A 57,221-nucleotide genomic window follows, 5' to 3' on the forward strand; every position below is an offset into this window, starting at 1 on the left:
CCCGCGATCTGGCAGCTCTCCGGCTACGTGATGGCGCTGTTCCTCGCCGGGTTCCGCGGCATCCCCGAGGAGCTGCGCGAGGCCGCGCGGATCGACGGCGCGAGCGAGTGGAAGATGTACCGGTACGTCTTGTTCCCGCAGCTCTCGCCGGTCGCGCTGTCCGCGCTGATCATCATCGGCCACATGTCGCTCAAGGCGTTCGACCTCATCATGTCGATCTCCAAGCCCGCGAACTACCAGACCAAGGTCCCGGCCGTGGACATGTACGTGTTCAAGTCGAGCTTCGACTACGCGAACGCCGCCGCCGTCGGCTCGATCCTGCTGATCATCGTCGCGATCGTCATCGTGCCCTACCTGGTCCGCACGAACCGCGAGGAGAAGCGATGACCGCCGAGGCCGAACAGCTCACCGCCCACCGCCCGCCGCCCGTCGCGCCGCGCGTCCACAAGGGCCGGTACTCGCTGGCGCGCACCCTGAAGTACGTGGGGCTGATCTTCTTCCTGATCGTCGTGCTGATCCCCGTGTACGTGCTGCTGGTGACCAGCTTCAAGGGCACCGGCGACGCCGACCCGAGCCGCGCCTGGGCCCTGCCCCAGATCTGGACCACGGAGAACTGGGCCATGGCGTGGACCACGCTGGCGCCCGCGATCGGGCGCACCCTGGCGATCGTCGTGCCGAGCTCGATCATCTCGGCGTTCCTCGGCTCGCTGAACGGGTTCGTGCTCTCGCGCTGGAGCTTCCGGGGCGCGGACATCGTCTTCACGCTGATCCTGTTCGGGATGTTCATCCCCTACCAGGCCGTGATGATCCCCCTGACCCAGCTCGTGCTGAACCTCGGCATACCCACGGGTGTACCCACGCTGATCCTGCTGCACGTGGTCTACGGCATCCCGATCACGACGCTGATCTTCCGCAACTACTACTCGACGGTGCCGCACGAGCTGATCGAGGCCGGGCGCGTCGACGGCGCGGGCATGCTGCGGACCTACTGGTCGATCGTGCTGCCGATCTCGATCCCCAGCTTCGTCGTGGTGCTCATCTGGCAGTTCACGTCGGCCTGGAACGACTTCCTGTTCGCGGTGTTCTTCTCGTCGTCCCAGAACGGCCCCGTGACCGTGGCGCTGAACAACCTCGCCAACGGCGCGCTGCTGCAGAACTACGGCGTTTCCATGGCGGGCGCACTGTTCGCGTCGCTGCCGACGCTGATCGTGTACATCATCCTCGGCAAGTACTTCGTCGGCGGCCTGATGTCGGGCTCGGTCAAGGGCTGACCCGCTCCCCCGACGTGTCGGCCCGACGTGTCAGACGTACAGGTCACTCCGGTGACCTGTACGTCTGACACGTCTCAGGCGTCGGCCGTGGGCGACGACGGCGCGGGGGCCGTCGTCTCCAGGGCGTGGATGAGGGACTGCGCGTCGTACGGGCCCGTGTGCCGGCGGCCGTTGACGAAGAACGTCGGCACCGCGGTGACCTCCATCGCCTCGGCGTCGAGCACGTCGTCGCGCACCCGGCCCGCCACCTCCGGGGAGGTCAGGTCCCGCTCGAACCGGTCGACGTCGAGCCCGAGCTCCTCCGCCCTTCGGACGATGTCCGAGGGGAGCTGGTTCTCCTGGTCCAGCAGCAGGCTGCGCTCCATGTCGAAGAACTTGCCCTGCAGCGCGGCGGCCTCCGCCGCCTCGGCGGCCGCGACGGCGTTCGGGTGGTACCGGTCCAGCGGCGCGTGCCGCCAGACGTACCGCAGCCGGTCGCCGAGCTCGCGGTGCACCTCCTGGATGGCGCCCGAGGCCTTGGAGCAGAACCCGCACTGGAAGTCGCCGTACTCCACCAGCGTGTACGGCGCGTCCGCCGGGCCGAACACGTGGTCCCGGGCCGGGTCGACGGGGCGCAGCAGCGTGGCCCCCGCCTCCTTCGACGGGTGCACGCGGTCCGAGGTCTTGAAGATCACGGCGGCGAGCAGGAACGCGACCACCGACGCCGTGAGCACGCCCACCCGTGCCTCGTTCTGCACCGCGGCGTCCTCGATCGCGAGGTCGACGATGAACAGCGAGATCGTGAAGCCGATGCCGCACAGCGCGCCGCCGCCGGCGAGCCGGTCCAGCGTCAGCCCCGGCCCGAGGTCCCCGAGGCGGAACACGCGCATGACCGTCCCGGTGCCCAGCACGCCGATGAACTTGCCGACCACGAGGCCCACGATGATGCCCCAGGTGATCGCGGAGCCGGCCGCCGCGGCCAGGATCTCCGCGTTGATCTGCACGCCCGCGTTGGCCAGCGCGAACAGCGGCAGGATCACGTACGCCACGTACGGGGCGTAGGCCGACTGCAGCCGCTCGTTGATCGAGATCGACTCGCGCAGGCTGTTCGCCGCGGCCCGCGCGTAGTCGCTGTTCGGCGACTGCCGGAACGTACGCGCCAGGGTGAGCGCGTGCTCGACGTCGCGCCGGCTGGGCCGGTAGACCGGCACCAGGAGCGCGATGGCCACGCCCGCCAGCGTGGGGTGCACGCCGGACGCCAGGAACGCCGCCCAGACGATGATCGAGAGCGTGGCGTAGATGGGCCCGCGGCCGGTGGGCACGTACCGCGTGAGGTAGACGCCCGCCAGGCCCACGGCGGCGATCACCAGCGGGAGCGGGTCGAAGTTCTCGGTGTAGACGAGCGCGATGATGCTCAGGGCTCCGATGTCGTCGACCACCGCGAGCGCCAGCAGGAAGACTCTGAGCCGGCCGGGCGCGCGTGGCCCGATGAGGGCGAGCGCGCCGACGACGAACGCCGTGTCCGTCGAGATGACGACCCCCCAGGCGTGCTCCCAGCCGGAGCCCCGCGCGATGAGCACGTAGAGCACGGCGGGCACCACGAGCCCGGCGACGGCGGCGGCCACCGGGACCATGGCGCGCGACCAGCTCGTGAGCTCGCCGATCGCGAACTCGCGCCGCACCTCCAGGCCGACGGTGAAGAAGAAGATCGCCATGAGCGCGTCGTTGACCAGGGCGTGCAGCGTGAACTCGAGCTGGAAGTCGCCCACGCCGACATTGAGGTGCGTCTCCCAGAACTCGGTGTACGACTCGTAGGAGATGTTCGCCCAGAGGATGGCCGCGAGAGTCCCGACCAGGAGCAGGAGGGCGCCGAGGCGGCTCTGGCCGAGCGAGCGGATCCACACGGCGATGGACGGCCACCGCGGCCCTGGGTCGTGCGTCTCGGGGTCGGGTGACCGCTCGATAATGGTCAGGTTCGCCATCTTTTCTCCTGTTGTCGCGGGTCACCACGGCCGGTCAGCATGAAAAGTAGTGATTCTTGTCGCTCAGATTAGTGGGCGCGTCGCCGCGCGCCGGGTAATTTCACCCGCGCCCGGACGACGTCGGGCCCGGCCCCCTCCGGCCCGCCCGCCCCACCAGCCCGGCCCCGCCCGCCTGACCTACGCTGACCCCCATGCCCCTGGATCCCGAGACCGACCTCGACAGCGACTTCGAGGCCGTCGGCATCGACGACGACACCCGGCTGGTCTACCGGTACGTGCTGGCCCAGGGCACCGTCCGGGTGGACGACGTCGCGCAGGACGTGCCGCTGGAGAGCACCGACCCGGCCGGGATGCTGGCGCGGCTGCGCGCGGCCGGGCTGATCAACCGCACCAGCGGGGGCGACGGCGAGTACACGGCGGTCGACCCGCGCGTGGCGCTGCGGGCGCTCACGGACCGCACCGCGGCGCAGCTCGACCGGGTCCGGGCGACGATCCCGGACCTGGCCGGCCTGTTCGAGCAGGCCTCCGACGCCGCGGGCTCCGGCGCCGGCGTGCACGTGATCGACGACCCCGCGCTGATCGGCGCCTGGTACACCCGCCTGGAGCACGAGGTGACGGGCGAGTTCATGGCCTTCGACCGGCCGCCGTACGTGCTCGCGGACGAGAACCCCGTGGAGCCGCTCGCACTGGCGCGCGGCGTCCAGTGGCGGGCCGTGTACGCGGCGGAGGTGCTGGACATCCCCGGCGCGTGGGCGGAGCTGCGGTACGCGGCGTCGGTGGGCGAGCAGGCCCGGATCGCGCGGACGCTGCCCACCAAGCTGGCGATCGCGGACCGGCGTACCGCGCTGGTCAGCTCCGACCTCGACGCGCTGCGGCCGGCGGCCGTCGTCGTCGAGGGCGGGCCGCTCGTGGACCTGCTGGTCGCGGCCTTCGAGGCGGTGTGGGCCGACGCGGTCGAGATCCCGGCGTCCGACAGCCTGGAGGGCACCGCTCCCCCGGACCGCGGCCCGGGCAAGGACGACCGGGCGCTGCTCGCGCTGCTCGGCTCCGGGGCCAAGGACGAGGCGATCGCGCGAGAGCTCGGCCTCTCGGAGCGGACGCTGCGGCGGCGCAGCGCGGACCTGCTGCGCCGGCTGGGCGCGGCCAACCGCTTCCAGGCGGGAGTCCAGGCGGTCCGCAAGGGCTGGCTCTGACGACGTGTCGGACGCTCAGGTCACCCGAGTGACCTGAGCGTCTGACACGTCGGCAGGCGGGGTGAAAAGTACCCTGCCGCGTGACGCCCGTGTAAAACCTTGCGGCCGGTACCGGCCAGTGGCCAGATACGGCCATTACGCCCATTGCTCGCACAGGGTAGCGCGGACTAGACAGCCCTCATGCAACCTCTGCCCTCCGGCCGTCGCCGGGGTCTCCTCCTGGGGAGCACCCTCGTCTCGGCCTCCCTGGTCCTGTCACCCGGAGCCGCAGTCGCGGCCCCGGACGCCGCACCCGACGCCGATCCGGTGCGCGTCATCATCGAGCTCGACTCCCCCACGGCCGCCGACGTCGTCGGCCAGGAGGCGGTCGCCGCCGCACGTACCGCCACCGGAGCCGGGGCCGCCCGGGCGCGCAGCGCCTTCGCCGCCGACTACCGCGCCGCCGTCGACGAGGTCGAGGAGGCACAGGAGGGCGTCACGTCCTGGGCCGAGAGCGAGGGCGTCGAGCTCGACAAGCCCGAGTCGGTCACCGGTCTGCTGTCCGCCGTCGTCGCCACCGTCGACCCCGCGGACCTGGCCGAGCTGCGCTCCGCCCCGGGCGTCGCGCGCGTCACCGAGAGCGCAGCGGTGCGCATCCTCGGCGACGAGGCGAACATCCCCGCGACCGGCGCCCCGCAGGTCTGGGAGCGCACCGACGCGGACGGCGCGCCCGTCACGGGCGAGGGCCGCACCGTGGCGATCATCGACACCGGCATCGACTACACGCTGACCGACCTCGGCGGCGGGTTCGGCCCCGGCCACCGCGTGGTCGACGGCTACGACTTCGTCAACGACGACGCCGACCCGATGGACGACCACATGCACGGCACCCACGTGGCCGGCATCGTCGGCGCCGGCGGGGACAACCTGACCGGCATGGCGCCCGACGTGACGTTCACGGCGTGGAAGGCCATGGACGCGAACGGCGGCGGCACCACCGAGGACCTGCTGCTCGCGCTGGAGGCCGCGACGAACCCGCTGGGCGACCACCCGGCCGACGTCGTGAACATGAGCCTCGGCACCCCCGGCGACGGCACCGACCCGCTGGGCCGCGCCTCCACCGCCGCCGTGCGGCAGGGCGTGGTGGTCGTGGCCGCGGCCGGCAACTCCGGCCCCTACGACCAGACCGTCAGCTCACCGGCCGCCGCCGAGGGCGTCATCGCCGTCGGCGCGCAGGTGACCGGCGTCGCCGACCCGACGCTCACCCTCGACGGCGCCCACGAGGGCGACGCGCCCCGCCCGCTGGACGTCACCCGCTTCCCGATGTCGGCCAACCCGCCGGCCGAGGGCATCACGGGCCGCCTGGTCGACGTCGGCGACGGCTTCGACGAGGAGGACTACGAGCAGGCCGGCGACGTGCGCGGCGCGATCGTCGTCATGCAGAGCATGACCACGACCTCCCTGGGCCAGGTGCAGGGCCCGCACCTGCTGCAGGCCCAGCTCGCCGAGGAGCACGGCGCCGTGGGCGCCCTGCTCTACACGCCCAGCCCGACCGACCCGGCAGGCGACGGCGGCGCGGGTCCCCAGGGGTCCGCGAACATCCTGGCCGGCGGCGGCTTCGATCTGCGGCGCGAGTCCCTGGTGATGATGAACATCGCCTCGGCGCAGTACCAGACCTTCAAGGCCGAGGTCGCGGCCGGCACCGTCTCGGGCACCATCGGCTCGGTCGACCGCACCGACACGATCACCGACTTCAGCTCCCGCGGCCCGAGCGACGCCATGACGCTCAAGCCCGAGATCGTGGCGCCCGGCTTCGAGATCATGTCCGACATCCCGGCCATGTTCGGGGTGGACGGCGACCAGTACCGGATGTCCGGCACCTCGATGGCCGCGCCGCACGTCGCCGGGGCGGCCGCCCTGCTGGCCCAGGCCCGTCCCGAGCAGACCGCCGAGCAGCTCCGCGCGACCCTCATCGGCAGCGCGCAGCCGCTGGAGTCCGACGACGCCGACGTGTCGCCGTCCGCCCAGGGCGCCGGCAAGCTCGACGTCGCCGCCGCCGTCGACCAGAAGGTCACGGCAGCCCCCGACGCCGTCTCCCTGGGGCTGGCCGACATGGGCGGCAAGCCCGCCCGGACCAGCACCGTCGTGCTGCGCAACTCGGGTACCAAGGCCGTGACGGTCAAGCTGTCGGCGAAGCCCGCAGCGACGAGCACCGGCAAGGCCGAGCTCTCCGCGCGCCAGGTCAAGATCCCGGCCGGCCGCAGCGCCTCGGTCGACCTCACGGTCACTCCGGACACCACCAGCCCGGACGCGGGTGACACCGAGACCTCCGGCGTCGTGGTCGGCGCCGTCTCGGACGGCACCACCGTGCGCATCCCGTACGCGGCCTACGTGCGCCCGCTGCAGGTGCAGTCCTCGCCGACCCTGGCGACCGGGAGCACCGAGGTCTTCGTCTACGCACCGATGACGCCCGAGGCGACGCCCACCGCGACGGCGACCGCCCCGTCCGGCGAGAAGTACACCGCCGCGCTCACCGCCGTCAGCACCAGCCCCGGCTGGTTCCGCGGCACCGTGCCGCTCGACGAGCCCGGCACCTACCGGCTCGACGCCCGCGCGACCGTGACCGGCCGCACCCTGACCGGTACCGGCGGCGTGCAGTCCGAGGGCGCCGACCAGCCGGGCGAGTGGGAGCAGGTCGGCCTCTCCGGCGCGGCCCGCGAGCTCGCCACCTCCCCCACCACCCCGGGGACCGGCCTGGCGATGGCCGGGTCCGGCGTGCACCCGTTCGTCACCACCGACTACGGCCGGACCTGGCAGCGGGTGCGCAGCATGCCCGTCGCCGACGGCTGGGGCATCCCCGTGGCCGACACGGCCACGCCCGGCGGGTTCTACGTGGCCCTCAACGGCGCCGCCGGCAAGGTCACGCTCGACCCCAGCTACTCCGGCCGCATCGTGCACACGCCCGACGCCGGGGCCACCTGGACGGTCCTGCCCTTCCCCGACGTCGCGATCAGCGAGCTCGTCGCCCACGGTGACGCGCTGGCCGCGGTCACCAACGCCGGTCTCTACCTGAGCAGGGACGGCGGGCAGCGCTGGAGCCGCGTCGCCCCGGAGTGGGACGGGCTCGTGTACGGCGCCGCGTTCGCGGACGACGACCTGCTCATCGCCACCTACGACGGCGTCTACCGGATCGCCGACGTGCTGTCCGGCGGCCGCGAGGTCACCCGGCCGTACGTGACCACCGACTACGCCGACCGCCCGCAGGGCGTCGTGGCCGACGGGTCCACCGCGGTCCTGGTCCGCGGGGACGGCGTCTCGCTGACCTCGGCGGACGGCGGGGCAACCTGGACGGAGGGCGCCGACACCGAGCAGTCCTACGTCACGGTCACCACCCTGACGAACGGCACCGTGTACGCGTCGGGCCTGTCGTCGTACAGCACCAGCGACGACCTCGGCAGGACGTGGCAGACCCACCCGCTGCCCGTGCGCGGGCCGCTCGCCACCGACGTCGACCACTGGCCCGGGACCCCCGACGCCCAGATCGTCATGTCGATGGAGAACGCCGGGATCTACACGACCGACGACGGCGAGGAGTGGACCAAGGCCGGCGTCTCCGGCTCCGACGTCTCCGGTGTGCACGCCGGCGTCGACGCCGACGGCGAGCCCGTGCTGCGCGCCGTCGACTTCGAGGGCCTGCACCAGCAGTCGCTGGCCGACCTCGGCCCCGACGCGCAGGACTGGGGCTCGATCGGCCACGAGGGCGTCATCGGCCGCCAGGTCTCCGAGGTGGCCCAGTCGCCGCTGGGCGACCACGACGTCTGGGCCGTGGGCACCAACGCGTTCGGCGGCGGGCGCATCCTCACCGCGGGCGCCGGCGAGTCCGACGCCGACCTCACCCAGGTGGGCCCGACGGGCGGCTTCAGCCCGACGGCGCTGGCCGTCTCCCCGCACGCCGAGGACACGGTGGCCGTGGGCTACACCTCGCTCGTGGACACCGGCCTCATGGTCTCGACCGACGGGTTCGAGACCTGGACCAGCTACGCCCACGAGGTGTACGTCCAGCAGATCGTCGTCGACCCGACGAACGAGCGCCGGCTCTGGCTGGCGACGACGTCCGGCCTGTACCGGTCGGACGACCTCGGCAGGACGATCACGCGGCTGACGCAGGACGAGGTGCGGTCCGTGTGGGTCGACCCGGCCGACACCGACCACGTGGTGGTCGGCGAGACGCCGGGGATCCGGGTCAGCACCGACGGCGGCAGGACCTTCGCCGACGCCGAGGTGCCGAACACGTCCGCCGCGGTGGGCACGTTCGTGGCCGTCGAGGTGCCGGACGGCCCGGCCGCCGGCACCGAGCTGCTGGTCGCGGGTGCGGCCCGCTGGCGCCCGTATGGCCTCGCGGCCAACGGCGCCGGGGTGCTCGTCTCGGCGGACGGCGGCGCCACGTGGGCGTCGGCGTCGCACGACCTGACGGCGATGTCGGTGCGGTCCCTGACCGTGAGCCCCGACGGCGCCTGGGTCTACGCCGGCACCGACGAGGGCGGCGTGCACCGCACCGCCGTCAGCGCGCTGGTGCCCGCCGACCTGCTGCCCGCGGCGACCACGACGCAGATCAAGGCCCCGGCCTCGGTCCGCCCGCTGGAGCCGTTCCTGGTCAAGGTCACCGTGTCCGCCGACGACGTCACGCCGTCGGGCCGCGTGACCGTCACCGTGGGCCGCGAGGACGACCGGCACCCGTACGAGCGGACGGTGAGGCTGCGCGACGGGAAGGCCGACGTGCTGGTGCCGCCGCTCCTGCGGGCCGGCGACTACACGATCACGGCGGAGTACGCCGGGACCGACGAGCTCGCGGGCTCCGAGGCGACGGCGGACCTGGAGGTGAAGCGGCGCTGAGGCACTGCTGAGGTGCGGCGCGCTGGGGCGCGCCGCCGCTGACCGCCCCGGTGGTCGGTAGGACGTCAGGTGGTCGGCAGCTCGGGCTGCCGACCACCTGGCGTTCTGCCGACCATCCGCTCTTCCACGGACCACCTGCCCCTGGCCTGCTCGCCGCGCTCCGTGCGGGCGGCGGTGGCAGGGTGAGCGCATGACGACTCCTCCTGCGGTGCGGGGCACGGCCCCCGACGTCGACACGGTGCTCGCTCCTCTCGCCGGGATGCTGCCGGACCTGCGCGAGATCTACGTGGACCTGCACGAGCACCCGGAGCTGTCGTACGAGGAGACCCGGACGGCGGCCCTGGTCGCGGAGCGGCTCGCGGCGGCCGGGTACGTGGTGCACTCCGGCGTCGGCGGGACCGGCGTCGCCGGGGTGCTGACCAACGGCGACGGGCCGTGCGTGCTGCTGCGCGCCGACATGGACGCCCTGCCCGTCACGGAGGACACCGGGCTGCCCTACGCCAGCACCGTCCGCACCACGACGGCCGACGGCGTCGAGTCGGGCGTCATGCACGCGTGCGGGCACGACGTGCACGTCACCGCCCTGCTCGGCGCCGCCGACGTGCTGGCGCAGGGCCGGTCCGCGTGGTCGGGCACGCTGGTGGTCGTCTTCCAGCCGGCGGAGGAGCTCGGCACGGGCGCCCGCGCCATGGTCGACGACGGGCTGTACGACCTCGTGCCGCGCCCCGACATCGTGCTGGGGCAGCACGTCGCGCCGGTCGCGGCGGGCCTGCTCGGGCTGCACGCCGGGCCGGCGTTCGCGGGCACCGACATCCTGGACATCCGCCTGATCGGCCGGGGCGGCCACGGGTCACGGCCGGAGGCCACGGTCGACCCGGTCGTGATGGCAGCCTCCACGGTGCTGAAGCTGCAGACGATCGTCTCGCGCGAGGTCGCGGCCGGCGACGCCGCCGTCGTCACGGTGGGCCGGCTCCAGGCGGGCACCAAGGAGAACATCATCCCCGACGAGGCCAACCTCGGCGTGAACATCCGGTCCTTCGACGAGGCCGTGCGGACACGCGTGCTGGGCGCGATCGACCGCATCGTGCACGCGGAAGCCGCCGCCGCGGGGGCGCCGCAGCCGCCGCGGATCACGCCCGGCGAGTCGTTCCCGCCGTTGTTCAACGACCCGGCCGAGACCGAGCGCACACGCGCGGCCCTGGCCGCCCGGTTCGGCGCCGAGCGGGTCATCGACCCGGGCGCGGTGTCCGGCAGCGAGGACGTCAGCGTGCTCGCCACCGCCGTCGGCGTCCCCCTGGTCTACTGGCTGCTCGGCGGCTGGGACCCGGCCGCGTTCCTCGCGGCGGAGCAGGCGGGCACGACGGACCGGGACATCCCGTCCAACCACTCCCCCCGGTTCGCGCCCGTGCCGCACCCCACCCTGGAGACGGGCGTGACGGCGCTGGTCGTGGCGGCACTGGACCGGCTGGAGACGCCGCTCGGCGCGTAGCCGTCAGCGAGCGGGCCCTCAGCGAGCGGCCAGGGCCTCGACCAGCGCCGTCATCCGCTCCGCGGTGCCCTCGTGCTCCCCGAAGTGCACGGCGAGCTGGGCGGCCCCGGCCTCGCGGTAGGCGACGACGGCGTCGGCGACCTGCGCGACCGGCGTCCGCCCGTCCCAGCCGACCCGGAGAGCGGGCGCGACGGCGCGGTCGCCCGCCAGGTCGGCGAGCACCGCGGCTCGCTCGGCGAACGCGGCCGGGCTCGCGGGCAGACCCTGCCAGACGTCGCCGTAGCGGGCCGCGCGGCGCAGCGCGGCGTCGCTGTTCCCGCCGACCATGATCGGCACGGGCCCGTCGGGCACCGGCTCGAACACGCCCTGCTCGTAGGAGAAGCGCCGGCCCCGGTACGGCGCCGGTCCGCCCACGAACAGGTGCCGGAGCAGGGCCAGGGCGTCGTCGGTGACGGCGCCGCGACGGGCGTGGTCGGCGCCCACGGCGTCGAACTCAGGGACATTCCAGCCCACCCCGACGCCCAGGACCACCCGGCCGCCGGAGAGCCGGTGCAGGGTCGCGACCTGCTTGGCGAGCACGAACGGGTCGCGCAGCGGCACCACCAGCACCGACGTGCCGAACCGCAGGCGCTCGGTGATCGCGGTGAGGTGCCCGATCGTCACGAGCGGCTCGTACACGCCGCCGAACGTCGCCCCGTACTGCCCGGGCGGCAGCACGTGGTCGGGCAGCCACGCCGTCGTGTACCCGAGGTCCTCCGCCGTCCGCGCCAGGTCGACCAGGGTCCGTACCGGCATCGCCGGGGACTCGTCGGGCAGCACCACCTGCAGCTCCATGCCTGAACGAACCCGCCCGGACCCGCTCCCATTCCCTTCCCCACCGCGCGCCCGCATGGTTTGCTTCGGGCCGTGGAGATCATCGTGACCAGCGTCGTCGCCGTCCTCGGAACCCTGCTCGGCTCGCTCGCGACCCACTACTTCCAGCGCCGCAACCGCGCCGACGCGGAGCGCTTCGAACGCGGCGAACGCCTCCGGCAGGAGCGGGTGAGCGCGTACACGACGTTCGGCGGCGCGCTGGTCAACCTGCGCCGCGCGCAGATCGACCGCTGGTTCGCCGAGCACAGGGAGCGCGCCGGGGACCCCGAAGCGCTCAGGTACGAGAGCTACCGGATGCGCACGAACGCGCTCGAAGCGCTCTTCCGGGTCCAGCTCGTGACGGAGTCCAAGGAGCTGATCGAACTGGGCCAGCAGGCGATGGACGACATCGACCTCCTCACGGCCGACCTCCCGGCCGAGGAGCTCAGCGATGCCCGCGACGCAGCCAAGGCAAGCATCTTTCGTTTCGTGGAGACAGCCCGCAAGCACGTCGAGGTGGCATAGCTCGCGGGACGCCTCGGTCTGATCGCACCCTCGAATCGCCGCGACGAGTTGAAAGTGACGTCCACCTGCGCACTGCAAGCCTGGTCTCTATACCGGTCCAGCCATGTGCCCGGCGTTTGGCCTGATAGAGCGCGGTATCAGCAGCCCGCATCAGGGCATCGAGTGTCGCCCCCGGCTCCACCGCTGCCATTCCGAGAGACACCGCGACGCTCAACGCAACCCCGCGTGCTCCGATCGGTCTCCCGATCTCTTCTCGAAGCCTTTCCATACCCTCTGCCTCCGGAACCTCCTGCAGTGCCAGGACGAACTCGTCTCCACCCCAGCGGCCGATCAGATCGTCAGGCGCAAAATGACGCTGCAGCCGCTCCGCGACGGCCCGCAGCACACGGTCACCCACCTCATGCCCATATGTGTCGTTGATCGACTTGAAGGAATCAAGATCCGCGATCAGGACAACAGCGGGAACGATCGGAACGCCATCATCCAGGGCGTGCTCGACACGCCGCGCCCATGCCCCGCGCGCCCATACCTGGGTAAGCCCGTCATGCTCGGCCAGCAGCAGCCGGCGCTCCGTCTCCCGCAGCCGCCGCATGTGTTCCCCAAGCTGTCGGCGCGCGATGCGGAGCTCACCTGCGACCTTTGCGGACTGTCTGTCAGCCTCGGCCGCCTTCCGCTCTGCATCAGCCGCACGCTGCTTCGCTGTTCGCAGTCGCAGCCATGTGAAAGCAATGAGAATCGCGAATGAGAGAGCGACGACAAGCGAGCGATCACGAAGTTCGCGCACCTGGGTCGGGTGCCAACAGCTCATGGAGCAGTGTGTCGCGCACAACACCACCACCCCCGCAACCGACCGGCACATTCGGCCCTGAACAACATCTCATCGACAAGCCATCCGACCTCTGCTCGACGAGTTGACCAGCAGTATCGGTATCAGCGACCGCCGCGCACGCTCTCCAAGCCCAGTCGCAGACCTTCGGGTAGTTCCTCGACGATCTCGCTACCCTGCTGCTCTGGTCCCGGAAGCTGGAGGAGGAACGATGCCTTGATCACATTGTCGACATCCGGGTCGCCACGTATGAACCAGCCATCCAGAAACGCGAGCAGCGCACGCCAATCGAGCTCGACGAACTCGCCCGCCTCACTCGCGTTGTAGGCGGCCAGCAACTCGGGAGTGACCTCGACAGCCAGGAACACGTACGCAAATCCATCATTGCCGTCGTCGAGATAGCCCTCCAGCTGATCTCGGAAGGATGCGAACGTGTTCGCCAGCTCGCGTGCGAAGAGCTCACTGGTCTCCATCAGCACCCCACCCCGTAGTCGCCCCATGAACCCTTGTACCTGCCCGCGTGTGCATCGTCGATCGCCTGGACCATTCCTTCCGCGATCTCACGATCACGGGGACTGAGCACGATGGCCTGCCTCCTGCCGCCCTTCGGCTTGTGAGTCGCGGTTCCCGCCAGCATGCTCACCAGTCTGGCCCGGTACGGGGCGGTGCTGAGCACGTGATCCGTATTGTTCACCAGCTGCCCGGTAAGAACCTGGTGGTTGGCTGCGGCCAGAGCCGTTCCATCACCGATGGCATCCGCACTGCCGACACCGTGCGACATCGCATTCACGAGGTTCTGCAGGAAGGGGTTCTCAAGACTGTTGTGAACCAGTACCGCAGCGTCATCGACGCCCGAGGACACGTAGAAGGTGTGGTCCTGGTCCACGGTGAGGTTGTGCACCGTCGCGTGCTCGCGCCCGATGTCGACGTGCACCACCTGGACCCATGTACCGGCGCTGGTCTTGAGCCACTGGCCGGACCGGAGATCGATCGCCTCGACCCACATCCGCTTCTCCGGGCTCCAGAACGGGTGCCCGTCGGTAGCCACGATCTTCTGTTTGTCGCCGGCAGCGTCCACAACCGTGAGCGTGACCAGGTTCTTTTCACCAGTGCCTGTGATGTGCGCGGTGACGAGACGACTGCCCGCCAGGTCGCCGGTCGTCTCACCGGCAGCCAGAACCTCGTCGCCTGGCTCGACGTTCTCAATCGGCTTTCGGGCACCATTCGCTAGCAGGACGAGAGTGCCTGGCAGGAAACTGTTGACCGGACAGCTCGGCGCCGGTTCGTTGACCTTTCCTGTGTCACCCTTGCCGGTGGTGTCAGCCTTCTTCTTCGCAGCGTCAGCGCGTGCCTTGGCCTTCGCCTGGGCCGCGAGCTGTTTGACCTTCGCGTCCGCCGCAGCCTTCGCCTTGGCCGCCTTCGCCGCAGCCTCCCGGGCTGCCTTCGCGGCCGCCGCCTTCGCGGCTTCAGCGGCCTGTTTCGCCTTCTTGGCGCCGGAGAGGATCTTCTGCGCCCACTTCAGCTCGCTGGAGAAGGTCAGCACGGCCTTGCCGGCCTTGTAGATGGCCTCACCGATCTTCGCCGCCTTGAAGATCTTGCCCCAGGGCAGCGCACCGACGACGAGCATCACGCACGCGCCGAGGTCGCCGTTCAGGCAGCTCATCAGGTCGTTGATCCCGAGGAACTCCATGAGGATCTGCCCGCCGGCCTCCAGGATGACGTCGAGCATCGACTTGCCCTGAAGCTGCTGCGCCTTGGCCACGTCCTCGGCGCTCGGGCCTTCGACCTCCGCGCCGGGATCGTTCGGGTTGGACGTGGTGTCCGCGCCGGTGGGGCTCTCGGTGGTGCCGCCGCCCGTCGGACCCTCGATCTCCCGCTCGCCCGTCGGGTCCGTGAACACCATCGGGTTGTTGCCCGCGTACGCGTACGGCGAGGATCCGATCGGCTGCGCGCCCGCCGGGTCCATCGACGAGAACCGCCCCGTGCCCGGGTCGTAGTTCCGCGCCCGCATCGCGTAGTTGCCCTCGCCCGTCGTCGGGTCGAGGTACGCGCCCGCGAACCGCATCGGGTTCTTGATCGTGTCGCCGGGCCGGGCGTCCGCCAGCGGTCCGACGCCGGTCAGCGTCGCGCCGTCGGCCGAGGCTCCGTCACCAGAGGCCGTGTCGCCTGAGGCGTCCTCGCCGGCAGCACCCCCCGCCGCCTCGGCAACCGCCCCGGCGAGCGTCGCCCCCTGCCGCGGGTTGCCGAACGGGTCGTAGTCGTACCCCTCCTCGACCTGACCGTCGGCCGAGAGCATGTTCGCCACGCCGCCCAGCCAGTCGTGCGTGTAGACGTGCGCCCCGCCCTGCGTCTCCAGCAGCGCGAGCGGTTCGTCCGTGGGCCCGTAGGCGAAGGCCTGCCGGCCCTGCACCACGCCGTTCACGTCCGTCAGGGTGTCGACGGCGATGTTCTCCAGCGACCCGTTGATGTCCCACGACCAGTGCCGGGTCTTCGCGCCCGCGCCGACACCCGTGATCGCGTCCAGGCGCATCCGCGTCGCGTCGTAGGTGTAGTTCGTCCGCACCCCGCCCACGGTCGCCCGGGCCAGCGTGCTGTCCAGGTTGTACTCGAGGCGGTCGTCGCCCGCGCGTGTCTGGTTGCCCAGCAGGTCGTAGCCGTACTCCTTGCGCTCGACGTCCGGCCGGCCGTCCTTGGTGCCGAACGTGACCTCCCGCAGCAGCTGGCTCGCGTGGTCGTAGGTGTACCGCGTCAGGTCGTCGCCGGCCGTGCCGGTCCGCTTCTGCTCGGTCCGGTTGCCCAGCAGGTCGTACTCGTACGAGATCCGGCCGGCGGCCTTGCTCCTCGGTCCGCACTCGTGCGCCGCGTAGCAGGCGTCCGTCACACGGTTCGCGTCGTCGTACGCGTACGCGACCCCCTCGGTGACGCCGCCGCGCGTGGTCATGACCTTCGTCGGGTTGCCCACCTCGTCGAGCGTCAGGTCGAACGCGGACACCGGGTCCTGCACGCCGTCCACCGGGTCCCCGGTGCGCTCGGTGCCGATCGAGGTGAGCCGACCTGCGTCGTCGTACGCCCGTTCCTCGGTCAGGCCCGTGGTCGCCGGCAGCGTCGTCGCCGTCCGGCGTCCGGCGACGTCGTACGCGTACTCCCAGCGCGCGCTGTTCGCGCCCACCGAACCGCCGGCCGCCGTCGTGGAGGCGAGCCGCGAGTCGTCGTCGTACGTCGAGGTGATCGTCGTGCCGTCGGGGTAGGTGCGGTCGGTGATGTTGCCGCGCTGGTCGTACCCGTAGGTGAAGGTCTCGGTGGCCTGGTTCGCCTCCTCCCGGACCACCTTGGTGATCTGGTCCTCGTCGTCGTACGTCACGGTGCGCACACCCAGCGGGTCGCCGTACGACGTCGTCCGGTCCTTCGCGTCGTACCCGTACGTGTACGCGGGCCCGCCCGAACCCACCTGCTGGCTGGTCAGCCGGCTGCGCAGGTCGTACACCGAGGTGATCGTGCGCTCGGCCCGCTCGGCATCGCTCAGGTCGTCCAGGTCCTCGCGCCGGTCCGTCGTGATGCTCGAGACGGCGTTCGACTCGGCGTCGTACCCCACGTGCGTGGTCCGGCCCAGCGGGTCGGTGGTGGCCGTCGGGCGGCCGGCGTCGTCGTAGGTGACCTGCGTGCGCCCGCCCTGCGGGTCGCGCACGCCGACCACGCGGCCGTCGTCGTCGTACGCGAGCACCGTCGCGAAGGCCTGCGAGAACAGCGGCAGCCTCGGCGCGTCCGGCTGGCGCACGTGGCTCACCTGGTCGTCGTCGCGGTAGGCCACGTAGGTGGTCCCGCCGCGCGCGTCCGTCACCTCGGTCGGGCGGCTGTTCGCGTCGTAGGTGGTCGACGTCGTGTTGCCGAGCGGGTCGATCTCGCGCACCCGGTTGCCCGCCAGGTCGTACTCGTAGCGGGTGGTGAAGCGCGCCTTGTCGGCGCCCTCGACGTTGCCGCGCGGCTCCGTCACCGACGCGAGCAGCCCGTCGTCGGTGTACGCGTACGTCGTGACACCGCCGGTCGGCGAGATCTCCTTGATCTTGTTGCCCGCCGCGTCGTACTCGGTGCGCGTCGTCTTGTCGCCGGCGTCGGTGCGCGTCGTCTGCCGGCCGTTCTTGTCGTACCCCATCGTGGTGGTGCGGCCCTTGGTGTCCGTCACGGAGCTGACCTGGCCGGTGTTGCTCCGCTCGAAGCTGGACGTCTTGTTCAGCTCGTTGATCGACGCCGTCGTCCGGTCCAGGGCGTCGACCTTGATGTCGCGGTCCACGTGCTCGCCGCCCGGGTACGGCATGCGCATCCGGACCGGGTTGTCGTTGGCGTCGTAGAAGTACTCCGTGGTGAAGTCCGCCCGGTCGGCGCCGGGCACGTTGCCGCGCGGCGAGGTCACGGTCTTGACCAGGCCCTTCGCGTCGTACGTGTACGACGTCGTCAGGTCGTCGCCCCGCATCCGCACGCCCTCGGACTTGCGCCGGCCGGCCGCCGTGTACCCGAACACGAGCACCCGGCCGCCCGCCTCGACCTTCGACTGGAGGCCGTTGTCGAGGTAGTGGTACCTGCTGACCACGCCCTCGGGCGAGATCTCGCGGGCGAGCCGGCCCACGTCGTCGAACACCGACCGCCAGCCGTGGGTCTTGCCCGGCTCCTCGACCTCGACCACGCGGTCCTGCTCGTCGTAGTGCGTCTCGGTGGTGTAGCGCCGGCGGTCGCGCGGGTCCGCGGTGCCGCGCGGGTCGGTCTGCGCCACCTGGCGCCCGGTCCTGTCGTAGAAGAGCTCGCTGCGGCGCCCCTCCGGCGAGACGACGGCGGACAGCAGCCCCGCGTTCTCCTCGCCGTCCGGCAGGTACTCGTAGCGCGTGACCTTGTCCCGCTGGTCCGTCGTGGAAGTGCGCAGGCCGCGGTCGTCGTACTCGTGCGTGATGTCGTTGCCCTCGGCGTCGACGCTGCGCACCAGCTCGTCGAACGCGTTGTACGTGTTCTTCCAGACGTTCCCGTTCGCGTCGGTGAACTCGATCGGGTTGTTCCGGTCGTCGTACCTCGTCTTCTCGTCGAAGCCCTGCGGCGCCACGGCCTGCGTGGGGTTGCCCTGCGCGTCGAAGCGGACCACGTGCTGGTACTGGTTGCCGTTGACCACGAGGTTGCGGTCCAGCCGCGCGTTGTACCGGTGGTTGTCGGCGTCGCCGGTGCTGCGCTGGCTGTAGAGCAGCACGTTGCCGCGGTAGCCGTCGTAGACGGAGACGTCGTCGGCGTCGGTGCTGCGCGCCTCCTGCTTGTCCGCGTCCCACGCGAACGTCATCTCGGCGCCCACCCCGTCGCGCTGGGCGACGACGCGTCCGCCGGTGCCGTACTCGTTCTGCACCGCGACCACGTCGTGCGGGTCGACCACCTCGGCCAGGCGCCCCTCAGCGTCGTACCGGTACTCCCAGACGTTCCCGCGGGCGTCCTTCACCTTCGCCAGCAGGCCGTCGGCGTACTCGAAGCGCACCTGGCGCCGGTCCGGCAGCACCACCTTGTCGATCAGCCCGTCGGCCAGGTGCGCGACGGCGGTACGCCCCGACGCGTCGGTGATCCTGACCTCGTCACGGTCCACGTCGTGGCCCTTGTCGCGGCCCCTGTCGTCGACCTCGACGTAGGCCAGGCGCACGCCGTCGTCGCGCGGGCTGAGCACGGCCGCGAGCCGGCCCGCGGCGTCGAACCGGTACCGCACCTGCCCAGGGGTGACCAGCGCCCAGCCGTCGCCGTCCTTGCGGAGGTTCGAGCGCACGCCCGGCGGGCGCGTGTACCCGTCGCCGTCCGGGGTGTAGAGCGCCTCGGCGCCGTCCTCGGCGCGCACGATGACGCCGTCGTCCGTCTCGGTGACGCGCATGTCGTACGACCAGGCCCAGCCCACGCCGAACGGCCCCTGGCGGTTGTTCGCCGAGGAGTAGGTGCGGGCGCTGGCGAACGGGATGCCGAACGAGGCCATCTGCAGGTCGCGCTCGACCCGCACGAACGCGCCGGTGCCCGTGTTGACGCCCACGCCGCGCTTCGCCTGCCCGACGGCGGTGGGGGCCAGCGCGTTCCCGCACCCGCAGCCTGCCGCCTGGTCGTCGGGGATCGCCGGCGGCAGGATCGTCGCGCGCGGCCGGGAGTCGCCCGACGGCTCCGAGACCACCTCGTCGCCGCCCGGCAGCACCGCCGCGACCGTGACGAAGTAGTTCTTGTCCTCGTCGAGCTCCCAGCCGTCCTGGGCGCCGAAGCTGCGGCAGAACTCGGCCCCGCCGCAGAACCGCGGGCCCTCCAGCTCCGCGCGGCTCAGCCGCACCGACTCCTGCTCGGTCTGTTCGTCCCCCTCGTACAGCCGCACCACGGCGGCGGTCCAGTCGGGATCGACCTCGCCGCCGTCGAAGTACAGGACCAGCGAGGTATCACCGAGCACGAAGCCCGGGCGCAGGTCGATCCCGGTGAAGCCTCCGGCGGCGGCGCTCGGGCGAGCGCTCGTGGCGGTGGGGGCCGTCAGCGCTCGCCACGCCGTCGCCGTCACCTCGGCCGGCTCGCCCCCGGCCCGCACGGCCTCCGGCACCACCGGCGGCCGCTCGTCCTCGGCGTAGCCGGTCGACCGCCGCACACCGTCCGGCATCGCCCGGTCCGCCGGGCCCTGCCCCGGCGTGGCGGCCTGCGGCACGGACGCCGCCTCGGCCTGTTCCAGCGGTGCCACGGCGATCAGCAACGACGCCGAGAAGCCGACGGCTACTGCCAGCGCCAGCCAGCGTCGGAGCAACCAGGTGCTGACAAGGTGGTGCGCACGTGCCTCGGACATCGCCAACCCCCGTGTTGGTGTGTTTCCTGAGCAGTTCGTCGACGGAGCCGCCCCTGGACGGTCACCCGACAACGAGTGTGAGCACGCTGAACGCTTCCTTCAACTGGTTTTATCCGGCTTTTCGTGTACGTATGCATTCAGTCGACATGAAACACGCAGGTCAGCGCGTTCTTCACCCGCGAGAAATGCGGCAGATATTCGTCCGCGAACCCTCGGGCGCCCGGCGCCCCCCCGGACCTCGGACGCTCAGGCCCGCGGCTCGACGGCCCCCATGGCCTGGTCCACCAGGTCCGCGAACGACTTCGTCGCACCTCCGGCGAGCCAGGCGTGCTGTGCCGCAAGGAGGCAGCCCAGCGCGGCGGCGACGACGGCGCGCGGCGTGGGGTCGTCGTCCGCCCACGCCCGGCCCGCCGCCGCGGCGCGCTCGCGCACGACCTGCTCGGCCGCGCCCTGCACCCGTTCGAGCTTCTCCAGGTAGCGCGCGAGGAGGTCCGGCGTGCCGAAGATGACGCGCTGCATGGGCTCGGCGAACTCGACCTTGCGCGGCTCGTCGAAGTAGGCGATGAGCAGGTCGAACGAGTGCCGCATGGAGACCCACAACGGCTCGCCGGCGGGCCGCGAGCGCAGCGTCGCCAGCAGGTCCTCGGCCACGAGATCGAGCTTGCCGAGGACGATCTCCTCGCGCGTCGCGAAGTACCGGTAGAGCGTGCGCCGGGACATGCCGACGGCCTCGGCGATGTGCGCCATGGTCGTGGCGTCGTAGCCGCGCTCGACGAAGAGCCGTTCCGAGGTCTCGGCGATGTCCCGTTGGATCGCTCGCCGCGTGCGTTCTCGTAGACCGGTGCGCGCCTCGTTCATGAGCGTCGAGGTTACACGATGCGCCGTGGTTGACACACTGTGCCAGTCAACGCATGCTGTGTCACATGGACAACCCCGCTCGCAAGACCATCGTGATCACCGGCGCCAGCGACGGGATCGGCGCGGCGGCCGCCCGCGCGCTCTCCGGCGCCGGACACCAGGTCGTCGTCGTCGGGCGTTCGCCGGACAAGACCGAGCTGGTCGCCCGCCCGCTGGGCGCGGACCACCTCGTGGCCGACTTCGCCCGGCTCGCCGACGTCCACCGGCTGGCCGCGACGCTCGACGAGACCTACCCCCGGATCGACGTCCTGGCCAACAACGCGGGCGGCATCCTGGGTGACCGGACCAAGACCGAGGACGGTTTCGAGCGGACGCTCCAGGTCAACCACCTGGCGCCCTTCCTGCTGACGAACCTGCTGCTCGACAAGCTGCTGGCGAGCCGCGCGACCGTCATCCAGACGTCGAGCGCGGGCGCGCGGCTGTTCGGCCACCTCGAGCTGGACGACCTGGACCACGACCGGGACTTCACGCCACACCTCGCCTACGGCACGGCCAAGCTCGAGAACATCCTGTTCACCACCGAGCTGCACCGGCGGTTCCACGGGCGAGGCCTGTCGTCGGTCGCCTTCCACCCGGGCGGCGTCGCGACGAACTTCGCGGCCGAGAGCACCAGCTTCATGCGGCCCCTGTACCGGAGCCGGATCGGCAAGCTGGTCCTGGCCACGCCCGAGCGCGGCGCCGCACAGCTCGTCCGGTTCGCGCAGACCGAGCCCGGCGTCGACTGGCAGTCGGGCGCGTACTACGAGCGCGGCCGGGTGGCCCGCCGCACCCACCCCCAGGCGCTCGACGCGGACCTGGCCCGCCGGCTCTGGGACCGCTCGGCGGAGCTGGTGGGCGTACCCGTCCGCTGAGGCGTGTGTTCGCCGGGCCGTCGGGCCAGGTCCTGGCGGCGCCGCAGTCGCATCCCGCGGTCACCTCTCGCGGCCGACGGCCTGACGGCGCCGCCCCCAGCTCCTGACGGTCTCCCGGCAGGCCGCGACGTCGTCGTCGGCGACCAGCAGCACCAGGTTGCCCACGTGGTCGCTGTACTGGACCCGCACGTCGACCCCGGCGTCGCCCAGGCGCCGGGCAAGGGTGCCGAGCTGGCCGGGAGTCTCCTGGTCCAGCCGGGCGAGGACGACGTCGCGCACCACCGCCGGGCCGAGCCCCGCCGCCGTGACCGCCCGGAGCGCGCGGGCGCCGTCGTGCACCAGGTAGTGGGCGACCGCGACGTCGCCCATCGTGAAGACGCCGCCGCCCTCCAGGCTGACGCCCGCCGCACCGAGGGCCTCGCCCAGGTCCGCGAGCGCCCCGGGGCGGTCGGGCAGGCGGACCTCCAGGTCCCGCAGGTGCCCCTTCATCCGACCGTCACCGCCAGGCTGACCTCGACGGGGACCGCCAGCGAGGCGGCCACGTAGCAGGCGTGGTGCGCCTGTTCGGCCAGGTCCCGCACCAGCGCCTCGTCGGTCCCGGCGGCCACGCGGACGGTCACGGCCAGGCGGATCGTCCCGAGGCGCTGGGGCGCGGCGGTCAGGTCCAGGTGGCTGGAGGCATCGTCGTCGTAGGCGAGCACGTCCACCCCGGCGCGGGCGGCGGCGCCGAGGAAGGAGAGCATCTGGCACGACGACGCAGCCATCACCACGAGCTGCTCGGGGTTGAGCCGGTCGGGGTCCCCGCGGAAGGCGGAGTCGGCGCTCAGCTCGACCACGGGGGTGGCGGGTGCGGCGGTCGCGACGTGGTCGCGCGAGTAGGAGCGGATGCCGCCGCCGGTGGAACCGGCCCAGTGCAGGCGGGTGGCGTAGGGGTGGGACGGCGTGCTGGGTGGCTGGCTCATGCCGGGACCGTAGGTCGGAAACCCTTCGGTGGACGCCGAAACGTCCGCGCCATACCGTCGGGCGATGGCCCGGGACCGAGACTTCACCGTGGTGGGCCGGGCGCTGTCCACGCCGGCGCGCTCCGTGTTCCTCAACCTGCTCCTGGACGGGACCAGTCGTCCGGCGGGCGAGCTGGCGACGGCGGCCGGCGTGAGCGCCTCGACCGCCTCGGAGCACCTGACCGTCCTGGTCGACGCCGGGCTCGTGACCGCCCGGACGCAGGGTCGGCACCGCTACTACGCCCTCGCGGGCCAGGACGTCGCGGCCGCGCTGGAGTCCCTCGGCGTGCTGGCCGACGCCGCGCCCGTCTCGGGGTACCGCCGCAGCCGTCGGGCCGAGTACCTGGCCGCCGCGCGGTTCTGCTACGACCATCTCGCCGGACGCCTCGGCACCGGCCTGACGGACGCCTGGGTGCGGTCCGGCTGGCTCGCCGGGCGCGACGAGCTCGCCCTGACCGACGCGGGCGCCGTCGGGCTGCGCGAGCTCGGGGTGGACGTCGACGGCGCCGTCACCGCCCGGCGCCCCACCACCCGGGCCTGCCTGGACTGGACCGAGCGCCGGCCGCACCTGGCCGGGGCGCTCGGCTCCGCCGTCGGTACGCGGTTCCTCGACGCCGGCTGGGTGACCCGGCACCGGTCCGGACGGGGCCTGGACGTGACCGACTCGGGACGGTTGCTGGTCCGGGAGACGTGGGGCCTCGACCTGGTGGAGCCGGGACGCGCGCGGGTCAGGTAGGCCGGGTCAGTCCGTCGCGCGCGGGTCAGGTAGGCCGGGTCAGTCCGTCGCGCGCGGCCCGCGACCCGCGCCGCCGGTCCACTGCCGGCGGAACCAGCCCTCCCAGGTGTGCCCGCCGAACCGCTCGCCGGCGGCGACCAGGTGCTCGAAGGAGTGGTACCCGGCGGGCAGCGGGACACGCCACGGCGCCGGCGTCGAACCACCGACGGAGCCCTTGGCGCGGTAGCGCCGCAGCCGCGGCATCCCGGCCGGCTCCTCCTCCCGCATCGGCACGATCTCCAGCGCGATGCCCCGCTTGTCGGTCACGCGCAGGGCCCCGAAGACCTTGCCCTTGACCCAGCCGCTCACCTTGGCCTTCAGGTGGTCGACGGGCCCGCCGATCGTGGGCAGCTCCGGCGGCAGCTCGTAGGCCAGCCCGATGCGCTCCGCCTGGGTCCACCGGACCAGGTCCCAGGACGTGCCGTGCCAGAACCAGATGCCCGCGACGTCGACCACGATGCCGCGCGGCCGGGTGACCCGCCAGAACGAGGCGATGAACAGCACGCACAGGCCGCCGAACAGCAGGCCGAAGAACCCGGCGATCCACTTGGCGGCGGGGTCGGGGTCGGTCACGACGGCGTAGCCGCACGCCCAGCCGAGCGGGCCGGTCAGCAGGATGCCGACCACGAGGGTGATCGCGCCGAGCCGCCCGAGGTCCAGCCGGTGCGCGTCGGGCGAGAGGACCGGCGCGGCGCCGCCCGCGGCCGCGCCCGTCATGTCCTGATCTGTCACGCGCGCAGCGTAGTGCACACGCCCCGACGCCGGGCGGCAGACGGTGGGGCGAGTGGCGGTCGGGCGAGCTGCGGTCAGGCGGCGGCCGGTGCCGTCAGGCCCAGGAGCGCCAGGCTGTTCCGCCAGAGCGCGTCGAGCTGCGACGGGTCGTTGAACACCTTGGCGAAGAGCACGAGCCCCTCGAGCTGGGCGACGATCGCCTTGGCGGCCCCGTCGACGCCGTCGGCCAGGGGCTGGACGTCCCCGGACTCGACGGCCGCGGCGAGCCGGGCCGAGATCATCTCGATCTGCTCGTCGAAGATCTCCTGCAGGCGCAGCCGCACCGGCTCGTTCTGGGAGCTGACCTCCAGGGCGAGGTTGCCGAACAGGCAGCCCGCGACCCAGCCGGTACCCGTCAAGGCGTCGACCTGCATCTGCGCGGTGGCGTCGAACAGCCCGCGCAGCCGCTCGAGCATGGTGCCGGGGCCGTCGAGGATCCCGGTCCACACGCCCTTCTGCCACGACCAGTGCCGGTCGATCACGGCCAGCGCAAGCGCCTCCTTGGACGGGAAGAAGTAGTAGAACGACCCCTTGTTCACGCCGGCGCGCGCACACAGCTCCGCGACGCCGATCGAACCGTAGGGACGCTGGGAGAACAGTTCCACGCCCGCTTCGATCAGGCGTTCACGACCATCTGAGCTTCTCGGCATGTTGACAGCATACGACCGGTCAACTATAAATGGGAACCCCAGTAGTTGACCGACCGTCTACAAAGGAAAGAAGACCATGAGCACTCGCAAGGTTGCCGTCATCACCGGAGCGTCCCAGGGCATCGGCGCCGGCCTGGTCGACGCGTACCGCCAGCTCGGGTACGCCGTCGTCGCCAACTCGCGCTCCATCGACCGGGACGAGGCCGACGACCTCGCCGTCGTCAGCGGAGACATCTCCGACCCCGCGACCGCGGACCGGATCATCAAGACCGCCGTCGAGCGCTTCGGCCGCGTCGACACGGTCGTGAACAACGCGGGCGTGTTCATCGCCAAGCGGTTCACCGAGTACACCGCCGCGGACCTCGAGACCATGGTCGGCATCAACGTCGCCGGCTTCTTCCACCTCACGCAGCGGGCGATCCCCCTCATGCAGGCGGCCGGCGGCGGCCACGTGGTGAGCATCACCACGACCCTCGTCGAGAGCGCGCTGTCGGTGTTCCCGTCCGCGCTCGCCTCCGTGACCAAGGGCGGGATCGCCTCGGCCACCCGCGCCCTGGCCATCGAGTACGCGGCCGAGGGCATCCGCTTCAACGCCGTCTCCCCCGGCGTCATCAAGACCCCGCTCCACCCCGAGGAGACCCACGAGACGCTCGCCGGCCTGCACCCGCTGGGGCGCATCGGCGAGGTGGACGACGTCGCCCGCGGCGTCCTCTACCTGGAGCAGTCACCCTTCGTCACGGGCGAGTTCCTGCACGTCGACGGCGGGCAGATCGCGGGCCACTGACCCGCCCGGGGCGGCCCACCCGGGCCGCCCCGCGCTCGGCCGGGCAGCCCGGCCGACACCCCCGGCCGGACATCACGGCCACGCAGCGCACCGGCCCCCGGACCGGGACGAGGAGAAGGAATCATGGTTCAGCACGACACCAGCGAGCACGACACGAACGAGCGCTACGCGATCCAGCCCGGCGACACGGCTCCTGGCGACACGGCTTTCGGCGACGCCACCGCGGTGATCTCCGCGCTGCTCGACCGGTGGTCCGACGGGATCCGCCGTCGCGACCTGGCGCACATCGCCGCCCAGTTCACCGAGGACGCCCTGTTCCAGGGCTTCGACCCCGAACCCTCCTTCGGGCGGGACGCCGTCTCGGCGTACTACGGCAAGCAGCCCGCGGGTCTCACCGCGGACTACACCCTGGTCCGCACCAGCGCCCTGGGCGACCACGCAGCCCTCGGCTACGCCGCGGTCGCCTTCCACCGCCCCGGCGGACCGGTGAACGTCTTTCTCACCGTCGTCGCGGTCCACGAGGAGGGAAGCTGGCTCATCAGCCACTACCACGTCTCGCGCGTGCAGTAGCGGGGCGCAGCAGCAGCCGCGCAGGACCTGTCGCGCGGCACCGGCCGCGCTCGCCGGCTCAGCGGCTGCGGCCGGCTTCCCGCACGCCGTCGCCGTCGCCGTCGGCATCCTCGTCCGGGCCGGCGCCCCCGGCCGCCTCCCGGGCCGACGCCGCCGCCGTGGCCTCCAGCAGGTCGGCGAGCGCGCGCAGGCGCTGCGCGACCTGCTCCCCCAGCGGCGTCAGGCCGTACTCCACGCGGGGCGGGATGGTGGTCACGACGTCACGCGTGACCATGCCGTCCCGCTCCAGGGCCTGCAGCGTCTGGGACAGCATCTTCTCGCTGACCCCCTCGACGCGGCGGCGCAGCGCGTTGAACCGGTAGCTGCCCTCCCCCAGCGCGAGCAGCGCGAGCGAGGCCCACTTGGACGTGACCACCTCGAAGGCCGCCCGGGAGGTGCAACCGCGCGCGAAGACGTCGGTCACCAGCTCCTGCGGCGGCCCGCTCGGGCCGTCGCCCGGCAGGTCGGCGGGTTCCAGGTCGGTGATGCTCACGGCCCCAGGGTACCGCGCACACTCGGAATGTGGTGTACTTTCGATTCGTTAGTGCTATCCGTTGGCAACTGACCAACTACCCGCACCGCGAACTGGAGAGAACCATGACCACCTACGCCGTCACCGGGGCGACCGGACACCTGGGCCGCCTCGTCGTCGAGGAGCTGCTGTCCCGTGGCGTGCCCGCCGCCGACGTCGTCGCGATCGCCCGCACGCCCGAGAAGGCCGCCGACCTCGCCGAGCGCGGCGTGCAGGTCCGCGAGGGCGACTACGACCGGCCCGAGACCCTCCCCGGCGCCCTGGCCGGGGTGCAGCGGCTGCTGCTCGTCTCCGGCAGCGAGCCCGGTGCGCGCGTGCCGCAGCACACCGCGGTGATCGACGCCGCGAAGGCCGCCGGCGTCGAGCGCATCGCCTACACGAGCATCCTCAACGCGGACGACACCACCAACCCGCTCGCCGGGGAGCACCAGGCCACCGAGCAGGTGCTGCGCGCGTCGGGCGTCCCGGTCACGCTGCTGCGCAACGGCTGGTACACCGAGAACTACACCGAGCGGCTCGCCGAGTACCTGGAGCGCGGAGAGATCGTCGGGGCAGTGGCGGACGGCAAGGTCTCGGCCGCCCCGCGCGCGGACTACGCCGGCGCGGCGGCGTCCGCCCTGCTGGCCGACGACGCGGCCGGCTCCGGGGCCGGCTCCGGGACCACCGACGGCAGCGCGCCCGTCGTCGTCCACGAGCTGGGCGGGCCCGCGTTCACCTTCACGGAGCTGGCGGCGACGATCAGCGACGTCACCGGCACCGCGGTGGCCTACCGCGACCTGTCGGTGGCCGACTACGCGGCCGAGCTCCAGCAGGTCGGCCTCGACGCCGGGACCGCCGGCTTCGTGGCCGGGCTCGACGCCTCGATCGCGGCCGGCGACCTGCAGACCGACCGCGACGACCTGGACCGCCTCCTGGGTCGTCCCGCCACCCCGCTGGCCGACGTCGTGCACGCCGCGCGCGGCTGAGCCCGCCGCGCGGCCGGTCCGCGCAGTCGGACCGGCCGAGCAGTCGGACCGGGCGAGGGGTAACGACAGACACTCCCTCATCCGCACGGCGCGTGTTGAATGGGAGCATGCGAGGAGCAATCATTCATGGAGCCGGGGACGTCCGCTTCGAGGAGCGGACGGACCCCGCCGTCGTCGAACCGACCGACGCCGTCATCCGGACCGTCGCCGCCTGCGTGTGCGGTTCGGACCTCTGGCGCTACCGCGGGATCTCCGAGGTCAAGCGGCCCACGCCGATCGGCCACGAGTACGTCGGCGTCGTCGAGCAGGTCGGCGCCGACGTCACCACCGTCAAGCCCGGCGACTTCGTGGTCGGCGGGTTCCTGCACAGCGACAACACGTGCGCGGTGTGCCGCAAGGGCATGCAGGCCAACTGCCTGCACGGCGGCGGCTACGACGGCTGCCAGGCCGAGAAGATCCGGATCCCGAACGCGGACGGTACCCTGCTCGCCACCCCCGGCGAGCCGGACGCCGACCTGATCCCCAGCCTGCTGAGCCTGTCGGACGTGATGTGCACCGGCTGGCACGCGGCCGTCTCGGCCAGGGTCGGACCGGGGTCGAGCGTCGTGGTCGTGGGCGACGGCGCCGTCGGGCTGAGCGGCGTCCTGGCCGCGGCCCAGCTCGGTGCCACCACGATCATCGCGATGAGCCGGCACGCGTCGCGGCAGAAGGTGGCCGAGGAGTTCGGCGCGACCCACATCATCGCCGAGCGCGGCGAGGAGGGCCTCGCCAAGGTGCTGGAGCTGACCGAGGGCATCGGCGCGGACGCGGTGCTGGAGTGCGTGGGCACCGCGGAGGCCCGGGCCCAGTCGGTGGAGCTGGTCCGGCCGGGCGGCATGATCGGCCTGGTCGGCGTGCCGCACGGCGACCTGCCCACCGACACGCTGTTCTGGGGCAACAAGGGCATCCACGGCGGCGTCGCGCCGGTCCGCGCCTACCTGCCGCACCTGCTGGACCTGGTGTGGAAGCGCGAGATCGACCCGGGCAAGGTCTTCGACCTGACCCTGCCGCTGTCGGAGGTCGCGGAGGCCTACCGCGCCATGGACGAGCGGCGCGCGATCAAGGTGCTGCTGCAGAACTGACGGCCGCCGCTGGGCCGCTGTCGCCGGCTTCTGCCGCTGACCGCCCCGCGGCGGCGGAAACGACCATGCACTTGCTGCCAACCGGAGCTCGCGGCTGGCAGCAGGTGCATGGTCGTTTTTCTGCGGTCCGGCCGGTGCAGGTCCGGGTGCGATGATGATCGCGCGAGTGGAACACCCCGTCCGTTTCGGCGAAGCGAGAGTCATGACCCAGCACCCGGGCACCGCGTCCGTGGACATCACACACCAAGAGGCCGCGCACCCCGAATCCCCGAACTTGAACACCTCGAGCTCGAACATCACACACCACGAGACCGCGCCGCCCGAGGCCCTCGAACCGTACCCGGCGCGCGAGCTGCGGTCCGACGCGCGCGACAACCGCGAGCGCATCCTCCAGGTGGCGCGCGCGACGTTCGCGGAGCACGGGATCGACGTCCCGATGCGAGAGCTGGCCCGGCGCGCCGGCGTCGGGCCGGCGACGCTGTACCGGCGCTTCCCGACCAAGGAGGCGTTGGTCACCGAGGCGTTCGGCGAGCAGATGGCGACCTGCTCGAGGATCGTCGAGCAGGGACTGGCCGACCCCGATCCGTGGCACGGGCTCGGCGCGGTGATCGAGGAGGTGTGCGTGATGCACGCCCTGGACCGCGGCTTCACGGCCGCGTTCGTGACGGCGTTCCCCAAGGCCGTCGACTTCGCCCGCGAGCGCACGCACACCCTGCGGTCGCTGGCCGAGCTCATCCAGCGCGCGAAGGACTCCGGCGGCCTGCGCCGCGACTTCGTGCTCGACGACCTGATCATGCTGATCATGGCGAACTCCGGCATCCGGGCCTCGTCCCGCAAGGCCGCTGTCGCCGCCTCCCGCCGGTTCGCGGCGCTGCAGATCCAGTCGATCAGCGCCCGGCCCGACGTCGCGCCGCTGCCGCCCGCCGTCCGGCTGCCGCTGCTGGCCGCGATCTAGGACTCCCCCGGCGGGCGGCCTGCGACCGGGCACCTACGACCGGGCGCGCCCGACGAAGGACTCGATCCCGTCCAGGACCCGCGACAGGCCGAACTCCCAGACACGCTCGGCGTCGTGCAGGCCGCCGTACCGGACGGTCGCGGCGGTCCCGACCCGCGCGGCCAGCGCGTAGCGGTCCCCCAGGACCCGCGCCATGTGTGGCTCGTGCGCCGACCACCACTCCGCGTCGTCCTGGCCGGATCGCTCGGGGAGCGACCGCCACGCGAGCAGGCCGGCCGTGGCATCACGGGCGTAACCCAGCACCAGGGTCAGCACGAGGTCCATCTCGACGTCGGACAGCCCGATCCCGTCGACGGCGCGCAGCTCGGCATCGTACTTGGCGATCGTCCCCGGCCCGAGCGGGGGCCGGCTCTCGAAGCGGCCCAGCAGCCACGGGTGCCGCTCGTAGAGCGCCCGGTTCGCGCGAGCGACCCGCTCCAGCCGCGAGCGCCAGGCGTTCCCGTCGCCGGCGTCGCCCGCGTCGTCCGGCCCGACGCCGTCCGGCCCGACGCCGTCCGCCCCGCCGACGCCGTCCGCCCCGCCGACGGCGTCGTAGCGAACCTCGGCGAGCACCCGGTCGACCATGAGGTCGAGCAGCTCCGCCTTGTCCCGCACGTGCCGGTAGAGCGACATGGCACCCACACCCAGCCGGTCGGCGACCCGCCGCATCGAGAGGCTGTCCAGGCCTCCGTCGTCGGCGGCCTCCACGCCCGCCGCCACGATCCGGTCGAGCCCCAGCCCGGGCTTGCGCCCGAGCCCGGAGGACACCCGCGTGCCCCACAGCAGGTCCAGGGTCCGCACCCGGTCCCGCTCGTCGCCCGCGTCTCCCATGCGTCGCCTCCTCCGGCTCGTCGCCCGCGCAGCGCGCCGGCGTCGTCGACTATAGTTTGCGTACGCCGTACCCAAATGGCGCGGCGAGCACACGGACGGCAACGGAGTCAGGGAGGCACCAGTGGTAGCAGCAGCATTCCGGGTGGGTCTGCGGGTGGGCGACGTCGTCGCGGCGGCGGAGCTCTACCGAGGCTTCGGCTTCGGGGAGGTGGGCTCGATCCCGGGCCCCGACGGCGGTCCGGTGATGACGATCCTGGCGCGCGGCGAGGTGCAGCTGATCGTCGACGCCCTGGTCGGCATGCCGTTCCCGGACAGCGAGCGCGAACGGCTCACCCAGCGGGGCCCGCGCGGGCTCGGCGTGGCCATCGGCCTGGGTGTGGAGGACCTGGCCGCGAGCTACGACTACTGCCGGGCATCCGGCTGCACCATCACGTCGGAGCCGGCCGACGAGGCCTGGGGCGACCGGGTGTTCGAGTGCGTCGACCCCTTCGGCTACCAGTGGGAGTTCTCCGAGCCCATCAAGGACTGGGACGCCACCGCAGGCCTGGACGCCGCGCAGGAGAGCTGGTTCGGCGGTCAGGCCTGAGCAGGATGCGCGGGCGCCGACGTGTCGTCGAGCGCACCGCGCACCTCGCGGACGATGCGCGCCATCGCCTCCTCGGCGGCCTCGGCGTCGCCCGCTGCAACCGCCCGGGCCACCGCCTCGTGCGCATCGAGCGCCTCCGGCACGGGATAGGCGGGCATGAGGCCCAGGTGGATGCGCCCGGAGATCACGACGGCGACGACGTCGGCGAGCGCGGTGAACAGCTCGTTGCCGCTGGAGCGCAGGAGCAGCTCGTGCATGCGGATGTCGAGCGCCAGGAACTCCGCACTGTCGCCCTCGCCCGCCTCGCCGAGCTTGCGCATCTGTCCGGCGGTGGCGACCAGCTCGTCGCGGACCTCCGCCGTCGCCCCGCGGGCCGCCCCGGCCGCCGCCCGCGGCTCGACGGCCTGGCGAAGCTCGGTGAGCGAACGCAGCTGCGACGTGCGGCCCGGGCCGTCCAGGCGCCACGCGATGACCCGGGGGTCGAGCACGTTCCAGGCCGAGTGGGGCAGCACCACGATGCCCACGCGGGGGCCGGACCGGACCAGGCCGAGGCCTTCGAGCAGCCGCATCGCCTCGCGCGCGACCGTGCGGGACACCCCGAACTCGCTGCCGATCCCGTCGAGCGTCAGCGCTGCGCCGGCCGGCAGCTCACCAGCGGTGATGCGGCGGCCCAGGGCGTCGAGGACGGGGCTGTGCAGCACTGGGGGCATCCTCACAGCCTAGTTGGCGCCATCCCGACCGGCGGATTGGTCACACCATTGGTGACATGAATCACGCACGAATGGTGTCATCAATGGGTGAAGATAGGTGCCATGGACACAGACGTCACCGAGACAGCGATGTTCTCGACCGAGACAAGCGGCGGCCCGGCTGGGCCTGCCGGGACCGATCCCGCACCCCGTGCCATCGTCGTGATGGGCGTGGCCGGCTCGGGCAAGACCACCGTCGCAGCCCTGCTCGCCGGGCGCCTCGGCGCGTCGTTCGCCGAGGGCGACGACTTCCACTCGCCGGAGAACGTCGCCAAGATGGCCGCGGGCCACCCCCTGGACGACGACGACCGCTGGCCCTGGCTGCGCGGCATCCGCGACTGGTTCGCCAAGGAGCTGAACGAGGGGCGCAGCGCGGTGGTGCCGTGCAGCGCCCTGCGCCGCAGCTACCGCGACCTGCTGGAGACGGCGGGCCGCGACACGAACGGCGGCGGGACGACCGGCAGCGTGCAGTTCGTGCACCTCACCGGCTCGTACGACCTGCTGCGCACCCGCATCCAGGGACGCGCCGGGCATTTCATGAAGCCCGAGATGCTCGACAGCCAGCTCGCCGCGTTGGAGCCGCTGGCCGACGACGAGCCCGGGTTCTCCGTGGACGTCTCGCCGCGCCCGGACCAGATCGTCGACGAGATCCTGCACCTCCTGGGAGAGGACGACTGATGCTCGACACCGCCATCTCCACCACCGTCTCCGCCGCGGCGGACGCCGCCCCGACCGCCTCGACCCCGCAGCTCGTCCTCGCCGCGCTCATCGGCATCGTCGTCATCGTCGGGCTCATCGTCTGGCTCAAGATGCACCCGTTCCTCGCACTGGTCCTCGGTTCGGGCGTGCTCGCGATCGTGGCCGGGGTGGGCCTCACGGACACGTTCACCAGCTTCACGGCAGGCCTCGGGTCCACCGTCGCGGGCGTGGGCGTGCTCATCGCGCTCGGCGCGATCATCGGCAAGCTGCTCATCGACTCGGGCGGCGCCGACCGGATCGTCGACACGATCCTGGACCGGACGCCGGTGCGGCGTCTGCCCTGGGCCATGGCGCTCATCGCGTTCGTGGTCGGCATCCCGCTGTTCTTCGAGGTCGGCGTGGTGCTGCTGATCCCGGTCGTGATGATCGTGGCGCGCCGCATGCGCGCCAACCCCGTGCTGGTCGGCATCCCCGCCCTCGCAGGGCTCTCCGCGCTGCACGGCCTGGTGCCGCCGCACCCCGGGCCGCTGCTCGCGATCGACGCGCTCGGCGCGAACCTGGGCCTCACGCTCGGCCTCGGCCTGCTGGTCGCCGTCCCGACGGTGATCATCGCCGGACCGCTGCTCGCCATCCCGCTCACCCGCTGGGTGCGGCTCGACCCGCCCACCACCGTCCTCGGCATGTCCGACGGCGCCGCGGGCGGCACGGCTACGAGCGGCACCGGCGGCTCGCCGTCGTCCGGCGGCGCCGGGACCACCGCGACGGCGACGGATGCCACCACCGGCACCACCACGCTGCGCAAGCCCTCGTTCGGCATCTCGGTCCTGGTCGTGCTGCTCCCCGTGATCCTGATGCTCGCGCGGTCCGTCGTCGAGATCGCGGGCGCCACCGGGACCGGCTACGGCACCGTGCTGGAGTTCCTCGGCGAGCCGCTCGTGGCGCTGCTCATCACGTCGCTGTTCGCGCTGGTCGCGTTCGGCACCGCCGTCGGCCGCACGCGTCAGCAGCTCGGCGACCTCGTCGGCTCCTCCTTCGCCCCGATCGCCGGGATCCTCCTCATCGTGGGCGCGGGCGGCGGCTTCAAGCAGACGCTCGTGGACTCGGGTGTCGGCGACGTGATCGCGTCCGGCATCGCCGACGCCGGGATCACCCCGCTGCTGGCCGGGTGGCTCGTGGCGGCACTCATCCGCATCGCCACCGGTTCGGCGACCGTCGCGACGATCACGGCCGCGGGCATCATGGCGCCCCTGGCCGCCGGGCTGGAGCCCACCCAGGCCGCGCTGCTCGTGCTCGCCATCGGCGCGGGCTCGGTGTTCCTCTCCCACGTGAACGACGCCGGGTTCTGGCTCGTCAAGGAGTACTTCGGCATGACCGTGGGCCAGACCTTCAAGACCTGGTCGCTCATGGAGTCGGTGCTCTCGGTCGTGGCCCTGCTGGTGGTCCTGCTGCTCGGCATCGTCGTCTAGCCCGAACCACCCGCCCACCGCACCGTTGAGTGCTGGGTATTCGCCCTTCTGGCACACAGAAAAGGGCGAAGATCCAGCACTCAACGGTGCGGTCCGAGTCGGGGGTGGTTCACCAGGTGAGGTGGGTGTCGCCCTTCGTGACGTGGAAGGTGTGCGGGCGGGCGCCCGGGACCGTCACCGTGATCGTCGTGCGGGCCGTCGTCGTGACGTCCATCGAGCTCCCGCCGCGGACGGCGTCCAGCACCACGTCCCGGGCGACGATCCGGCCGCCCTCGGCGCGCACCACCGTGCGGCCGTCACGCTCCAGCGTCGTCGTACGCGGACCCGCCGTCACGGACCACGCGTGTCCCTTCAGGGGCACCTCCGAGACGGTGTTGGTGCCGGGCAGGCCGAGCGTGCCGAAGCGGAAGCCGTCGGCGTCGCCCCACGGCTCGTCCGCGATGAGCTCCTGCGTGCTCATCAGCGGCATCAGGTTGGACCACGAGTACGTGCGCCACGCGGTGTCCGTGGCCACGGAGTTGATGACCTGGCCGGGCTCGGGGTCGAAGTACTCCGGGAACCAGCCGATCTCCTTGTAGGAGGTCAGCCACATCGCCGTCGACTTCGTGGCCACCTCGGCGGCCGCCTCGTCCAGGCCGTACCGCTTGAGGCCGTCGTAGACGGTGGCGTTCATCGGGGGCCAGGCGGCGCCCTGCCACTCCTCGCAGGAGTCCTCCTCGCCCGGCGACTGGAAGTACCGGTAGGCCACCGTCGACTCGTTGGCGCGCCCGGCGCAGAACGCCGGGTCGTTGCGCGCCACGCTCGGGATGACGAACTCGCCGCCGTACTCCTCCGGGTTCTCCAGGTGGTCGCGCACCAGGATCTCCGCACGCTCCGGCGTCGCCAGCCCGCCGAACAGCGGGTAGAAGACCGTGGGCGTGTTGGTCGGCTCCCAGCTCCCGTCGAGGTACCGGTTGAGGTAGAGGCCGCGCTCCTCGTTCCACAGGTGCTCGTTCATGCGCACCTCGAGCCGCTCGTGCAGCGCGGCGTACCGCTCCGCCCCGGCGGTGTCGCCGAGCACCGTGGCCATCTGCGCCAGGTTCTCGGCCATGAGCCCGTAGTAGGAGTTGAGCGCGACGTCGGTCAGGTTGGTGTTCTCGCGCGTGTCGGTGCCGCCGTCGCGCGGGACCTCGACGTAGTTCCAGTACTGCGGGCTGTCGTCCAGGCCGAGGTGGTTGCCGCGGCCGCCCCGCCGCTCCTCCACCCATGGGCTCTCCAGCAGCCCGTCCTGGTCGGTGTCGAACTCCGGCATCCGCTCGATGTACCGCGTCATGATCGGGTAGACGAGCTCCAGGATGCTGCGGTCCCCCGTGCGCGTGTACGCCCGCCAGGCGGCGTAGGTGTGCATCGGGCCGGCGTGGAGCTGGTCGTAGCGCGGACCCTTCTGGTCGTAGAAGTCACGGATGTGGTCGAGCGCCGTCGCGGGGTCGACGCTCAGCTCGGTGATGGCGTCCCAGGCGGAGTCCCAGCCCAGGAAGATGTCGTCACCACCGCCGCCGAGGCCCCACATGACGAACGACCGGTCGTACTTCTCGTCCCAGTTGTCGTTCAGCGACATCGCGTCGCGCAGGTACGTCGCCGCCTGGCCGGTCGGGCCGCGGCCGTGGAGCGTGTCGTCGTCGGCCCGCGCCTCGGCGCGGTCCAGGATCCGCGTCACGTCCCGCGTGCTCAGGCGCGAGCGCTCCGGCGCCTCGGTCGAGACCGCGGCCTGGAACGCGACGGTCTCGCCCTTGTCCAGCGCGTACCGCTGCGCGACGGCGCCCTCGCCCGCCGCGTACTCCTTGCCGGCCAGGCCCTTGAGCAGCTCGGCGACGTTCGCGTAGCCGGTGGTCTCCTCGGGCGTCTCGGTCGAGTCGAGCCGGAAGCTGCCGACCTGGGACGCGTCCCGCACGCCCGCCGACGTCGCGACGATCGAGCGCTCCCCCTCCGGGCGGTACGTGCTGGGCTCGGCCCACGGCGGGCTGGCCTGCAGGAACACCTCGGTGTCGTCGGTCAGGGCGGTCGCCGAGCCCACGATCTCGCCGTCGTCCGTGGTCGAGAACCGCAGCCGGACGGTGCGGGTGTCGCGCACGGCCGCCTCGTACGCGGCCTCCTGGACCGGCAGCTGCTCGCGGGCCTTCGCGACCTCCGCCTCGGACCAGTCCTCGGGGTGCGCGAGGACGGCGCGCAGCGCGCCGATCGTCTCCGGCGTGATGTTCCGGTTGTCCGTGGTCATGTCGATCTCGTAGTACGAGCCGTCGGGCGTGACCGTCCCGATCCGCTTGATCCACGGGACCATGTTGTCGTCGAGCACGCGGCCCTGCGGCGTCACCATGTTGAACGCCAACGAGAACCGCGCGTGCCCCTCGCCGACCAGGAGTGCGCCGTCGAACTCCTGCTCCTTGAAGCCCGGCAGGGCGAACGGGAGGGACCGCGGGGCGTAGTCGTCCTCGGGCCCCCCGCCCCCGGTCCCGGCGGCTCCGGCGACCTGCGCGACGGCGGCGGCGGTGCCGTCGTTCGTGGCGGTGGTGCCGTCGTTCGTGGCGCCGATGCCGGCGGTGGTGGCAGCCGTGCTGGTGACGGCGGCGCCGGTGCTGGCATCGGCGGCGAGCGCGCCCGCCGCGAGCGGGACGGTGACCAGGGCGCCGGCCACGAGGGCGGCTCCGAACCTGGCAGTCGTTCGTCGGCTCATCTATGAACCCTTCACGTCGATGTGAACGCTAACAACCTGAACCCTAGATGCTGGTCACATGACATACAAGTGCAGAGTTGTCCGGATTCGGACGGTCGCGTGCGTGCGTCCCGAGCCGTGTCCCGTACCGCGTGCCCCGTGCCCCGTGCCCCGTGCCCCGTGCCGCATGCCCCGTGCCGCGTGGCTGCCGGCCTCTCGACGGCTACCCAGTCATCGGGCCCAGCACAGATGCCCGATCGCTGGGTAGAAGCGCACATCGTCGGTCGGGGCGGCGCAGCTCGCGATCGACGGCCCCGACCCTCGCGTCCTGCGGCTGCGGCGCCGGACCGGATCGGCGGCCCGAGCGGCCAGTCGGCGGGCCAGTCCCCTGGTCAGCCGGCCGGCCGGGCCTCGGCGAGGCGCAGGAGCAGACGGGCCAGCTGGAACCGCGCGCGTCCGTGCAGCGATCGCGGGTCGTAACCCAGCTCGGTCGTCAGGGCGTCGTGGCGGACCTGGAGCGTCGAGTGGTGCATGCCGAGCGCCGTCGCCGCGGCGCGCACGCTCTCCGCAGCGGCCAGCTCGTCGAGCACGGCGCGGGTCCGGGTGTCGAGCCGCGACAGGGCGACGACGTCCGGCTGCTGGGTCGCGACGTGTTCGAGCGCCCCGACGGCGGCCAGGACGACCCCGAGGTCCCCGGCGTCGACCACGGCGCTGCTCGCCGAGGACAGCCGGAGGGCGAGGAGCGCGGTCCGGAAGGACTCCGCGAGGCGGTCGGCGGGCTGCACGAGTCCCAGCCCGGCAGGCCCGGTGATCCCGGTGTCCCGGCCGAGCACCACGGCACGTACCAGGCCGTCGGGGGTCGCCACGACGGTCGACGGCGCGCCCGACGCGTTTCGCGGCTCCGCCCCCGACGCGTCTCCTGACACCGTTCCCGACAGCGCGGCCGACACGTCCCGCGAGGCCGGGAGCGCCGCGACCCGGTACGCGCGCGCCGGATCGAGTCTGAGCCGGGACAGCGCGATCCGGCGCTCGCCGACGTCCCGGGCCGCGTCGATCAGCGTCGCCAGGGAGCTGCCGGGTTCGCCGTCGTGCCGCGCCCGGACGAGGTCGACGGCCAGCGCCAGCCGCTCGACGACCATGTCGTCGTTGGCGTGGGCGGAACCCTCGCGCTCGAGCCAGACACGTCCGTCGGCGACCGGCCGAGAGATCCGGTGCTCCCGAGAACCCGCAGTCGCGGCGGGGGCCTCGGCAGCACCCACGACCGCGGTGCCGGCAGCCCCGGTCCCGGTCTCAGTCCCCGTCCCGGTCTCAGCCCCCGCCCCGGTTCCGGATCCGGGACCGACGGCGCCGTCCGGCAGCCGGCCGCCGTCGGGACCCACGCGATACGTCCGCCGTCCGACGACGGCGCCGGCGACCGTCCCGCTGAGCACGGCGGCCCCCCGCAGCAGCGCCTGGAGCCCGACGCCGCCCGCCACGAGCACGTCGAAGTAGGTCACGACCTTGAGGCTCTCGCTGGCCGCAGGGTCCAGAGCGGTCAGCCGGCCCACGAGTTCTTGCATGTTCGCTCCATCGCGCGTGTGGGCCAACACACTAGCGGCAGGCGCACCAGCGGGAGGCGCACCGCGGGAGACCGTCGTCAGACGCCGAGCGTGCGCGCGATCCAGGAGTCCCGGGCCGTGCGCATCGCCTTGGCCAGGACGGTGTGCGGGGCCATGATGTCGAACCCGTGGAACCCGCCGGGCCACACGTGCAGCTCCGCCTGCACGCCCGCCGCCCAGAGCGCGGAGGCGTAGGCGACGTCCTCGTCCCGGAAGACCTCCGCGCTGCCGCAGTCGATGAACGCCGGCGGCAGGCCGGTCAGGTCGGTCGCCCGGGCAGGAGCGGCGTAGACCGAGACGTCGTCCGTGCCGCGCCGGTCGCCCAGCAGGGCCGACCACCCCGTGATGTTCGAGCTGCGGTCCCACACGCCGATCCCGTCCATCTGCGTGGTCGAGACCGTCCGGTCGCGGTCGTCGAGCATGGGGTAGATCAGCACCTGGCCCGCGAGCGCGGGACCGCCCTCGTCCCGGGCGATCAGCGCGGTGCCCGCGGCGAGGCCGCCCCCGGCGCTTCCTCCGGCGATGAGCAGGCGGTCGGGGTCGATGCCCAGCTCGGCGGCGTGCTCGGCGGTCCACACGAGACCCGCATAGCAGTCCCGGACGGGGTACGGGTCGGGGAACTCGGGTGCGAGGCGGTACTCCACCGTGACCACGACCGCGTCGAGGTCGTTGATCCAGCCCAGGAGCAGGTCGAGCCCCACGAACCGGTCGCCCATGATCATCCCTCCTCCGTGGGTGTGGAAGATCCCCGGGCCGACGCCGGTCCGGCCCTGCCGGCTCAGCACGCTCACCTCGATCTCGTCGCCGTCGTGCCCCGGAACGGTGACGTCGCGGCGCACGATCCCGGCCGCGGCGAGCACGTCGTCAACGCTGACCTCGGACGCGGGCGCGGCCTGACGCAGCAGCGGGATCATCTCGGGCGTGATGCTCGGCGGCATCTGGTCGGAGAGCAGGGTAAGCACGGCCTCGAGCTCAGGATCGAACGGCGGCCTCCTGACGGTCTCGGTCATGTGAACTCCCTCGTTCAGCGGTGTGGCTGCGGCCCCGCAGCGCTGCGACCAGTCTTGACGCCCGGACCCGCGAGGACATCCGCCGAACGGCGCACACCTCGTGCCGATCATCCGCCATCCGGCGGACGCTCCCGCTCAGCCGCGCAGGTACGCGAGCACGGCCCGCACCCGGCGGTGCCCGGTCTCGTCGACGGTGAGGCCGAGCTTGGCGAACACGTTGCCGATGTGCTTGGCCACCGCGGCGTCGCTCACCACGAGCCGCGCGGCGATCTCCGGGTTCGAGCGGCCCTCGGCCATGAGCGCGAGCACCTCCCGCTCGCGGGGCGTCAGGGCATCGAGCGGGGACGCGCGCCGGTCGAGCAGCGACCGGACGATCTGCGGGTCGATCACCGTGCCGCCCGACGCGACGACCTCCAGCGACGTCATGACGTCGCTCACGCGCCCGATGCGGTCCTTGAGCAGGTAGCCGATCCCGCCGGAGGAGCCCGCGAGCAGGTCCCGCGCGTAGGCGTCGGCGACGTACTGCGAGAGCAGGACGACGGGCAGCGCCGGGAAGTGCCGCCGGAGCTCGACCGCCGCGTCGATGCCGTCGTTCTCCAGCCGGGGCGGCATCCGGACGTCCGTGATCACCAGGTCGGGCAGCTCGCCGTGCGCGCCGTCGGCGAGGACCAGCCGCACGAGCTCGTCGGCGTCGCCCGTCACGTGCACCACCTCGTGCCCCACGCGTTCGAGCAACGAGACCAACCCGTCCCGCAGCAGCACCGAGTCCTCCGCCAGCACGACCCGCACGTCAGGCCACCCCGCGGGGCTCGGCAAGATCGCCCGGCCCGACGGCGGCCGCACGAGCCGGCAGGAGCAGGGTGATCGTCGTCGGACCGCCGTCCGGGCTCGTCACCGTCAGGTTCCCGCCGGCCGCCTCGGCACGCTCGCGCAGGCCGGCGAGCCCGGTCCCGGCGCGCGGGTCCGCGCCGCCCACGCCGTCGTCGTGGACCCGGACGGTCAGGACGTCGCCGTCCCGCGCCACCTCGACACCGGCGCCGAGCGCCCGGCTGTGGCGCGCGACGTTCGTCAGGGCCTCGCTGACCACGAAGTAGGCGCACAGCTCGACCTCGGCGTCGAACCGGCCCTCCACCGTGCTCGCCAGCGTCACCGGGACGTGCATGCGTGACGTCAGCTCGTGCACGGCGGGGGTGAGCCCGTGGTCGGCGAGCACCCGCGGGTGGATCGCGCGGACCGTGGAGCGCAGGTCGTCGAGCGCGGCCTCGGCGAGGTCGTGCGCCCGGTCGAGGTGGGCCCGCAGCCAGGCGACGTCGACGCCCGCCCGGGCCAGCTCGGCGGCGTCGAGCTCCGCGAGGTCCAGCTCCGCGGAGCCGAGGGCGATCGCGAGGGTCACCAGCTTCTGCTGGGCACCGTCGTGCAGATCACGTTCGATGCGTCGCAGGTCGCCCTCGAACGACCGGACCAGGTTCGCCCGCGACGCCGTGAGGCGCGCGATCTGACGACGCAGCTCGTCACCGCGTGGCGCGAGGAGGGAACGCGCCAGCGCAGCCTGGGCCAGCGCGAGCAGCCCGACCGCGTAGCCCAGCGCCGGGAGGCCCACCACGGCCACGCCGAAACCGAGCACCACGCCCGCCGGGTTCGTGTCCCAGACAGGATCCCCCGCGACCACCCGTTCCGGGATCGTCACCGCGGCCGTCACCGCCGCGACGACGAGAAGGTGCGCCCCGGCGCAGGCCCAGCCGACGGCGAGGCAGGCCGCCACGTAGAGCACCTCGCGCCAGGTCGCCGCCTCGCCGAGGCGCAGCCGGACCCGGTCCGGCCCGCCCCCGCCCGCTCCGTGCCAACCGGACCTGTTCCCGCCCGCCGGCCCGTGCGGGTCGGCGATGCGGTCCTGCCCGAGCAGGGAGACGCGGAACCGGTCGAGCCGGGCGATCAGGGTGCTGCACGCCAGCGTGACGACCACCAGGAGGGCGACCAGGGCGTACAGCGACTGCGACTGCAGGAGGCCGCTGAAGATCAGGATCACGAAGGGCCCCGTGATCAGCGCGCTCGTGAGGGTGAACAGCCAGGCCCGGGGCAGCCACGCGGACACCAGGTAGCCGGGCCGGCGCAGGGCGAGGGCGAGGCTGTCGGGTCGGCGCACGTCATCACGGTACCGCCGGAGGTTCCGGCCGGAGAGGGTGCGCAGTGGACCCCCGAGGTAGGGCCTGGTCTACCCCCGGCGTCACTCGCACGCCCGTGACCAGCGAGATCGCCGCCGGTGGGATGGGAGGCATGGTGATCACGGGCCCCGATGGCCCCCCTCCGCGTCCCCGTCCGGCCGCTCCGGCGGGCACGTCCTCCGCCGTCCTGCCCGCGCTGTCGCTCACGCTGGCCTGGGGTGGGCTTGCCGCGCTCGCATGGCTCGCGCTCGCCGCGGCCGCCCCGCCGTCGACCCCGGCACTGTGGATGACGACGCCGCCGGCCGCCGGCGCGATCGCCGCTGCCTGGCTGGTCGGCGCGCGGGCCGCCCTGGTCCTGCTCGCCTCGTGCCGGCGCCGGCACCCGTCCGTCGGGTCGCGGGCCCGGGCCACGCGACCCGACCTCGACTCCGTCGTCGCCCTGCTGTACCCGACGGCGGACGACTTCCGGGCCGACGTGGTGCGGCGGAGCATGCGGCAGTCCCACCGCCGGGTCCGGACGGTGATCCTGGACGACTCTCGCACCGGCGCGGCGCGGGCCGCGGTCGACGCCTTCGCCGCGGGCTGCGCGCCGGGCTCTGTCGAGATCGTGCGGCGGGCGGACCGGCGAGGTTTCAAGGCCGGGAACCTCAACAACTACCTGCGCAACCATGCCGACGGCGTGGACGCCGTCGTGATCCTGGACGCCGACCAGGAGATCGGCCCCGACTTCGTCGGCACCGCGCTACGCCACCTCCGCGCCTACCGCGGCGTGGCCGTGGTGCAGGGCGAGATCCGCTCGCGGCGCGGCGGCACCCGGTTCGTCCGCGACTTCCGCGGGATGTTCGACGCCCACCTGCGCGCGATGTCGGCGGGCCGTTCCGCGCTCGGCATCGCCACGTTCGCCGGTCGCGGGGCCCTGCTCGACGTCGGTGCCCTGCGCGCGGCCGGCGGCTTTCCCGAGGTCGTCGCCGAGGACGCCGCGCTGACCCTGGAGCTCGCCGCGCGCGGGTACACGGTCCGGTACGTGCCGGACCTCGTCTCCGTCGAGGACGCCCCCACGGACTACACGGCGTTCACCACCCAGCTCGGCAAGTTCACGGAGGGCGCCATGCAGCTCCTCGGCCGCAAGGGCGGGCTGCTGTTCGACTCCCGGCTGCGCCCCGCGCGACGGCTGGATGTGTTCGTCGACCTCGCCTCCCCGCTCGTGGGCGCCGCGATGACGGTCTCGCTGTTCCCGCTCGCGCTCGCGCTGGCGGCGGCAGCCGGCGGGGGTGCGGGCCGGGCGCCGGGCCTGCCCCTTCCGCTCGGCGCCTCGCTCGGGATCCTCGGCGCGGTGCCGCTGCTGCCGGAGGCGCTCCGCCGGATGCGGGGGCGGGACAGGAGGCAGGGCCGATGGCAGGGCCGGTCGCAGGGCCGGCTGCGGGGCCGGTCGCACCGGCTGTCGACCGTGACCTCCGTGGCGGCGTCCGTCGTGGGCTCCACGCTGGCCGCGATCTCGTTCCTCGTGCGGGGCGCCGCGCTCTACGCGTCCGTGGCCGTCGTGGCGCTGCGCGCCGTCCTGCGGGTCGCCGCGGGGAACGGCGCCCGGTTCGTGGTCACGCCCAAGGAGAATGCCGACCCAGGCCTGCGTTCCAGCCTCCGCCGACGACGGCCCGAGCTCGCCGCCGCGAGCGCCGCGCTCGTCGCCGCCGTACTGCTGACCGGGACCGTCGCGCCGGCCGGGATCTTCTGCGCGGTAGCCGTCACCGCCGTCGGCTACTCGTGGCTGGGCGGGCGCCCGGTGCGACGACGCCCGGCACGACGGCGGCCGAGGTCTTGACTACGTAGTCAGGGCGTGGTTCGCTCGGGCCCGTTGACTACGCAGTCAGTCCGTGATCGACCCAGGGCAGGGCACGATCGGGTGCCGGGTCCCGGAGACACGTCGGGGCCCGGTCGTGACACCGTCCGAGCACAGCGAGGGAGCTGGTCCATGGGTGCCGCACAGCGCGTGTCGCAGCGCGTGTCGATGACGGACGTCGCCCGCCGCGCCGGCGTCTCGCAGAAGACGGTCTCGCGCGTGGTCAACGGTGAGCCCCACGTGGCGGACGCGATCCGCGCGCGGGTCCAGGCCGTGATCGAGGAGCTCGGCTTCCGCCCGAACGCGGCGGCCCGCGCCCTGGTCACCCGCCGGAACCAGCGCATCGGCATGGTCACGATGGGCACCGCGCTGTACGGTCCGACGCAGATCCTGGAGGGAGTCGACGCCGCCCTGCGAGGCTCCGGCTACCACCTGAGCGTCGCGCGCACGCAGGGCGGCGGCGTCGCCGACCTGCAGGCCGCGATCGACGAGCTCGTCGCCCAGGACGTCGCCGGCCTCATCCTCTCCGAGCCGATCGACCTGGGGCACCCGGAGCTGCGCCTGCCGGGCGGGCTGCCGGTGCTCACCTTCGACTCGCCGACGACCGCGGCCGATTCCGCCGGGGCGACCGGCTCCGGCACCGCGGGCTCCGGCACCGCGGGACCCGGCGCCGCGGGCTCCAGCGCCGCCGGGCCCGACGAGCTGGTGCTGGGCGCCGACGAGCTGGCCGGGGCCCGCGCCGCCACCGAGCACCTGCTTTCGCTCGGGCACCGCACCGTGCACCACGTCGCGGGCACCGCGGGCTGGTCGGCCACCGCACGCCGGATCGCCGGCTGGCGCGGCGCGCTGGCCGACGCCGGCGTCACCGCGCCGCCGGTGGTGCACGGCGACTGGAGTCCCCGGTCCGGGTACGAGGCGACCACCGAGCTGCTGCGCCGCGCCCGCTCCCACGGCGACGCCGGCACCGACGCCAGCGCCGACTCCGACTCCGACGCCCGCACCGGCACACCCGTCACGGCGATCTTCGCCGCCAACGACCACATGGCGATCGGCGCCATCCGGGCCGTCGAGCGGGCCGGGCTGCGGGTGCCGCACGACGTCAGCGTCGTGGGCTTCGACGACGCGCCGGAGGCCGAGTACCTGTCCACTCCCCTGACGACCGTGCGCCAGGACTTCGCCGAGGTCACCCGCCTGGCCGTGCACCGCCTGGTGCGCGCCGTCGAGGGCAGGCCGCCCGCGGAGCGGCAGCGGCTGGTCCCCACCCAGCTCGTGGTCCGGGAGAGCACGGCGCCGCCGCCCGAGAGCACGCCACCCCAGAGCACGCCACCCCAGAGCACTCCACCCCAGAGCACTCCGACCGAGAACCCGCACAGACCCGAGAGGCCGTCATGAGCCCCCTGCACCACCTGACCGACGGCGTCCTGTTCGGCGCCGCGTACTACCCCGAGTACCACCGGCCCGAGGACCGGCTCTCGAACCGGCTGGAGAAGGACCTGGACCTCATGGTCGAGGCCGGGTTCTCGGTGATCCGGGTCGGCGAGTCGGTCTGGTCCACGTGGGAGCCGGAGAACGGGCGCTTCGACCTCGACTGGCTCCAGCCCGTGCTCGACGGCGCGCACGAGCGCGGCATCAGGGTGGTGCTCGGCACGCCCACCTACGCGGTGCCGATGTGGCTGGCGCGGCTCCACCCGGAGATCAACGTCGTCCGCGCGGACGGCCGGGCGATGGGCTGGGGTGCGCGCCAGGAGATCGACTACACGCACCCGGCGTTCCTGTTCCACGCCGAGCGGGTCATCCGCGCCGTCGTCGCGCGGTACGCGGCGCACCCCGCCGTCGTCGGCTTCCAGGTGGACAACGAGCCGGGCAACGAGATCTTCCACAACCGGCAGGTCTTCGAGCGGTTCGTCGACCACCTGCGCGGCAGGTACGGCTCGGTCGAGCGGCTGAACGACGAGTGGGGCCTGACGTACTGGTCGCACCGGCTGTCGTCCTGGGCGGACCTCTGGACGCCGTCCGGCAACGCGCAGCCCCAGTACGCGCTCGCCTGGCGCAGGTTCCAGGCGCAGCTCACCACGGATTTCATCGGCTGGCAGGCCGACGTCGTGCGCGAGTACGCGCGCGAGGACCAGTTCGTCACCACGTGCATCTCGTACGAGCGCCCGGGCGTGCAGGACGACGCGCTCACCCGCGAGCTGGACGTGACCGCCGGCAACCCGTACTACCGCATGCGCGACCACCTCGCCCTGCCCCCGAGCGTCGGCGACGACCAGGCCTGGATGACCACGGGGACCTGGTCGCTGTATGCCACCGCGGACCGCATGTACGCCTCGAAGCAGGCGCCGTTCCTCGTCACGGAGACCAACGCGCAGGCGATCGGCGGGCCGTGGCTGAACGAGCCCGCCTACGACGGCCAGTGGCGCCAGGCGGCCTGGGCGCTGGTCTCGCGCGGCGCGACCATGATCGAGTACTGGCACTGGCACACGCTCCCCTATGGCACCGAGACGTACTGGGGCGGCGTGCTGCCGCACTCGCTGGAGCCGGGACGGGTCTACCGGCAGGTCGCGGAGCTCGGCGCCGAGCTCCGCAAGGCCGGCGCCACGGTGGCGAACCTGACGCCGGACGCCGACGTCGCCCTGGTCTGGTCCAACCCCAGCAAGTGGTCGCTGGCCGAGTTCCCGCAGCTCGGCGGCGGCGCCGGCCCGGACCCGCGCGGCTGGCACCGGATCTTCGACTCCTTCTACCGCGGGGCGTTCGACGCCGGGCTGCAGGCGCGGCTCGTGCACGACGCCCAGCTCACCGACGCCACCCCCGAGGACGCCGCACGCGAGCTGCCGGTGCTGGTCGCGGCGGGCGTCACGATCGCCGACGACGCCTGGCTGCAGTGGCTGGAGCGCTACGCCGCGGCGGGCGGTCACCTCGTGCTGGGCATCCGCACCGGGTACGAGGACGAGGAGGCCCGCGCCCGGGCGGAGCGCAAGCCTGCGCACCTGAGCGCCGCGGCCGGCGTCTTCTACGACGAGTTCGCCACGATCGACGCGCCGCTGTCCGTGCACGCGGCGGAAGGATTCGACGTGGCCGACGCCGCCCCGGACGGGGCCCCCGACGATGCCCTTGCCGGCGCGCACGCGACGAGCTGGGTCGACGGGCTGCAGGTCCTGGACGCCGAGGTGCTGGTCGGCTACGAGCACCCGCACTTCGGCCGCTGGCCCGCCGTCACCACCCGGGCGCACGGCGCGGGCCGCGTCACCACGGTCGGCACGGTGCCCGACCCGGCGCTGGCCCGGGCGGTGCTCGCCTGGGTGGCACGGCACAGCGGTCCGGCGGTCCAGGAAGGGCCGGGTGCGAACCCCGAGCCGCGGTGGCGCCCCCAGGCGCCGTCGCAGACCGTGACCGGCGCGCGGAACCCGGCGGGCGAGCGGGTGCGGTTCGTGCACTCGTGGTCCTGGGACCCGAGCGTCTTCGTGCTGCCGGGCGCGGTCCGCGACCTGCTCACCGGCGAGGAGCTGGCCGAGGGCGAGCGGCTCGAGCTCGGCCCGTGGGACGTCCGGGTGCTGCTGGAGGTGTGAGGAAGCGCGGCGTGAGGACGGGCCGGGCGCTAGCCCGGCTCGTGCTCCGTGCTCGCCAGGTCGTCCAGGAACCGCGCGACGATCTCCCGCTCCTTGGGCGTCAGCCGCGCCGCGGCGTCGAACCGCCGGGCGTGGCTGCGCCCCACGGTCTCCCGCGCCGCCCGCCGCGTCTCGACAGACACCTCGATCGCGAGGCTGCGCCGGTCGGACGGGTGAGGGAACCGGTGCACGTGGCCGCCCGCGGCGAGCCGGTCGATCAGCTTGGTGGTCGAGGCCGTGGTGATGCCCAGGTGCTCGGCGATCGCGCCCGGCGTCACGATGCGCCCGTGGTTCTGCATGGCGATGATGAAGCGCAGGGCACGCATGTCGGTCTCGCCGAGCTTCATGTACCGACGCGACGCCTCGCTCATGCGGCGCTCGGTCTCGTGCCACCCGCGCAGGGCCTCCAGGACGCGCACGACCTGGTCGACGTCCCGCTCGTCCATGCCGGCCCGGTGCACGATCTCCTCGTCCGGGTCCATGACTCGGGGGTCCAGCATCGACGGCTGGGACTCGGTATCCGGCACGGGTTCAGGCTCCACGCTCGGATTTTACCCCTGCACATACTGCGTCATACACTTGAATATAGCCTGGCTAGCTAAATCTGGCCGTCCCTGGCATGCCTGTGCCCCGTACCCCCTTCCCGCGCCCGTCGCGGGGAGCGGGCACCCACACCTCACAGAAGGAGCCGACGACGCCCATGAGGCTCTGGTCGCTCGATCCCGCACTGCTCGACCGCCAGGGGCTCGTCGCCTGCTGGCGCGAGGCGCTCCTGGCGCAGGCCGTACTGCTCGGCCGCACTGCGGGATACACCGCACACCCCCAGCTCGAGCGCTTCTCCGCGCACCCGGACCCGGTCGCCGCCATCTCCAGCTACCTCCACGGGGTGCGGGACGAGGCGACGCGGCGCGGCTACCGGTTCGACGCCGAGCGGATCGCCCAGCCGCTGGACCCGAGCACGCGCGACGCCGGCAGGATCGTCGTGACCACCGGGCAGCTCGACCTCGAGCGGCAGCACCTGCTGCGCAAGGTCGCCGTCCGCTCGCCCGGGTACCAGCCGCGGCTCGCACCGGCCGGCACGCCCGCGCCCCACCCGCTGTTCGTCGCCGTGCCCGGCGACGTGGCGAGCTGAGCGGGTCGTCTCGTGAGCACCGCGTCCCGCCCCACCACCCTCACCTCGCGCGTACCGCGCTGGCTCCGGGTGACCCTGCCCGCCGTCCTCATCCTCGTCTGGCTCGTGGGCGCCTCCGTGGGCGGCCCGTACTTCGGCCGGATCGACGAGGTCTCCTCCAACGACCGCACCGCCTACCTGCCCGAGACCGCCGAGGCGACCGAGGTGCAGGAGCGGCTCTCGGGCTTCACCGAGGGCGACGCGATCCCGGCGCTGGTCGTCTTCGTCGCGCCGGACGAGCTCACCGACGACCAGCTCGCCACCATCGGCGACCGCCTGACCGCCGTCGGCGACCTGGACGTGGTGGACGGCGACGTCTCCCCCGCCATCCCCTCGGACGACGGCGTCGCCGCCCAGGCCTTCGTGCCGCTGTCCGGCGACGCGGACGTGGGCGAGGCGACCGCCGAGCTGCGCGAGACCCTCGCCGAGGACCTGCCCGCCGGCGTGGACCTGTACGTCACGGGCCCGGCGGGCTTCTCCAGCGACCTGGTCTCGGCGTTCGCCGGGATCGACGGCCTGCTGCTGGGCGTGGCGCTGGCCGCGGTGCTGGTCATCCTGATCATCGTCTACCGGTCGCTGCTGCTTCCCCTGGCCGTGCTCGCCACCAGCATGTTCGCGCTGTGCATCGCGCTGCTCACGGTCTGGCACCTGGCGAGCTCGGGGGTGCTGCTGCTGAGCGGGCAGACCCAGGGCATCCTCTTCATCCTCGTGATCGGCGCCGCGACGGACTACGCCCTGCTGTACGTGGCGCGCTTCCGCGAGGAGCTGCTGCACACCCCGGACAAGTGGACGGCGACGCTGCGCGCGCTGCGCGGCTCGTTCGAGCCGATCCTGGCGTCGGGAGGCACCGTCATCGCCGGCCTGCTCTGCCTGCTGTTCAGCGAGCTGCGGTCCAACAGCACGCTGGGACCGGTCGCCGCCGTCGGCATCGCGTTCTCGATGCTCGCCGCGCTCACGCTGCTCCCGGCTCTGCTGCTCGCGTTCGGCCGGGCCGCGTTCTGGCCGCGGCGCCCCGTCTACGACGCCGCCGCGGCGGAGTCCGGCGCCGAGGAGGTCGGGCTGTGGGGACGGGTCTCGCGCGCCATCCGCGCCAGGCCGCGCACCATCTGGATCACGACGGCGGCCATGCTCGCCCTCGGCTGCGTGGGCGTCACCCAGCTCCAGGCCTCGGGCGTGCCGCAGTCGGAGCTGGTCCTCGGGTCGTCCGAGGCCCGCGACGGCCAGGAGCGGCTCGCCGAGCACTTCCCGGCCGGTTCGGGCAGCCCGGTCTACGTCGTCGCGCCGCAGGAGGACCTGCAGCGCGCGGCCGACGTCCTGCTCGCGGACGACGGCATCGAGGACGTCGCGGTCACGGCCGACACCGCGAGCTCGACCGCGCCGGTGACCGAGGACGGCGTCCAGCCCTTCGGACCGCCCGGCTCGCCCGCTCCGGAACCCGTGGTGTCCGACGGCGCGGTGCTGCTCCAGGGCACGCTCGGCGACGCCGCGGACTCGCTCGCCGCCGAGCAGACCGTCCGCGACCTGCGCGCCGCCTACGCCGACGAGCTGCCCGCTGCCCTGGTCGGCGGCGAGTCCGCGACCGACCTGGACACGAACGAGGCGTCGATCCGCGACCGCACGGTGATCGTGCCGATCGTGCTCGTGGTGATCCTGGTCATCCTCATGCTGCTGCTGCGCGCGGTGCTCGCACCCGTGCTGCTCGTCCTGACCACCGTGCTGTCCTTCGGGACCGCCATGGGCGTCTCCGCGCTGGTGTTCGACGACGTGCTGGGCTTCCCGGGTGCCGACCCTGCGGTCCCGCTGTTCGGGTTCGTGTTCCTGGTGGCGCTCGGGATCGACTACAACATCTTCCTGATGACCCGCGTGCGCGAGGAGTCGCTCGTGCACGGCACCCGGGAGGGCGTGCTGCGCGGGCTGCGGCTGACGGGCGGCATCATCACGTCGGCGGGCCTGGTTCTCGCGGCGACCTTCACGGCGCTGGCGGTGATCCCGGTGCTGTTCCTGGTCCAGCTCGCCTTCATCGTGGCGTTCGGCGTGCTGCTCGACACGTTCCTCGTCCGCTCGCTGCTGGTCCCGGCCCTCACGTACGACATCGGCCGGAAGGTCTGGTGGCCGTCGCGGCTGGCGCGGGGTGGGGAGTAGGCGAGGTCAGGTCCCGATGAGCCCCGCGAGGACCCGCGTCAGGCCGGCGCGGAACCACGCCTCGGCGTCGACGTCGAACGACTCGGGCACCCGGCCCTCGCTCACGACGTCGAGCCACGGATGGCGGCGTCGTGCCCCGGTACGCTCGAGACGCCGGGCCTCCGCCGCCCACCAGGCCCGGTAGTCCGTCCCGGAACGCGACGACTCGTCGTGCTCGGCGAGAAGCAGGAGGGCCATGCCCTGGACGTACCCGCTGAGCGCGAGGTACCTCCCCAGGGCCGACGGCGGGTCGGCACCGAGCGTCTCGAACGCCTCGGTGCCGGCCCGGGCCGCGTCCAGCACCGCGGGCACGAGGGGTGGACGGCTGCTCGCGAGGACGGTGACCAGCCAGGGGTGCTCCCGGTACGCCACCCACTCCTGCTCGGCGAGCCGGACGAGGACGTCTGCCGGGGTCTCCGCGTCCGGGGTTGCCTGCGAGTGCGCCTCCGGACGGGCCCGTGTGTGCGCCTCCACGTGTGCCTCGGCGTGCTCTCGTGGCGCCACGGCGCGTCGCGGCGCGAGGGCCCGTTGGACCAGCGCCGCGACCAGCCGGTCCCGGCTCCCGTACGCCCGCCGTGCCTGGGCGAGCGGCACCCCGGCGCGGTGCGCGACGGTGCGGAGCGTGAGGGCGGCGATCCCGGCGACGTCCGCCAGCGCGATGGCGACCGACAGCAGGTCGGCGTCCCCGCGGGTGTCTGCTGCGAGGCGGGCGGTGGGCACGCCGGATGGAAGGCGCCCCTCGTCCCGACGACGCCGGTAGGCGCGCGACTGGCAGGACCGCGAGCAGTACCTGCGCGGCCGGCCGGTGCCCGCTGCCGGGCCGAGGTCACGACCGCACTCCGCACACGCCACGCCCTGGCTCCTTTCGTCGCACATGCCGGTGAGTCGAAACTACTGCGCCTCGCCGCCGGAGGTGCACGAGCCTGGAGCTATGTCGAAGCCTGAAATGTCGAAGCCTGAAATGTCGAAGCCGGGAGTGTCGAAGCCGGGGACGCCGAAGCCCCGTATGACCGTCCGGCCCGTCGTGCCCGCGGAGTTCGACGTCGTGCTCGCGGTCTGCGTCGAGGCTTTCGCCGACGAGGCGGTGTCGGCGTGGGTCGAACCGGTCGCCGAGCGACGTCTGGACCGCACCCGGGAGCTCTTCACGACGTCGCTCCGAGCCGCCGTCGACGCCGGTCAGCTCCTCGTGGCGTGCACGCCCGGCGGAGAGCCGGTCGCCGCGTCGATGTGGATCACGCTCGACGGCGCGAGGTCGGTCGCCGGGCCCGAGGATCACGCTGATCCCACTGGCCCCGCTGACCCCGCTGACCGCACTGGCCCCGCCGGCCCCACTGACCCCGCCGGCCTCGCGGGCCTGGCCGGTCCCACCGGACCCAGCGACGACCACTCGGTCTCGCGGCGCCTGGCGGCTGTCGTGGCAGCCACCACCGCGCGACATCCCGGGGCACCGCACGTCTACCTGTCGGCCATGGCCGCGCTCCGCCGACGCCGAGGACTGGGGGCGGGGTCGGCGATGCTGCGTCACGGCCTCGACCAGGCCCGGGAGCTGGGTCTCCCGGTGTACCTGGAGGCATCGACGCCGCAGAACCAGCGGCTCTACTCCCGCCATGGATTCCAGGAGCACGGCGCGCCCATCCGACTGCCCGAAGCAGGGCCGACCCTTCAGCCGATGTGGCACCCGAACGGGAGGACGGCGCCGTAAGGCGGACTCATGACGGGCGCGAAGAGTTATCCACAGATATTTTTCTGATCGAACGATACGCACGAGCGTTCGATAGGATGAATCAACGCCGCGGACCGGTCCGGTCCTGCCGTTCGAGATCGCGCACGAGGGTGGTGTGAACCATGGCAAGAGAGCAACGCGGGAGCACCTCGCGTGCCCTGGGGGACGTCCTGACCGACCTCGACGAGCTCCTGGACGAGCTGACCGGGAGGCTGGCTCCGGACACCCCAGGCGACCGCCCGACCGTCCGCGAGTCCATGACGACACCGAGCCTGGTGTCGGCGTCCGCCCGCCTCCGCGCGGCCGGCGCACGGATGGATGCCGTGCGCTGGTCGATCCTGCCCCGGATCGAGACCGCCGGGCTGTGGGCCCAGACGGGCGCACGCACCTTCGCCGTCTGGCTGGCCCGCACCGAGGACGTCCAGACGGCGACCGCCCGACGTGACGTCCGCACGGCCAGGGCGCTGCGCGACCACCTGCCCGCCACGCTGTCGGCGGCCCTGACGGGCCGGGTCGGTGTCGACAAGATCCGCGCCCTGGTCGATGTCGCCACCACCAGCACGAACCGAACCGACGCCCTGGCCGCACCGGCAGTCGACGTCGCTACCGTCGACGTGCCCATCGTCGACGTGGCCACGGTCGAAGTGGGGACTGTCGAGCCCGTTGCCGATCCGGCCTGCGATCCAGATGCGTCCGCGCCTGCCGACACGACCGACGACCCCGTTTCCGGGGCACCGACGACTCCAGGTTCGCCGACGTGGGAGGAGCAGCTCCTGGACTGGTCGACCCGGAACGGGCCTGACCGGTTCCGCGGCCTGGTGCGCTACTTCGCCCGCCACGCGGACCCCGACGCCGACGAGCGCGGCTACACGAAGGCCAGGCAGCGTGAGTACCTCGACGTCGCACCCACGCTGGGCGGCTACCACCTGAGCGGGTTCCTCACCGAGGAGCACGGCCAGGCGCTGACCACGGCGATCGGCTCGGTCATGGGCACACCGGCCGCCGCCGACGACCGCACGCCCGGTCAGCGCCGCGCCCAGGCCCTCGCCGACCTGAGCCGCATCGTGCTCGACGACGGCCGCACCGGCACCGGCGCCTCCGTCCGCCCGCACCTGAGCGTGACCGTGTCCTGGACCGAGCTCCAGGCCCTCGCGGCCAGGAGCGCAGCCCGGGATGCCTCCACACGTCCGGGGGCGGGAGTCCCGAGCACCGCAGCTCCGAACGCGCCAGTCCCGACCGTGCCGGTCGGACCGATCACCCCGAGCGGCGTCCCCCGCATCAAGCGCCCGGCGGTCTTCACCGAGACGAGCGCTCCGGTGCCGGCCTCGCTCCTGCGCCGCATCGCCTGCGACAGCGAGGTCACCCGCATCGTGTTCGGAGCCGACTCGCAGATCCTCGATGTCGGCCGGAGCAGACGTACGGTCACCGGGCAGCTGCGCCGGGCGGTCATCGCCCGCGACCAGCACTGCGTCTACGGCCAGTGCGACCAACCGCCCACACGCTGCGAGGTCCACCACGCCCTACGCCACTGGGCGCACGGCGGCGAGACCTCCACCACCAACGCCGCCCTGCTCTGCTACCACCACCACGACCTCGTCGACACGCAGAACATCGCCATGCACTACGACGAGGGCTGGCACTTCACGCACCCGAACGGGCACGTCACACACCCCACCCGCACGCACCTGACATGACCAGGCAGCCACCCAGGGCACCGTTCACCACGCACTTCGACCGGGCACCAGCGCAGAAGCCGATCAGTTGCCCGCAGGCCCGAACCGTTCGGTCCGGATCCGGGCCGGATCGTGTCCCTGGGCCACGAGCATGCGGGCGACCGCCTCGACGAACCCCGTCGGACCGCACACGTACACCCGGGGCTCCAGCTCGGGCGGCCAGCCCCACGAGGCCAGCTCGGAGGAGGTGAGCCGGCGCGGGCCGCGCAGCGCCGTCAGCGAGACCGCCCGGGTGAAGATCGTGCTCGCCTCGAACCCGTCGCCGCGGGCCACGAGCCCGTCGAGCTCGTCGGTGTACAGCCGGTCCTCCGGCGTACGCACCGAGTAGATCAGGCGGAACGGTGTCCGGTCGCCGGCCTGCCGGCGGGCGCGGGCCATCGACATCACGGGGACCAGGCCCGAGCCGCCCGCCAGGAGCAGCACCGGTGTGCCCGCGTCCCGCGCCGGATCCCAGACGAACCATCCGCCGATGGGCCCGCGCACCTCGATGGCGGCCCCGGGCGGGAAGTCGTCGACCAGGTAGGGCGACACCTCGCCGTCCCGGACGCGCTGGACGGTGACCTCCACACCCCCGCTGCCGGACGGCGTGGGGCCGCTCGCCAGCGAGTAGGACCGCTCGGCGGTGTAGCCGTCGGGCGCGGTGAGGCGCAGGTCGAGGTGCTGTCCGGCCTGGTGACCGGGCCATCGCGGGACGTCGAGCACGAGGGTCTCCGCGGAGGCGCTCTCGGCCCGTCGTTCCAACAGGGTCGCGACCTGCCAGCCGGACGGGACCGCGTAGCGCCGGCCGAGCCGCGCACCCACTGCCTCAGTCACCCTGGTACCTCTGCTCACGCCACGGGTCACCGAGGTCGTGGTAGCCGAGCTTCTCCCAGAAGCCGGGCCGGTCCGTCGGCATGAGCGTGAGCGAGCGCACCCACTTCGCCGACTTCCAGAAGTACAGGTGCGGCACGAGCAGCCGCGCGGGGCCGCCGTGCTCGGAGTGCAGCGGCGCGCCGTCATAGGTGTGCGCGATCCACGCCTTGCCGCCCAGCAGGTCGGCGACCGGAAGGTTGGTCGTGTAGCCGCCGTAGGAGCCCACCATCGCGAAGTCGGCGGTGGACTCGACGTCTGCCAGCAGCACGTCCAGGGACACACCCCGCCAGCGGGTACCGAACTTGGACCAGCGTGTGACGCAGTGGATGTCGACCGTCGGCGTCTCCTGGGGCAGCGCCATCAGCTGCGCCCACGTCCAGGTCTTCGCGGCGCCGGACTCGTCGGTGACGGTGAAGCTCCAGGTCCGGCTGTCGACGTTGGGCGTCGGCCCGGCGGACAGCACCGGGAAGCCCTCCTCCTTGTACTGCCCGGGAGGAAGCGTCACACCCGCAGGCCGCGGACGTCCGCGGAACCCCGGGGTGAGCGTGGCGCCGACGCCGGGGTCGGCGGGAGAACTGACGGGATCCGGGGCTGCGGAGTCTGGGCCACCCGGTACGGGCGGCGTCGCGCTGGTCATGCCCCAAAGATAGTGCGGGACTGGTGGTGCTGAACGGATATGCGATGCGGATGGTGCGGTGCGGATGGTGCGGGTCTCAGACGAGACCCTCGTCGGCCAGTGCCTGCTGGGCAACCTTGAACGCGCGGTTCGCGCTCGGCACGGAGCAGTAGATCGCCGTCTGCAGGAGCACCTCCTTGATCTCGTCGACGCTCAGCCCGTTGCGGACGGCGGCCCGCACGTGCATCGCCAGCTCGTCCCAGTGACCGCCGGCGACGAGCGCGGTCAGCGTGATCATCGAGCGGCTGCGCCGGTCCAGGCCCGGACGGTTCCAGATCTCGCCCCACGCGTATCGCGTGATGAGGTCCTGAAAGTCAGCGGTGAACGGCGTCGTGCCCACGATCGCGCTGTCCACGTGCTCGTCGCCGAGAACCTGCCGCCGGACGGCGGCGCCGTCGTGACGCCGCACGTCGTCCCCGCGCTCGGGCCGCCGACTCAGGGGAACTCTGCTCACGGGAACACTGCTCGAGGGAACACCGCTCGCGGGAAAGCTGCTCGCGGGAACATTGGCCTGGGGAACACTGCTGCCGGACGCGCTGCCACCGGGCGCTCCTTCGCCGGTGTTCGGCGCGTCGCTTCCGTTCGACACCTCAGCTGTGTCCGACGACACGCCGCTGTCCGCGACCTCGCCACTTTTCGGCACCGCACCGCCGTCCGCCACATCGCCACCGTTCCGCGCCTCGCCACCGTTCGGCGCCTCGCCACCGTTCGGCTGCTCGCTCTTGCCCGGCTGCTCGCTCTTGCCCGGCTGCTCGCTCTTGCCCGGCTGCTCGCTCGTGTTCGGCCGCTCGCTCGTGTTCGGCCGCTCGCTCGTGTTCGGCCGCTCGCTCTTCTTCGGCACGTCGCTGCTGTCGGTCACGCTGTCACCCTTCCCCGGACGAGTTCGCGCACCAGGTCGGCCACGGCCTGCGGCCGCTCCGCCGGCGCGAGGTGTGCTGCTCCGTCCAGCACCTGGAGTCGCGCGCCGGGGACGGCGTCGGCGATCTCCTCGAGCTTCGCGGGCGGCGTCGCCGGGTCCGCGCTGCCCGCGATCGCGACGACGGGGACGCCGACCACGCCGAGCCGTCCTCGCAGGTCGTGGGCGCCCACGGCCTCGCACACCGCGGCGTAGCCGAACCGGTCGGCGGTCTGCAGGCCGGCGAGCAGGCGGAGGGCCACCTGCGGTTCACGGTCGAGGAATCCGGGTCCGAACCACCGCCGTGCCGCGGCCTCCACCTGGGTGGGCGTGCCCGCCCGCCGCACCAGCTCGGCCCGCTCGGCCCAGCCCGACGGCTCGCCGAAACAGGTCGCCGTGCAGATCAGGGCCGCGCCGAGCACCCGGTCGGGTGCGTCCAGCAGCAACCGCTGGCCGACCGCCCCGCCCACCGAGACACCGGCGTACCAGAAGGGCGCCCCGACATCCCCGCGCCGGGCCTGCGCACGCTCGACGACGCCCAGGACGGCGTCCGCAAGATCAGCGATGCTCAGTCCTTCGAGCTCGTCCGCGGACGGCGTCGGCGCGACACCGTGCCCCGGCAGGTCCCAGCCGATCACGTCGAGCTCGCCAGTCGTGACGCCCGCCGCGGCGCTGCCGGCGCCCGTCAGCAGCCCGACGGCGTCGCCCCACAGCGCCGACACCGATGTGCCCAGCGAGGGCCCCAGCACCAGCAGCGGGCGTGCGGTGTCGCGCACCAGGAACTCGACGGCACCCAGCCTGGGTCGCGCGGTCATGCGTCCTGCCCCACCCGTTCGGCGTACTGGTCCAGCACCCGGCCGACGACGGCGGCCGCCGCCTCGACGTCCGGCGGCGGTCCGACGTCGGGCAGGCCGTCGCGCAGGTTGCGGGCCACGGCGTCGATGTCGACCTCCAGCCCCTCCAGCAGTTCCGCCGCCGCGT

At 72.9% G+C, this 57,221-nt stretch carries 48 protein-coding genes (2 of these 48 only partly in view); 23 read left to right on the plus strand and 25 right to left on the minus strand.

The genetic code is table 11. The annotated features are described in order from the left end of the window. Nucleotides 1-387 carry the 3' portion of a carbohydrate ABC transporter permease gene (locus QRN56_RS20005; RefSeq protein ID WP_285106175.1) on the plus strand. Its footprint begins 516 nt before the window's first position, so 387 of the gene's 903 nt are visible here — the last part of the coding sequence; its start codon lies beyond the left edge, outside the window; it ends in the stop codon at nt 385-387. Further along, nucleotides 384-1,271, plus strand: a complete 888-nt coding sequence (locus tag QRN56_RS20010) for a carbohydrate ABC transporter permease (protein WP_285106177.1) — start codon at nt 384-386, stop codon at nt 1,269-1,271. The genes QRN56_RS20005 and QRN56_RS20010 overlap by 4 nt, the downstream gene beginning before the upstream one ends. Before the next feature lie 74 nt (nt 1,272-1,345). On the opposite strand, the gene nhaA is transcribed toward QRN56_RS20010, so the two are convergent. After that, complete coding sequence (gene nhaA / locus QRN56_RS20015) at nt 1,346-3,232, minus strand: Na+/H+ antiporter NhaA (protein ID WP_285106178.1); 1,887 nt, start codon at nt 3,230-3,232, stop codon at nt 1,346-1,348. Nucleotides 3,233-3,423: 191 nt separating this feature from the next. Here nhaA and QRN56_RS20020 point away from each other — a divergent pair, with 191 nt between their 5' ends. From QRN56_RS20020 to QRN56_RS20030, 3 genes are all read left to right on the plus strand, one after another. Continuing rightward, nucleotides 3,424-4,425, plus strand: coding sequence for a helix-turn-helix domain-containing protein (locus QRN56_RS20020; RefSeq protein ID WP_285106179.1), 1,002 nt, complete (start codon nt 3,424-3,426; stop codon nt 4,423-4,425). A gap of 180 nt (nt 4,426-4,605) precedes the next feature. Then, entirely contained in the window at nt 4,606-9,297 is a 4,692-nt protein-coding gene (locus QRN56_RS20025) for a S8 family serine peptidase (protein WP_285106181.1), read from the plus strand. A gap of 259 nt (nt 9,298-9,556) precedes the next feature. Next, the gene (locus QRN56_RS20030; RefSeq protein ID WP_285106471.1) at nt 9,557-10,786 is read left to right on the plus strand and encodes an amidohydrolase; all 1,230 of its coding nucleotides are present in this window, start codon (nt 9,557-9,559) and stop codon (nt 10,784-10,786) included. A gap of 18 nt (nt 10,787-10,804) precedes the next feature. On the opposite strand, the gene QRN56_RS20035 is transcribed toward QRN56_RS20030, so the two are convergent. Continuing rightward, the gene (locus QRN56_RS20035) at nt 10,805-11,620 is read right to left on the minus strand and encodes a TIGR03619 family F420-dependent LLM class oxidoreductase (RefSeq protein WP_285106182.1); all 816 of its coding nucleotides are present in this window, start codon (nt 11,618-11,620) and stop codon (nt 10,805-10,807) included. Nucleotides 11,621-11,692: 72 nt separating this feature from the next. On the opposite strand from QRN56_RS20035, the gene kilB reads away from it, so the two are divergent. Next, nucleotides 11,693-12,163: a plasmid transfer protein KilB gene (kilB, locus tag QRN56_RS20040; RefSeq protein WP_285106184.1), complete on the plus strand. Its 471-nt coding sequence runs from the start codon at nt 11,693-11,695 to the stop codon at nt 12,161-12,163. Here the strand turns inward: kilB and QRN56_RS27665 are convergent. The 4 genes from QRN56_RS27665 to QRN56_RS20060 all read right to left on the minus strand — a co-directional run bounded on the left by QRN56_RS27665 (nt 12,084) and on the right by QRN56_RS20060 (nt 20,664). Further along, nucleotides 12,084-13,022, minus strand: a complete 939-nt coding sequence (locus QRN56_RS27665) for a GGDEF domain-containing protein (protein ID WP_350224590.1) — start codon at nt 13,020-13,022, stop codon at nt 12,084-12,086. The genes kilB and QRN56_RS27665 overlap by 80 nt on opposite strands. Before the next feature lie 71 nt (nt 13,023-13,093). Next, a complete protein-coding gene (locus QRN56_RS20050) occupies nt 13,094-13,462 on the minus strand; it encodes a hypothetical protein (protein ID WP_285106188.1) in 369 nt (122 codons plus the stop codon). Beyond that, the gene (locus QRN56_RS20055) at nt 13,462-19,806 is read right to left on the minus strand and encodes a polymorphic toxin-type HINT domain-containing protein (RefSeq protein WP_285106190.1); all 6,345 of its coding nucleotides are present in this window, start codon (nt 19,804-19,806) and stop codon (nt 13,462-13,464) included. The genes QRN56_RS20050 and QRN56_RS20055 overlap by 1 nt, the downstream gene beginning before the upstream one ends. A gap of 246 nt (nt 19,807-20,052) precedes the next feature. After that, nucleotides 20,053-20,664, minus strand: a complete 612-nt coding sequence (locus QRN56_RS20060) for a TetR/AcrR family transcriptional regulator (protein WP_285106192.1) — start codon at nt 20,662-20,664, stop codon at nt 20,053-20,055. A gap of 65 nt (nt 20,665-20,729) precedes the next feature. On the opposite strand from QRN56_RS20060, the gene QRN56_RS20065 reads away from it, so the two are divergent. Beyond that, nucleotides 20,730-21,575 (plus strand): SDR family NAD(P)-dependent oxidoreductase, encoded by an 846-nt coding sequence (locus QRN56_RS20065; protein WP_285106194.1) that lies wholly within the window; start codon nt 20,730-20,732, stop codon nt 21,573-21,575. A gap of 60 nt (nt 21,576-21,635) precedes the next feature. Here QRN56_RS20065 and QRN56_RS20070 read toward each other — a convergent pair whose 3' ends face one another. Beyond that, nucleotides 21,636-22,064, minus strand: a complete 429-nt coding sequence (locus tag QRN56_RS20070; protein WP_285106196.1) for an ACT domain-containing protein — start codon at nt 22,062-22,064, stop codon at nt 21,636-21,638. After that, entirely contained in the window at nt 22,061-22,537 is a 477-nt protein-coding gene (locus QRN56_RS20075; RefSeq protein WP_285106197.1) for an OsmC family protein, read from the minus strand. Before QRN56_RS20075 ends, QRN56_RS20070 begins: the two co-directional genes overlap by 4 nt. Nucleotides 22,538-22,601: 64 nt before the next feature. Here QRN56_RS20075 and QRN56_RS20080 point away from each other — a divergent pair, with 64 nt between their 5' ends. Then, the gene (locus QRN56_RS20080; RefSeq protein ID WP_285106198.1) at nt 22,602-23,312 is read left to right on the plus strand and encodes an ArsR/SmtB family transcription factor; all 711 of its coding nucleotides are present in this window, start codon (nt 22,602-22,604) and stop codon (nt 23,310-23,312) included. Nucleotides 23,313-23,351: 39 nt separating this feature from the next. On the opposite strand, the gene QRN56_RS20085 is transcribed toward QRN56_RS20080, so the two are convergent. Further along, on the minus strand, nt 23,352-24,083 hold the full coding sequence (locus QRN56_RS20085; protein ID WP_285106200.1) for a hypothetical protein: 732 nt from the start codon (nt 24,081-24,083) through the stop codon (nt 23,352-23,354). Nucleotides 24,084-24,157: 74 nt separating this feature from the next. After that, nucleotides 24,158-24,772, minus strand: coding sequence for a TetR/AcrR family transcriptional regulator (locus QRN56_RS20090; protein WP_285106201.1), 615 nt, complete (start codon nt 24,770-24,772; stop codon nt 24,158-24,160). A 76-nt stretch (nt 24,773-24,848) separates the two neighbouring features. On the opposite strand from QRN56_RS20090, the gene QRN56_RS20095 reads away from it, so the two are divergent. Together QRN56_RS20095 and QRN56_RS20100 are read left to right on the plus strand one after the other, a co-directional pair. Continuing rightward, nucleotides 24,849-25,556 (plus strand): SDR family NAD(P)-dependent oxidoreductase, encoded by a 708-nt coding sequence (locus QRN56_RS20095; RefSeq protein ID WP_285106202.1) that lies wholly within the window; start codon nt 24,849-24,851, stop codon nt 25,554-25,556. Between the two features lie 123 nt (nt 25,557-25,679). Further along, nucleotides 25,680-26,126: an SgcJ/EcaC family oxidoreductase gene (locus QRN56_RS20100; RefSeq protein ID WP_285106204.1), complete on the plus strand. Its 447-nt coding sequence runs from the start codon at nt 25,680-25,682 to the stop codon at nt 26,124-26,126. A 58-nt stretch (nt 26,127-26,184) separates the two neighbouring features. Here the strand turns inward: QRN56_RS20100 and QRN56_RS20105 are convergent, their stop codons facing one another. Then, complete coding sequence (locus QRN56_RS20105; protein ID WP_285106206.1) at nt 26,185-26,658, minus strand: winged helix-turn-helix transcriptional regulator; 474 nt, start codon at nt 26,656-26,658, stop codon at nt 26,185-26,187. A 104-nt stretch (nt 26,659-26,762) separates the two neighbouring features. Here QRN56_RS20105 and QRN56_RS20110 point away from each other — a divergent pair, with 104 nt between their 5' ends. The 3 genes from QRN56_RS20110 (at nt 26,763) to QRN56_RS20120 (ending at nt 29,738) form a co-directional block, all read left to right on the plus strand. Then, a complete protein-coding gene (locus tag QRN56_RS20110) occupies nt 26,763-27,662 on the plus strand; it encodes an SDR family oxidoreductase (RefSeq protein ID WP_285106208.1) in 900 nt (299 codons plus the stop codon). Nucleotides 27,663-27,769: 107 nt separating this feature from the next. Further along, nucleotides 27,770-28,783, plus strand: a complete 1,014-nt coding sequence (locus QRN56_RS20115; protein WP_285106210.1) for a zinc-dependent alcohol dehydrogenase family protein — start codon at nt 27,770-27,772, stop codon at nt 28,781-28,783. Nucleotides 28,784-29,057: 274 nt separating this feature from the next. After that, nucleotides 29,058-29,738 carry a TetR/AcrR family transcriptional regulator gene (locus QRN56_RS20120; RefSeq protein WP_285106212.1) on the plus strand — a complete coding sequence of 227 codons (681 nt, stop codon included), beginning with the start codon at nt 29,058-29,060 and terminating at the stop codon, nt 29,736-29,738. A 33-nt stretch (nt 29,739-29,771) separates the two neighbouring features. Here QRN56_RS20120 and QRN56_RS20125 read toward each other — a convergent pair whose 3' ends face one another. Further along, nucleotides 29,772-30,608 carry a TetR/AcrR family transcriptional regulator gene (locus tag QRN56_RS20125; protein ID WP_285106214.1) on the minus strand — a complete coding sequence of 279 codons (837 nt, stop codon included), beginning with the start codon at nt 30,606-30,608 and terminating at the stop codon, nt 29,772-29,774. Between the two features lie 121 nt (nt 30,609-30,729). Between QRN56_RS20125 and QRN56_RS20130 the strand changes: the two genes are divergently transcribed. Next, nucleotides 30,730-31,194, plus strand: a complete 465-nt coding sequence (locus QRN56_RS20130) for a VOC family protein (protein WP_285106216.1) — start codon at nt 30,730-30,732, stop codon at nt 31,192-31,194. On the opposite strand, the gene QRN56_RS20135 is transcribed toward QRN56_RS20130, so the two are convergent. Further along, nucleotides 31,185-31,904, minus strand: a complete 720-nt coding sequence (locus tag QRN56_RS20135) for a FadR/GntR family transcriptional regulator (RefSeq protein ID WP_285106217.1) — start codon at nt 31,902-31,904, stop codon at nt 31,185-31,187. The genes QRN56_RS20130 and QRN56_RS20135 overlap by 10 nt on opposite strands. 129 nt (nt 31,905-32,033) lie before the next feature. Here QRN56_RS20135 and QRN56_RS20140 point away from each other — a divergent pair, with 129 nt between their 5' ends. Continuing rightward, the gene (locus QRN56_RS20140) at nt 32,034-32,621 is read left to right on the plus strand and encodes a gluconokinase (protein ID WP_285106472.1); all 588 of its coding nucleotides are present in this window, start codon (nt 32,034-32,036) and stop codon (nt 32,619-32,621) included. Then, on the plus strand, nt 32,621-34,108 hold the full coding sequence (locus tag QRN56_RS20145) for a GntT/GntP/DsdX family permease (protein WP_285106220.1): 1,488 nt from the start codon (nt 32,621-32,623) through the stop codon (nt 34,106-34,108). Before QRN56_RS20140 ends, QRN56_RS20145 begins: the two co-directional genes overlap by 1 nt. A 109-nt stretch (nt 34,109-34,217) precedes the next feature. Here QRN56_RS20145 and QRN56_RS20150 read toward each other — a convergent pair whose 3' ends face one another. From QRN56_RS20150 to QRN56_RS20170, 5 genes are all read right to left on the minus strand, one after another. Beyond that, on the minus strand, nt 34,218-36,818 hold the full coding sequence (locus QRN56_RS20150; protein ID WP_285106222.1) for an amylo-alpha-1,6-glucosidase: 2,601 nt from the start codon (nt 36,816-36,818) through the stop codon (nt 34,218-34,220). A 371-nt stretch (nt 36,819-37,189) separates the two neighbouring features. Continuing rightward, on the minus strand, nt 37,190-38,356 hold the full coding sequence (locus QRN56_RS20155) for a hypothetical protein (protein ID WP_285106223.1): 1,167 nt from the start codon (nt 38,354-38,356) through the stop codon (nt 37,190-37,192). Nucleotides 38,357-38,433: 77 nt separating this feature from the next. Beyond that, nucleotides 38,434-39,405 carry an alpha/beta hydrolase gene (locus QRN56_RS20160; RefSeq protein ID WP_285106224.1) on the minus strand — a complete coding sequence of 324 codons (972 nt, stop codon included), beginning with the start codon at nt 39,403-39,405 and terminating at the stop codon, nt 38,434-38,436. 135 nt (nt 39,406-39,540) lie between these two features. After that, the gene (locus QRN56_RS20165; protein WP_285106226.1) at nt 39,541-40,194 is read right to left on the minus strand and encodes a LuxR C-terminal-related transcriptional regulator; all 654 of its coding nucleotides are present in this window, start codon (nt 40,192-40,194) and stop codon (nt 39,541-39,543) included. Between the two features lies 1 nt (nt 40,195). Further along, nucleotides 40,196-41,548, minus strand: a complete 1,353-nt coding sequence (locus QRN56_RS20170) for a sensor histidine kinase (protein WP_285106228.1) — start codon at nt 41,546-41,548, stop codon at nt 40,196-40,198. A gap of 131 nt (nt 41,549-41,679) precedes the next feature. On the opposite strand from QRN56_RS20170, the gene QRN56_RS20175 reads away from it, so the two are divergent. From QRN56_RS20175 to QRN56_RS20185, 3 genes are all read left to right on the plus strand, one after another. Further along, entirely contained in the window at nt 41,680-43,386 is a 1,707-nt protein-coding gene (locus tag QRN56_RS20175) for a glycosyltransferase family 2 protein (RefSeq protein WP_285106230.1), read from the plus strand. 150 nt (nt 43,387-43,536) lie between these two features. Beyond that, a complete protein-coding gene (locus QRN56_RS20180) occupies nt 43,537-44,796 on the plus strand; it encodes a LacI family DNA-binding transcriptional regulator (RefSeq protein ID WP_285106231.1) in 1,260 nt (419 codons plus the stop codon). Continuing rightward, nucleotides 44,793-46,970, plus strand: coding sequence for a beta-galactosidase (locus QRN56_RS20185; RefSeq protein ID WP_285106232.1), 2,178 nt, complete (start codon nt 44,793-44,795; stop codon nt 46,968-46,970). The genes QRN56_RS20180 and QRN56_RS20185 overlap by 4 nt, the downstream gene beginning before the upstream one ends. 29 nt (nt 46,971-46,999) lie before the next feature. On the opposite strand, the gene QRN56_RS20190 is transcribed toward QRN56_RS20185, so the two are convergent. Next, a complete protein-coding gene (locus tag QRN56_RS20190; protein WP_285106234.1) occupies nt 47,000-47,551 on the minus strand; it encodes a MarR family winged helix-turn-helix transcriptional regulator in 552 nt (183 codons plus the stop codon). Nucleotides 47,552-47,709: 158 nt separating this feature from the next. Between QRN56_RS20190 and QRN56_RS20195 the strand changes: the two genes are divergently transcribed. Further along, complete coding sequence (locus QRN56_RS20195; protein WP_285106236.1) at nt 47,710-48,141, plus strand: pyrimidine dimer DNA glycosylase/endonuclease V; 432 nt, start codon at nt 47,710-47,712, stop codon at nt 48,139-48,141. Between the two features lie 12 nt (nt 48,142-48,153). Continuing rightward, nucleotides 48,154-50,322, plus strand: a complete 2,169-nt coding sequence (locus tag QRN56_RS20200) for an MMPL family transporter (protein WP_285106238.1) — start codon at nt 48,154-48,156, stop codon at nt 50,320-50,322. 6 nt (nt 50,323-50,328) lie between these two features. Here QRN56_RS20200 and QRN56_RS20205 read toward each other — a convergent pair whose 3' ends face one another. Further along, nucleotides 50,329-51,081 (minus strand): TetR/AcrR family transcriptional regulator, encoded by a 753-nt coding sequence (locus QRN56_RS20205; protein WP_285106239.1) that lies wholly within the window; start codon nt 51,079-51,081, stop codon nt 50,329-50,331. 286 nt (nt 51,082-51,367) lie between these two features. Between QRN56_RS20205 and QRN56_RS20210 the strand changes: the two genes are divergently transcribed. Together QRN56_RS20210 and QRN56_RS20215 are read left to right on the plus strand one after the other, a co-directional pair. Next, complete coding sequence (locus QRN56_RS20210) at nt 51,368-52,063, plus strand: GNAT family N-acetyltransferase (protein WP_285106240.1); 696 nt, start codon at nt 51,368-51,370, stop codon at nt 52,061-52,063. 143 nt (nt 52,064-52,206) lie between these two features. Continuing rightward, entirely contained in the window at nt 52,207-53,778 is a 1,572-nt protein-coding gene (locus QRN56_RS20215) for an HNH endonuclease signature motif containing protein (protein ID WP_285106241.1), read from the plus strand. Nucleotides 53,779-53,841: 63 nt separating this feature from the next. On the opposite strand, the gene QRN56_RS20220 is transcribed toward QRN56_RS20215, so the two are convergent. The 5 genes from QRN56_RS20220 to QRN56_RS20240 form a co-directional block, all read right to left on the minus strand. Further along, on the minus strand, nt 53,842-54,630 hold the full coding sequence (locus QRN56_RS20220; protein WP_285106243.1) for a ferredoxin reductase: 789 nt from the start codon (nt 54,628-54,630) through the stop codon (nt 53,842-53,844). Next, the gene (locus tag QRN56_RS20225; protein WP_285106245.1) at nt 54,623-55,306 is read right to left on the minus strand and encodes a sulfite oxidase-like oxidoreductase; all 684 of its coding nucleotides are present in this window, start codon (nt 55,304-55,306) and stop codon (nt 54,623-54,625) included. The genes QRN56_RS20220 and QRN56_RS20225 overlap by 8 nt, the downstream gene beginning before the upstream one ends. Nucleotides 55,307-55,382: 76 nt before the next feature. Then, entirely contained in the window at nt 55,383-55,784 is a 402-nt protein-coding gene (gene pcaC / locus QRN56_RS20230; protein WP_285106473.1) for a 4-carboxymuconolactone decarboxylase, read from the minus strand. A 416-nt stretch (nt 55,785-56,200) separates the two neighbouring features. After that, nucleotides 56,201-57,055, minus strand: coding sequence for an alpha/beta fold hydrolase (locus tag QRN56_RS20235; RefSeq protein WP_285106247.1), 855 nt, complete (start codon nt 57,053-57,055; stop codon nt 56,201-56,203). Further along, nucleotides 57,052-57,221: the 3' end of a lyase family protein gene (locus QRN56_RS20240; protein ID WP_285106249.1), read on the minus strand. The gene runs 1,108 nt beyond the window's last position; 170 of the gene's 1,278 nt are visible here — the last part of the coding sequence; the start codon falls outside the window, past its right edge; it ends in the stop codon at nt 57,052-57,054. Before QRN56_RS20240 ends, QRN56_RS20235 begins: the two co-directional genes overlap by 4 nt.

The organism is Promicromonospora sp. MEB111, assembly GCF_030209445.1.
Lineage (GTDB): Bacteria > Actinomycetota > Actinomycetes > Actinomycetales > Cellulomonadaceae > Promicromonospora.

What these genes read in the sequence shown, in the direction of transcription:
- QRN56_RS20010 (WP_285106177.1), top strand. Translation starts at nt 384, where the DNA reads ATGACCGCCGAGGCCGAACAGCTCACCGCCCACCGCCCGCCGCCCGTC.
- nhaA (WP_285106178.1), bottom strand. Translation starts at nt 3,232, where the DNA reads ATGGCGAACCTGACCATTATCGAGCGGTCACCCGACCCCGAGACGCAC.
- QRN56_RS20020 (WP_285106179.1), top strand. Translation starts at nt 3,424, where the DNA reads ATGCCCCTGGATCCCGAGACCGACCTCGACAGCGACTTCGAGGCCGTC.
- QRN56_RS20025 (WP_285106181.1), top strand. Translation starts at nt 4,606, where the DNA reads ATGCAACCTCTGCCCTCCGGCCGTCGCCGGGGTCTCCTCCTGGGGAGC.
- QRN56_RS20030 (WP_285106471.1), top strand. Translation starts at nt 9,557, where the DNA reads ATGCTGCCGGACCTGCGCGAGATCTACGTGGACCTGCACGAGCACCCG.
- QRN56_RS20035 (WP_285106182.1), bottom strand. Translation starts at nt 11,620, where the DNA reads ATGGAGCTGCAGGTGGTGCTGCCCGACGAGTCCCCGGCGATGCCGGTA.
- QRN56_RS27665 (WP_350224590.1), bottom strand. Translation starts at nt 13,022, where the DNA reads ATGTGCCGGTCGGTTGCGGGGGTGGTGGTGTTGTGCGCGACACACTGC.
- QRN56_RS20050 (WP_285106188.1), bottom strand. Translation starts at nt 13,462, where the DNA reads ATGGAGACCAGTGAGCTCTTCGCACGCGAGCTGGCGAACACGTTCGCA.
- QRN56_RS20055 (WP_285106190.1), bottom strand. Translation starts at nt 19,806, where the DNA reads ATGTCCGAGGCACGTGCGCACCACCTTGTCAGCACCTGGTTGCTCCGA.
- QRN56_RS20060 (WP_285106192.1), bottom strand. Translation starts at nt 20,664, where the DNA reads ATGAACGAGGCGCGCACCGGTCTACGAGAACGCACGCGGCGAGCGATC.
- QRN56_RS20065 (WP_285106194.1), top strand. Translation starts at nt 20,730, where the DNA reads ATGGACAACCCCGCTCGCAAGACCATCGTGATCACCGGCGCCAGCGAC.
- QRN56_RS20070 (WP_285106196.1), bottom strand. Translation starts at nt 22,064, where the DNA reads ATGAAGGGGCACCTGCGGGACCTGGAGGTCCGCCTGCCCGACCGCCCC.
- QRN56_RS20075 (WP_285106197.1), bottom strand. Translation starts at nt 22,537, where the DNA reads ATGAGCCAGCCACCCAGCACGCCGTCCCACCCCTACGCCACCCGCCTG.
- QRN56_RS20080 (WP_285106198.1), top strand. Translation starts at nt 22,602, where the DNA reads ATGGCCCGGGACCGAGACTTCACCGTGGTGGGCCGGGCGCTGTCCACG.
- QRN56_RS20090 (WP_285106201.1), bottom strand. Translation starts at nt 24,772, where the DNA reads ATGCCGAGAAGCTCAGATGGTCGTGAACGCCTGATCGAAGCGGGCGTG.
- QRN56_RS20095 (WP_285106202.1), top strand. Translation starts at nt 24,849, where the DNA reads ATGAGCACTCGCAAGGTTGCCGTCATCACCGGAGCGTCCCAGGGCATC.
- QRN56_RS20100 (WP_285106204.1), top strand. Translation starts at nt 25,680, where the DNA reads ATGGTTCAGCACGACACCAGCGAGCACGACACGAACGAGCGCTACGCG.
- QRN56_RS20110 (WP_285106208.1), top strand. Translation starts at nt 26,763, where the DNA reads ATGACCACCTACGCCGTCACCGGGGCGACCGGACACCTGGGCCGCCTC.
- QRN56_RS20115 (WP_285106210.1), top strand. Translation starts at nt 27,770, where the DNA reads ATGCGAGGAGCAATCATTCATGGAGCCGGGGACGTCCGCTTCGAGGAG.
- QRN56_RS20125 (WP_285106214.1), bottom strand. Translation starts at nt 30,608, where the DNA reads ATGGGAGACGCGGGCGACGAGCGGGACCGGGTGCGGACCCTGGACCTG.
- QRN56_RS20135 (WP_285106217.1), bottom strand. Translation starts at nt 31,904, where the DNA reads ATGCCCCCAGTGCTGCACAGCCCCGTCCTCGACGCCCTGGGCCGCCGC.
- QRN56_RS20140 (WP_285106472.1), top strand. Translation starts at nt 32,034, where the DNA reads ATGTTCTCGACCGAGACAAGCGGCGGCCCGGCTGGGCCTGCCGGGACC.
- QRN56_RS20145 (WP_285106220.1), top strand. Translation starts at nt 32,621, where the DNA reads ATGCTCGACACCGCCATCTCCACCACCGTCTCCGCCGCGGCGGACGCC.
- QRN56_RS20150 (WP_285106222.1), bottom strand. Translation starts at nt 36,818, where the DNA reads ATGAGCCGACGAACGACTGCCAGGTTCGGAGCCGCCCTCGTGGCCGGC.
- QRN56_RS20155 (WP_285106223.1), bottom strand. Translation starts at nt 38,356, where the DNA reads ATGCAAGAACTCGTGGGCCGGCTGACCGCTCTGGACCCTGCGGCCAGC.
- QRN56_RS20160 (WP_285106224.1), bottom strand. Translation starts at nt 39,405, where the DNA reads ATGACCGAGACCGTCAGGAGGCCGCCGTTCGATCCTGAGCTCGAGGCC.
- QRN56_RS20175 (WP_285106230.1), top strand. Translation starts at nt 41,680, where the DNA reads ATGGTGATCACGGGCCCCGATGGCCCCCCTCCGCGTCCCCGTCCGGCC.
- QRN56_RS20180 (WP_285106231.1), top strand. Translation starts at nt 43,537, where the DNA reads ATGGGTGCCGCACAGCGCGTGTCGCAGCGCGTGTCGATGACGGACGTC.
- QRN56_RS20185 (WP_285106232.1), top strand. Translation starts at nt 44,793, where the DNA reads ATGAGCCCCCTGCACCACCTGACCGACGGCGTCCTGTTCGGCGCCGCG.
- QRN56_RS20195 (WP_285106236.1), top strand. Translation starts at nt 47,710, where the DNA reads ATGAGGCTCTGGTCGCTCGATCCCGCACTGCTCGACCGCCAGGGGCTC.
- QRN56_RS20210 (WP_285106240.1), top strand. Translation starts at nt 51,368, where the DNA reads ATGACCGTCCGGCCCGTCGTGCCCGCGGAGTTCGACGTCGTGCTCGCG.
- QRN56_RS20215 (WP_285106241.1), top strand. Translation starts at nt 52,207, where the DNA reads ATGGCAAGAGAGCAACGCGGGAGCACCTCGCGTGCCCTGGGGGACGTC.
- QRN56_RS20225 (WP_285106245.1), bottom strand. Translation starts at nt 55,306, where the DNA reads ATGACCAGCGCGACGCCGCCCGTACCGGGTGGCCCAGACTCCGCAGCC.
- QRN56_RS20235 (WP_285106247.1), bottom strand. Translation starts at nt 57,055, where the DNA reads ATGACCGCGCGACCCAGGCTGGGTGCCGTCGAGTTCCTGGTGCGCGAC.